Genomic DNA, 57,671 nt, shown 5'->3' with positions numbered 1-57,671 from the left:
AGCGGATGGGATTTGCTCAGACTGCACCATGTAGTAAGCAAGGTCATCAGTGATATTGCTTTTTATGAGTTCAATGCTACTGTGTCGGGGCTCAGCTTCGTTGTACAATGTTTTGCTGATGGTCATTACCCCAACACCCAGGCCATCACTGATATTGGTATCACCGTTGGTATAATCAAATTCGGCTTGTGGATGTTGAACATAGCCCCGGACTTCTCCTACGCGATTGGCTTCGGCAACAAGCAGGCCTACTGGCCCCTGGCCTTCGATGCGCATTTTGATGCGTTCTTCTCCTTTAAGTTCGGAGGCCATCAACATGGTACCTGTTAATGCGCGTCCCAATAGCACGGTATTGAGCAGAGAAAGGCCATGCTTTTTGCGGGCTGTTTTAATTATATCTGTGGTTTTTACTACAGATATTTTGAGCGTGCCATCTTTGGCAATGCCTTTGATGAGGCGATCTTTTGTAATAAAGTCTTCTTTTGAAATCATAACCGTCTAATTTTTCACCTGATTGATCAAGGTATAACAAAAAAGGCGGCCCAAAAATTTGAGCCGCCTCAATATACGATTTTAACTATTTCTTCTACAGATTGGCATGTTTATAGAGGTCGCCAATATGACCTGTAAAGTTACTCTGAGAGGTATAAATATTATGAATTTTGCCCACATTACTCATCCGCTGTTCGGCAAGAATATTTGAGGCTGTAAAGGTTGGGGTATCGTTTTCTTCAGAATAATTCAGGATATCTAGAATAGTATCATAAATCTTTTCGGCCTGACCTTCTGCCCGTTCCTCGTTATAGCCTTCAAGTTCGCTGGCTACATTAATAAGCCCACCAGCATTAATCACATAATCCGGAGCATAAAGGATGCCTTTATCCAGCAGCATTTGTCCGTGTTTATCTTCCTCTTCAAGTACGTTGTTGGCAGCTCCAGCTACGATATCACAGTTTAGATGATCCATCGTATCATCATTAATGACACCGCCTAACGCACAGGGACTAAATATATCTACATTAAGTCCATAAATGTCATCGGGATCAACTACTTCAGCGTCCACTTTGTCGGCCAGAGCATTTACTTTATCCTCATAAATATCACAGATGAGAAGTTCGGCTCCTTCTTTGTGCAAAAACTCAGCAAGGTACGAACTTACATGCCCAGCCCCTTGAATGGAGATGCGTTTGCCTTCCAGGGAATCAGATCCATAAGCCTTTTGGGCACATGCTTTCATCCCTTGATAAACGCCGTAAGCTGTTACGGGAGAAGGGTCGCCGCTGCCGCCAATAGCTTTTGGTAAACCGGTTACATATTTGGTCTCCATCCGGACCCATTCCATAGCTTGCACGTCGGTTCCAACGTCTTCAGCAGTAATATATCGTCCGCCCAGGCTATCAACATACCGGCCGAAAGCGCGGAAAAGCGCTTCACTTTTCTCTTTCCGGGGATCCCCAATGATTACGGCTTTTCCACCACCGAGATTAAGACCCGAAATGGCTGCCTTGTAAGTCATACCACGCGAAAGGCGCAGTACATCGCGAATAGCTTCTTTCTCATTATTATAAGGCCACATCCGAACACCACCAAGTGCAGGTCCTAATGTAGTGTCATGAACGGCAATAATAGCCTTCAAGCCCATGGTTGGTTCTGAGCAGACCACAATTTGTTCATGCTCGTACGATTGCAGCTTGCCAAAAAGCGGGAAGTCCTCGCTTAAATCAGCAGCCTTATTTTTTTCCAAAGTAGTAGATTCCATGATAATCTGGTTTAAATCATTAAAACTATCGTTCAAAAAATCAGTTTTGTAAAAACCTCAGCAAAAAGTTGCTGTTCGATTTAAATTATCTCTTAATAAACCCCGGCATTAATTATTCTATGAATAGTTGAGTCGATCAAAGTATGCAAAGGTACAAAAAATGGGGCAATTTTAGTAGTAAATGTATCATCAAGAAGTCTACTGCAAATTGTAAACGAATGTCTGGATAAACAGCGTTTAGATAATGAATTTTAGTACGGATATTGTATTTTAATTAAGAATCCTTTGTTGACAGCTTGTTGGCAAAGCAGTATGGCTATTTGGTTTGATCGCCGGTACGCTATTTATGACAAAAAAGAAAAAAACAGATAATTATGTCTTTTCGCTGGGTTTTTGCTACACCAGAGAACGAAGAAGCTGTATCCGATTTGCAAGAGCAGCTGGGGGTTCCCCGAAAAATAGCCCGCCTTCTTGTTTTGCGTGGTGTTGATAATTATGAGAAAGCCGAATCATTCTTCCGATCCGATTTAAGCCAGATCCATGATCCTTTTTTGATGAAGGATATGGACAAGGCGACTGCTCGATTGGCAGAGGCTGTTCGGAATAGGGAAAAAATTCTCATTTATGGGGATTATGATGTTGATGGAACGACATCTACAGCTATACTTTATATCTTTTTGAAGGAGTTTGGCGTTGATGTTGACTTTTATATCCCCCATCGTTTTAAAGAGGGGTACGGTATCAACGAAGAGGGAATACAGTATGCTATTGATACCCAAGCTGATCTCATTGTCTCAGTGGATTGTGGGATTACAGCTGTTAAAGAGACCGAGCAGGCTAAAGAGCACGGTATCGATGTGATTATTTGTGATCATCACAATGTGGGTGATAGAATTCCCGATGCGGTGGCCGTTCTCGATCCCAAACGCGAAGATTGTGAGTATCCCTTTGAAGGACTTTCCGGGGCGGGGGTTGGTTTCAAGCTAATTCAGGGAACCATCAAAAAGCTGGGTTTGGCCGATAAGCTGGCCTATAAACTGCTGGACTTAGTAGCCATTTCGATTGCGTCTGATATTGTTCCGATTGTGGATGAAAATCGCATTTTGATGCGTGAGGGGCTCAAGCGAATTAATGAGCAGCCCCGTGTTGGGATTAAAGCACTAACAGACCTGATAAACTTGAGTATTGGTTCTATATCAACTTCAAATATCGTGTTTTCTATTGGTCCGCGCATTAATGCGGCCGGACGAATGGGGGATGCGACCAAAGCGGTGCAGTTGCTTATTTCGGAAACGCCGGCCGAGGCTGAATCCCGTGCCCATGAGTTAGAGAGTATCAATATTGCCCGCCGCGATAAGGATAGTGAAACTATGGAAGAGGCCAAGGCTATGGTTGATAAGGATTATAATCTGGATAAGATTTCGTCAATGGTGCTGCACCAGCCTGATTGGCACTTGGGCGTAATTGGAATTGTGGCTTCTCGACTGGTTGATACCTATGGCCGACCAGCGGTAATGTTGAGTACTATAGATGGAAAGATTAAAGGATCGGCTCGAAGTATTGATGGATTTAACATTTATGAGGCTTTTAAGGAATGTGAGGATCTGCTCGAGCAATTTGGTGGACATGAGTATGCCGCGGGATTGACGATTGCCAAGGAAAATCTGGAGGAATTCCGCCAGCGTATTAATGATATTGCTGCCGAACGGTTGTCGAAAGAGGACTTTAAGCCTGAGCTGAATATTGACAGCGAGCTTGATCTCAGTGATGTCGACTTGCGTTTTTGGAAATTATTAAGTCAGTTTGAGCCCTTTGGGCCGGGGAATTTGCGACCCATTTTTGTAAGCAGGGATGTAGAAGTGGTTGGCGTACCCACAATTGTAGGAAAGGGGCACCTGAAGATGAAGGTGAAGCAAAATGGATCTGGTGCATTTGATGTGATTGGGTTTAATATGCACGAATATTTGCCGGTGATCCGAAACAGCGACGAGCAAAAACTTAATATTGCGTACTCACTGGAAGAAAATGAATGGAATGGCCGGCGTACTCTGCAGGTTCGGCTTCGCGATGTCGAAGTGCAAGATAGATAACTTCAAAAAATCGGGAATATCCTCTTTGTATAAAGTCGAAAAGATTTTATATTTGGCAACTCTTAATCGAGTTGGGACTGTAGCTCAGTAGGTAGAGCACGCGACTGAAAATCGCGGTGTCGGCGGTTCGATTCCGCCCGGTCCCACGCAAAGCCCTGTAACTCCTTGAGTTGCAGGGCTTTAGTATTTTATAGTAAAACAATGCTAAAACAACTATGTAGGTAGTATTTGTTTTTAGCTTTGTTTTAGCTCTCCTCATATTGCTTCTTTTTTACTCACATTTCCGAAATTTTTATTTATCACCTTCCTGATTCTGTGCGAGAAACTAGTATATAGCTTGTTTTATTTTTTGGGATTGATTAGGTATATAACTACCAGTTGTATGTTCACTAAAACAGTACGTTGATTCAAGAGGAAATATGAAACTGACCAAAGCACAAGTATATAACTTTCAGAGCATCAGAGATTCAAATGAGTTCGTAATTAATGATATAACATGTTTGGTGGGTAAGAACGAAGCCGGAAAAACCGCACTTCTTGATGCGTTATATCGATTAAATCCAATTGAGCAATCCAAAAACACTTATAGTGTAACAGATGATTATCCAAGATGGGACGTTGAGGATTATAGACAGAAAATAGAAGAGGGTGGAAATCACTCAAAAGTTGTAGAGGCAACTTATGAGCTTGATCAAGGTGATTTAAATGCAGTTAGTGAGCTGTTTGGGGATACAGCAATTAGGAAAGGCACTTCTCTAAAACTCTTCAAAGGGTATGATAATGAAAGGACGTTCCAACTGAATGTTAATCTAAAATCATCAATAAGAAGTTTAATCAACAATTTTGATATAGATAGTGAACTATCAAAGAACTTAAAGAAGAAAGATAGTCCTAAGGAAATTAAAGCACTGTTAGATGAGTCTAGCGAGAACAATGAACATTCAGAATTAAAAAATATTCTAAACACAATTATAGATAACAGCTTAGAGTATTACATATATAACAATATTCTAAGCGACCGTGTACCAAAGTTTTTGTACTTCGACCAATATTATCAGATGAATGGTCTTGCTAACATTCAGAATCTGAAACAGAGGAAAGAATCAAGACAATTAAAAGAATCTGATTATCCACTTTTAGGTTTAATTAATTTAGCAAGATTAGATTTAGATGATCTTTTGAATCCAGGACGAACTCAAAAACTTAAAAACAGATTACAGGGAGCAGGGAATCATCTTACCAAAAAAATTGTGGAATACTGGTCTCAAAACGATCATTTACAAATGCAGTTTGATGTTCGGCCAGGACAACCTAATGATCCCGATGGAATGCAAAATGGAACAAATATTTGGGCCGAAGTTTACGATAAAAAACATTGGGTTAGTACTTTGCTAGGAACCAGATCAAGGGGATTTGTTTGGTTCTTTTCATTTCTTGCTTGGTATTCTGACTTAAAAAAGAAACATGAATCATTAGTATTGCTATTAGATGAGCCGGGTTTGTTTTTACATGCAAAGGCACAGGAAGATTTAATTAACTATTTTGAAACAGATCTGAAAGATGATCATCAACTGATTTATACTACTCATTCTCCATTCATGGTAGATGCCCAGAAATTTGAAAGAGTGAGGATTGTTGAAGATCAGAGTCTTAAGGCAGATGAAGTGCTTCCAGTAGAAGAACAGGGTACAAAAGTATTAACTGACGTTTTAGAAGCTTCGGATGACAGTTTGTTTCCACTTCAAGGAGCTCTCGGATATGAAATTCACCAAACTTTATTTGTTGGACCAAATAATTTGATTGTTGAAGGGGTATCTGATCTTCTTGTCCTGCAAACCATGAACGGTATTTTAGAGAGTTTAGGTATGGAAACATTGGATGCACAATGGACCATTACGCCTGTTGGAGGTTCTGATAAGGTTTCAACTTTTGTTTCTCTGATAGGAGCAAAGAGTGGTCTAAATATTGCCACACTTATTGATTTTCAAAAGAAAGATCAGCAGGCAATAGAAAACCTTTATAAAAAGAAACTATTAAAAAAGCAGCAGGTTTTTACATTTGCGGATTTTGTTGACCAAGAGGAAGCTGACTTGGAAGACATGTTTAATTCAAATTTTTATCTAGAGTTAGTGAATGAGGAATTTGGTCAAGAATTAGATACCCCGATCTCCAGTGATGATCTAAATGACAATATCCCAAGGACTGTTTTAAGAATAGAAAAATATTTTGATGATAATCTATCCGATAATGGAAATTTTAATCATTACCGACCTGCTCGATATTTTGCTGAAAATAGTGAAGAGCTGAAAGATAAGCTTAGTGATGATACACTAAATCGATTTGAAGATGCTTTTTCTACTTTAAATACCCTTTTGAAATAGGAGGGTAAAAAACAAGATATGGGAGATCAGCTAGAACCATATGTTTTAATAAAGAAAAATGGATTAACAAAGCCTTATAAATCTATATCGAGAGAGGAGTTTCAAAAGTTCAAGAAATTGAATGGGTTATTGCGTGATTTTGAGCGTACGCAAGGAATATTGCCACTTGTTGAGTCTAATGCATCTGCTTTAGATAATTATGTTTCTAAAATTGAAAAACAAAATCATGATTTATCTATCAAACGTTTAGAAATTCTAAAACTCAACGATGAAGTAAATCGTAAGCTATTGAACTTCTTGGCCTCTGGACGTCTTTATCTTGATCATACTGAAACAAGGTTAAAAAGGAGTTATGGGGATAACAGTAAAGAAGCAGAAAGGTTTGATTCCATAACTAGTGAAGCATATGATGATTTTTTCGCATATAGATTTTTTTATCAACTGCGAAATTATGTGCAACATTGTGGAATGGGAATAGACTTTATATCAAATTATTCGAGTTCAAAAAGAATTCCTGGCCATATTGATTCGCATAAAATTAACATACAATTTAGTCCAAAAAGACTTTTGCAAGACTTTGATGGATGGAAGCATGTTAAAAATGATTTGAAAAAAGAAGGAGATAGAATTGATGTATATGGCTTTGCATCAGAAGTTACAAGGATTTTGAAGGAGATAAATATAAGAATTTATTTAGCTGAACTTTCTAAACTACAAGAGGCTGGAAACTGGATTGTAGACTTAGTTGAAGATGTGTTTGAATCTGGTGGTCAACCACAGATTGCTACATTAGATAAAAATGGCAGCATTTTAAATGCTAATATTCTTGTACCTGCACTTGATGTTATTCAGGTACTTGGAGTTATTAATTTTGAAAATAATAGTTCTAAAAAAAGTGAAGAATATTTTCCAATGTTCGGATTCTGTTTCAAACTGTCTTGGAATAAAAGTATTAAACAGTTTGAAATTACTTGTCCATCTGTTTCCGAATTGAAAGTTACGGATAAAAAAAAGGAAAAGGTTATCGATAAGGCGGAAGTTAGGTTCAAAGAAATACTACAAAAGCATCTTGAGCAAGAGATCAGATCACCCGTACCATTGCCTTGGCGCAAGCAATACAAATTAATCGTTGGAAATATTTAGTTAATAAACTAAAAGTTATTCTATCCCAATCTCATCAATATCATCCATAATCCTATCTGTCTCCATCAGAGCCACAATAATTTTTTGATAGTGCTGAATTTCCTCAAAGCTTAGCTCCCGGTCCCGACGGGCTTTAAGCCATTTTTCGGCTGGTTGATAGCCGCCGATATAGAAATTCCAGGCCTTCTCTGGGACCATGCCGAAGTACTGCTCTTTGTTGATCTGTATTTTACCCAACCGTTCCCCAGGATAATGATGAAATGGAATGTAATAAAAATAGGATGAACACAAAGATTGTAAGGATGATTAAATTTTTTATCATGCTGATGATAATACCATAAAAAAAGGGAACTGTTATGAAACATAGAATAAAGCCACGCTACGAAAGAGAGGGGGGCAATTATGATTACTTTAACAGAAATGATTTTGCTCAGAATTTGACACGATTACTTTCAAATACAGAGGACTCTTTAGTTTTAACGATAAATGGTGATTGGGGAGAAGGGAAAACAACATTCATAAAAGAATGGGAAGCACAATTACGAATTAATGATGATTTTATTCCAATTTATTATGATGCTTTCCAAAATGATTTTACATCTGATACTTTTATTTCTATAGCTGTTACCATTCAAAAAGTATTAGAAAAGCATTTTGATGAAGAAAAGAAGAAAGAGACTAGTGACTACAAAGAAGCTGCAGTTAATCTTGGAACTGAGTTAGCAAAAATGAGTGCATCTACAGCTATTCGTGTTAGTACAGGAGGGGTACTTGCGGCAGATAGCTTGATGGAATGGATTACAGGCAAATATAAAGAGAATAAAGAGCAAAAAGAGAAAGCAATTGAGAGAAGCAGTAAAGAATTAGTGGATTCTAAATTCGATGCTTATTTCGAAAAAGCAGATTTGATTCAGGAATTCCATAATAAACTCAAAGCTCTTTTAGAGAATAGAGACAACAACAAGAAAATAGTATTCTTTGTTGATGAGTTAGACCGATGTAGGCCGAGTTTTGCAATTGAAGTGCTGGAAAAAATTAAGCACCTGTTTGATATAGATCATGTGAATTTTGTATTGGCTATTAATAGAGAACAATTAGTTGAAATAATTACTAATGCTTATGGAGTAAATGCAGAAGATGCTTATGTATATTTACAGAAATTTGTCCACATAGAAACGAATCTACCAAAGTTTAAGGAACTAAGAGGTAGTGATGATGAAGGAAATATACAATTATTTATAGCTGATCTATTAGATCTGTTTGTTATACCTGAGCATGTTAGGCATGAAAAATTATTATCTGAAATGATAAAAGCCTTACTACCTAAAACAAATTTAACACCAAGATCATTAGAAAGAATTCTAACACTTTATACAATTTCTCTTAGCAGTAATCCTGATAAAGGAAAAAAACTTTCAAAAGAAATTTTATTTTTATCAATATTAAAAATAGAAATGCCAAAACTATATAGGAGAGTTAAAAAGAATGGCCGATTTAGAAAAAATCCCAGTTCACTTGATATAAATTTAGGAACAGGTTTTATAAAGATTTTTACTAATGAAAACTATTTTGATCAAAATAGACTAAAAAACTCAGCAAATAATATGATTGATATTCCAACTTTAGTTGAAGCTGCTAAAATTGTAGATATTTATGATTTGCCAAAGGAGAAAGAAGGTAAGTCCAAAGATACTAATGAAAGCCAAGGTTACTTTTAGGAATTTTACAGATAAAATAAAAAGCCCAAGAAAGAAGTTGGTGAAAATTTAATGAGCTATGGGTTTTATTTAATGTAAGAATTACTTTCTTCTAACTGTCATCCATTTTTGATTCCCAGCATACGTTTAATCTTGGAATGAGAAACGTTGATACCCTCAATCTTGTGTGATGCGGACTGAGATTTAGCAACCTTGTCCCTTCGTTTTTTCTTAGTCCGAAGATGAGGATTTGTATCAATTATTTTATTATCTATTTCTCTAATTGCTGTTTTTTTGGACTTTTATATTTGTTTCACACGATCCAAAATGGATTCTGTAATATTCTAACTAAGTTATAGCTTTCCTTCTATAGAAAATTAATTTTGGTATTAGATAGTCTTAAGTCTCGTTATCCACGAGGCGGATAAGGATCATTCCCATAAGTTCTCTCTTCTTCAAAAGTACCATCCGTCTTATGGATCTTTACTGAGCTGGGCTTATTATTTTTAGCAATAATGATCGTATTAGTCACCACTTCTAACTTTGTATCTCCTGTAACAGAGGCACGTTGTGCACCTTCTTTTTTCCCTTCCCAACCATTATCAGTAGGTAATACATGATATACAGTTCTTCTGGCCATAATTAGCAAATTAATTAGGGTTTAGTAACATAGTAAGACGTTTTGGAAGGGTAATCCTTACAAAATTTTTCTTGGAGACCTGTTTAGATCAGGTACAATTTATGGGGGAATTATTAGATCTGGATAACTTGCAAAATCGTATTAACGGTTATGTCAATCAGCGTTCTCATAATATGCTTCCAGATGAAGAAGAACTTCGGGAAGAGGCAAAGTATGTGTTAAGAGAGGTTATGCTTCGCGGAGAGGTGCCCCGCGGTGAAGCAAAACATATTACAGATCTTGGAGAACGAACAGCTCGAAGACGAGGAACTTGTTGTATCTGAAAGCCACCGAAGTCCTATTCGTTTTAATATTCCAGAAAAGGTAGTTGGGCAGTATTTCCCTAACTTATATCCTGAGGGGATGATTTAAAGGATATGCTATGTTCATTAGGTACATGAGGTTATTATTCACTACTTCTTAATTCAGAGTAAAGGTGAGGATCACATCTTACTTTCTATTATATATCCTTTGTAAGTCGACATTTTGGATAGTTTCTGTATCTTAGAAATTTCGTACCAGCATTAGGACCTTTCTTGGCTGTTCTCTCAACTAGCTTTGAACCACATTTCGGGCAAACTGTTGTTGAATTATGTCTTTCACGCAATGATTGCATATGATCTTTTGTGGTGAGTGAAGACTCAGTAACATAGTATTGAACTTTTCTGACCACTCTATCCACTTTCTCAGGCGGAAGAACTCTATCCTTAAACCGTTTAATATATTTTCCTATCCGGGATCTTATAACGTTTAGCCGTAAAAAAGTTCATGACATTAGTATTTATTCTTCAAAACTCTGGGCTCCCCAAAAAATTTTGTAAGGATTACACTTTTCAGTGGTCTTACACATACAAAGCAACCATCCTGCTTTGAGTGCTAATGTTTCAGTATTTGGGAAAAGAAGGTCAAGAGAGCCAATATTGATGGGATAAATTGTCTACCAGCCGCATAAGGTTAGGTAGGTTCTCCCATCTGTAACTTTAATCCAAATATGAATCAAGAGTTATGGATAAACTGATCAAAGTGGCCACAGGAGAGCTTGGTGTAACTGAGATAAGCGGAAGTACTGATAACGAACGAATCCTTCAGTATGCAGAAGAGATAGGCCATACCTGGATTGAAGATGATGAAACTCCTTGGTGTAGCATCTTCATGAATTGGGTAGCTATGAAGGCAGAATTTGAACGATCAGGTTCAGGGTCTGCTAGGTCTTGGTTAAATGTAGGATTTGCAGTAGAAAACCCGGAGCCTGGTGATGTTGTAGTATATTGGAGAGAAAGTCCTGAGTCGCATAAAGGCCATGTTGGATTGTTCTTGGGCTATTCAAACGATCAATCAAGGATATACACCTTAGGTGGCAACCAAGATGATTCTGTTTCAATTACGGCTAAGTCAGCTGAGAAGTTGCTTGGCTTTCGGAGACTAGAACCGGAAAATGAAATATCTCTCCCGGATCAGGTCTTGGAGCGGGGAGATTCAGGACAAGCAGTTGTTCAACTTCAAGATGCTTTAAAACAAGCCTGTTTCGATGTAGGCACTTCTGATGGCATTTTTGGTCCAAGAACTGAATCTACATTGGAGCAGTTTCAATCTACCAATTCAGATTTAGCTATTACGGGTGTATTCGACGAAGTAACTCGAGAATACCTACTGGAGCTAATCAATTCTCAATAGTGTGAATTATCAAATTCATCAATATATAATACAAACTTAAATCTTATTATTATGGATACCTCTGAACTGATTGACTCATTATATGGAAATATTCAATCGATAATTGAGCGTGACCCACCGAAAAATGTAGAATTTCAATACTTTCTACCACCAATACCATTTGGACCGGAGCTGGCTTCATTCATGAAACTTGGGTCGAGTCCTGAAGAAGTCGACAATGAGGACGAGGAAGGTAAGGTTCGTTTTACTGTCAACGACATGCAACGAGCTGCAGTCAACTTTGCTGCGATGGTTGATTATGTTCCTTCCCTTGACGGTAATGTAATGGACGCATCCGACGAAGAATCAGATGAAAATAGTGTTGTAGTTGACTTGAATGCACTAATATCCAGTGGTCGTTCCGTATCAAAAATTTATAGAACAGTCCTTGAAAACTGCATGGTAATTGACAATGGAATGACCGAGGAAGAAAAAAAGCGTCTCGAAAAACTACGTTCTGCGTTATATAAAGAACCTAAAAAAGCTGATCCAGAGTCCGAAGATGAGGATCTTCTCGGATCTCTCGAAGACGAGAATAGTAACAACGGTGAGGGTGATGATGTCAACCTCGACAATCTTCTTGGGGAAGAAGCCGTAGATGCTGGAGATTTTGTACAGAGTCCAGATAAGTTGGCTGAACCAACAAGGATTATGAAAATTTATCGTGCACTTCAAAACCGATACGAACAAACAAAGTTAAGTGTGCTCGAAAAACTTGAAAATATTTCTCCTAATGATCCAAATGCCGGAGAACGAACCGAACTACTAAAACAGAAATTACAATCGGCCAAGAATCGATGGGAGACCCAAGGCAAGAAGAACCAAGTCGAGGCAGTGCAAGCCAGAATTGCTCAACTTTCACGTTCCGGAATGCCACAGTACATAGATGACCTAAAGGAACGATTCGAATCGAACAAGCTGACCGCTTCAGTCTTTGTATCAGAAGATCAAGGGGCGTCGCTGCTTACTGAAAGTGCCTATTATACTGCACTACGACCAAATGGTATACTGGATGCTAAATCAATGATGAATGTGACAGTCGAAAAATCTAAGGTCTCCAGGAAAACGTTCAGCAATAAGTCTTCATCGTCTGGTGGTGGGACAGGCATTATACCTTCAGTCCCTCTTTTTGCAACAGCCAGTGCCGAAAAGGTTAGTAGCGATTTTAAACAGAAATTCTTTAACAGCAATTTTAAAATAGAATTTGAAATTGTCCAGGGAATTATTGATCGACCGTGGTTTGATGTGGCTTTTTTGGAGTCGCCTGCATACACCATGGTACATCCGACAAACAAAGATGAATCATTGGATGCAATGACCGGTATAATGACTCTTTCCGACGGTAAAAATCCCCCTGAAGAAGGGAAAATGCCTCTAATCCCGATGACCGCCTATTTCGTAAGGAATCTCACACTTAAATCTGATATGGACAAAAGTACATTTAAACGTGAGTATGATAAATTCGAAGCCGGTGGAGGGATTTCAATCCTCGGGTTTGGTGCCAGTGGAGAACATACGAATAAAACCACTTCTACTGAATACGAGAGTGAAGGCGAATTTGGACAGATAAAAATGGACGGAACCTTTTTAGTCGGATTTGCCAGCCGTTTTCTTGGAAAAGCTCCTAATCCTGATTTTGAAAGTTATCCAGATAAAGATGATTGGATCTAACTTTATTCTGGTAAATATAAGTTTATGAGTATGATTAAACAGGAGCGAATAGCAATTTGTAGGGCAGCGATGGCTACTTCAATAGCAAAGAATATTGGTATGCCAATCGCTAATCCGAATACTCACGGGAGCCAACAACTGGGGGGTAAGAAGTTTTTTACGATTTGTTCCTATCCCCCAGTGGGGTATCCCATGGAAGCGGAACTATTCCCGTTGGAAGCAATCATGCGGGACATAGAAATAATTGATGAGTCTGGTAATTCAGAAGAAGAAACAATTACTAGAGCAGATCATAAACTAGAAGAGATTAACGCCTTCGTTCACGACCGCCTACTTAACCCGATACTTCCTCTAAAGTCATTGACTCCACCTGTATCTTCTCTTAACTCAATAAACGAAGTCTATGGAGATACATTGGAAGAGGCTATTTTTGCAGGAAAGGTAGCAGCTTCATCCGACCGGTATAAAAAAGCAATGGCCTTATTATTTCAAGATGGAGAGCGAAGTGAGGCATTAAAAAAGTACCTTGAATATGAAAAACACATCCAAGAAATACGGGCTAAATTACAATCCATAGACGAAGATACGAGTGAAAGAAAGGATTTAGAAGCGAAGCTTGATCGTTTAGAAGCAGAGTGGATTGGTATCGGTAGTAAGAATGAGATAGAAGAAGCATTTCGTATCATAAAAGAAGAGTCAGCTTCAGCAGGGTTTGAAGACGAACGTAAAAGGTTGCTGGATCAATTCAAAGCAGGTGAAAAGAAGCGTATAGATGCTGCTGGCTTGAGCTATTTCAAAGTTCAAATCGCACCTATTTCTCCATTATTTAACAATGATAGCGATGTCCACTGGCAACGAGTTAAGTTGCAAGCGGATGAAATAAGGGATAATATTGATTCTACAATAGCTAAAGATGTAGTTGGCATTCCAGAAAAACAGATTGAAAGGACAGCACAAAATATCCGACATATCTCCTTTGAATTTCTGAAGTGCAGCATTTTACGTGACTGGCTTGATCCCGATTTTTTCGACCAAGGTTTTTGGCGCCTTGAATCAGATCAAGAATTACTCTCTGATGGAGAAGGAAGTGGCCGCTTACCTACGTTATTAAAAAACATCATATTTATTCGGGATGCCGAAGTGGTATTTGAAGGAGAAGCAACTGCTTACTTTGGTGATTCCGATAAGCGCAACATAGATAACAGAATGGTAATGCCAACTTTGCAGGTGCTGCCTGATAAAACTTTAGAAAAAGTTGGGGAAGAACGTGAACTTACTGACGCAGCAGAACATGCTGGGCTCTCTGAATCATTACAACTCCTTGATCAAGAAACAAAGCGTTCCACATCTCTGCCCAAAAACCGGATACTAACGATGACTAAGGGTTTTGATAAGAATGATGAACAATTAGAATCTAACGATGTCCAAAAAAGCTCATTTCACTCTCTTAATGCAACCCTCGTTCAACCTCAGGTTCATGCTATACCTATTAATACAGAAAAGGAGAACAAGGAGTCTTCTTCTAAACCTAAAATTCACCCACTAAGGTCTTCAGATGTTTCAAGAATCGCTAAAAAAATAAGACCAAATATTGATCTGAGGCCAATAAATTTAAATAAGGGGGGCAGTACAAATGAAGAGGAACAGCCCCAGGTCAGTATTAAAATTACGGGAGAGATAGTTACAACCGATGATCATCCTGAGCTTTTGGATGAAGTCTCACTTAGTTTTGTTTCTTTAGATGGTGACAGAGAAGTCCAGGATATCGAATTGAAGAAATCATCACACACCCGGTTAATAATTAAAAGGGATGTGGTTTGGAAAAGTAAAGAGTCGCCTCAATTTGAATTTATTCTTAAAGATAAAGATGGAGATGAGCTGGATCGGAGAATAGTTAAGCCTGATAAAAGTGAAAACAAATTGAACTTAAAATGGACCCTCAATACGGAACCTGTTTTAGTAGAACTGGCTGGGAAGCACACTCCTACTCTACATGGATATGGATTGGAGGTTGTTCCTTTATGTCCTAACCCTGATGAAGACTTAGAGTGGGAATATTGATAATTACTAGACCAATATTTTTAGGATAAAACTATACTTGCTATGAAAAAGTCGATTTTATTATTGCTATTACTATCCATCGTAATTGAAGTAAATGCTCAGCCCATCGAGATTCAATTCAAAGCATTTTATCAAGGGATATCCAATCGGTACGTAAGCCTCTAACGATCTTATTATCCGTGATTTATATGCAATGAGCAGCAACGACCAAACCAAATTTGCTGATTGGGTTTCTTATCGTCTAACTAAAGAGACTGCAAGCGGGCAAGAAGATGAGCGAGACTGGGAATCTGATCCATGGTTAGAAGAGGAAGAAACCCTAGAGCCCAGTGATTACGAGGGGGGCCTATAGCAAGTTGAATATTCACCGGGGGCACCAAGCTCCCTTGGCAGGTTTGGATGGTAGGGATAGTTTTTATCAAACCAATTATCTCTCCAACATTACTCCCCAAAAAGCTAATCTAAATAGCGGCAGTTGGCGGGTTTTAGAGTCCCGTCTTCGGGGAATTCTTGAAGAAGAGACCATTCGTTCGGTTTATGTGATGACCGGCCCACTGTATGAAAAAGAAATGCCATCTCTACCGGAAGCCGATGAGGACCATAAGATTCCAAACGGGTACTGGAAAATTGTAGCGATTAAAAAAATAGTAAGATTCAAACGGGGGCATTCATTTACAGTCAAGATACGCCCTATTCTTCTCCGTTGTTAGATCATCTTGTTACAATAAATGAAGTTGAAAATAGGAGCGGTCTGAATTTCTTTTGGGAACTAAAAGAGTGTGAGGAGAACAAGTTAGAAAGGAGTGTGAACCGAAAATGGGCTACTAAATATTTTTCAGAAAATTAAGCACAAAATTCTCTATGACCGCTGCAGGAAATGCGTCTTCCCTGGAACGCTGTCCATAATAGACGCTCGGGTATGATGCCGATAAGATTATCTGGATTCTGCTGTATGAGTTTGACGATCAGATGCTCTTCGACGAAAAACAGATTGATGTAGACATCCAGTGGGATGGGTTAGGCCGCTCAAAAGATTAAACTCCATTAGCCGCCTTTTAACGGCTATTACTCAGGGTATAGTAATTCTTAACTTTTTAAAGTCAACCACGGTATTTTTTTGTAACAAAAGTGGTTAAATCAACTCTTTTATAGTAGAGGTGAGAGATAATAACTATGTGCGAAGAAAAATCTTTCGTTGAATTTATAATTATAACACTAATTATTATCGGATTTAACTCCATAATTCAATAGAGAAAGAATCTTCATTCAAAAACACATATTATGCAAAAGTTAACCTATTCAATAAGTACGGTAATTACTATATCTTTATTAATTTTAACTTCTTGTAGTACCAATGTAGAGGAAGAGGAAATTTCTTTAAAAGGTGATAATATAACTGCTGAACTTACTCAGTCATCCCAAAAAACTACTGAGTCGACCCAAAGTACTCCTCAGATTTATGATGTGAATACAAATTCACCAAAAACGGATGAGGTGAAACAGAAACTTACCTCCATTTTAAAAGACTCACTAAATGAGTCCTCAAAGGAAAATAATAATACAGCCAATCTTCAAGAGCCTGAAAAGCTTGATCCAAACATGGACGAGGCTGTAATCAGTGAGGATAATGATACTAGACAACAAACATTGGTAACACCAATTAATGATAGTGATAATACCCGTGTTAAAGCTACTGTATCAGGCTACAATGAAACTACAAATTCTATTGAAAAGACAATTGTAGTTACTGTCGACGGAAATTATTCTGTAGCTCAAATTGATGCTAATCCCCAACTTGCTGACCAAGCCGAAGTAACTGTCACTTTCGAAACACAAAGTGGTCAGACTCTCTTTTCGCAAACTTACACCAAGCAAAATTGGAATAATACAGATGTACCGAAACTTGGTGAATCCCCAACTATGAATAGTTGCTATTGGGATTGTATGGCGAATTATGGCTACACTTTTTCTGGTTGGCAGTTTGCTTACTCGACTACATTATTAGGTTCTACAGGTGGTTTTATGTCTTCAGGTCCTCTTGGTGCCCTGGCAGGTTTAAGTACGACACTTGGTGTACACACAGGCTGTGGTTGGGGATGTTTTGCTTCTTGGATATGGTTCGATTGATAAGTAGTATCGAATATAATTTTCAAGTGAGTATATACTATGAATAAGAAGGTAAAAACAGTTATATCTAAAGGTGCGCTTGGGGCTGCTATAGTGGCAGGCCCAGCAGCTGCCTTTGTCGGCCTTTTTAATATTCTATCCTCTGGGCTATGGATGAATATTTACATGGTAATTTTTTGGATATTCGTCTTTTTGCATTTCTTTTTTCGAGACGAAAGTTTTAATAAACTGCAAGTTATAAATACCATAATTTGGATGTTGTCACCTTGGCTTGTAATCCTAATTTTATTTACCTTCAAGATTGGGGCTTATGAGCCAATGTTTATGAGCCTTGGCTTTTTAATTGTAATCTATTTAATAAACTTGTTAGCAGGTATTTTAAAATCAGAAAAGGAGAAATGAGCTAGGGTTCTATATAAAAAATATTTAACTGGATTAAGTAATATTTGGGGACTATCAACCAAGATAGTTCCTTTTTTATTTAAGCAGAGGCTACAAATACAATATGTTCTTCATATATTGTATTTATGAGAGGTTTTCCAGGAATCTATTTTATTAATCCGCGAGATAGAGTTATTCTATATTGCTTATGGGACTTTCAAAAAAACACCAGCAAGAGATTGGCCGACTATTTGATCGTGGGCATGAAGTTTTTGGTACATCGGAAAAGTTTAACCAGTGGCTGACCTCACCTATTTTGGCTCTGGGTAAAACCACGCCCCTTAGCCATTTGGATACCGAAGAAGGGGTCGACTCCGTCCACGCTGTCCTGACTCGCTTGGAGTGGGGTGTTCACTCCTGAATCCTTCTCATGCTTCTGCGATCTTCTTTAACTCATTCATAGCTTCGGGACCTGGAATGGTTTCGACTTCTCCATTCTCTATCTCATCCAATCGTCGCTCGGCTTCCTCTATCCAAGCTTTTTCAATTTCTGGATCAGGTTCAATGTTGTCTTTTTTCATAGGCTATAGGCTCTTTCGAGTATTTATAATAATCTATAAAAGTCGCGGTTCAAATTTTGATTCTAAGCAACTCAAAATATTCTAACCAATAATTATTAACCTCTCTTTTTTACCTCGTTTTGGGGCGGGTTGGTTTTGTAGCCATATCGTGAAATCCCGTTAATAACACATTCATATTTTTTAGATTAAACAATCTGCTTATGGGAATCTAAAATTTTATACCCATTCATATACGGTGTGTTTTATTGCGTTAAAATTGGCTTCATAAAAGGCATGAAGTCCAGTGGCTTTTGTTGGGTAGTTCTTTTTAGAAATCCATTTATTAAATTCTTCATCTTCCTTTAGCAATTGATCTATTTTATCCCTCTGCTCCCAAAATTGGTCCAGTTGAATTTTCTAGACTGGCAACAGATAGGTTTTTCGGGTACCCAAATAGGAGCTCCAAAATGATTTTGCCAATGCCCTTGCTTTTTGACTCCACTTCTTGGCCAGTTATTTTCTAAGGTATTCCACTCATATTGCTGGGGTTCCTATTGGTCAATTTAGATAAATAATTTTCTAATTTTTTAAACTCATCTCGGTACTTGTTGTAAAAGTATTTAACGTTACTCATTTTAGATTTAGTTGGTAATTAAGGAGGCCGATGTTAATTAAATAGTTCACTTCTTTTCTGTGTCAATCGGTCTCCATTGATTCTCCCAATATAATCTCTTGTGGTTTGAATCGAAGAATGTTTACGGGCCTCTTGAATTTCAGTAAGACTCCATCCCTCTTCATCAGCTAAATGAGTAAAGGTATGAACAGCCACATGAGTTGTAAGATGTTTTTGAAGGTGTGGCCTAAGTTCTGCTTCTGATGCGATATTTTTGAGTTGTTCATTAGCAACTTTATTGGCACTGTCAATGTCTTCACGAACTTTCCATTTTGTTTTTCGTGGAGCTTCTCAAGTATCTTTAATGAGGGCGAAGGTAATTCAAGGACTTTTACTTTACTGTTTTTAAGCATCCGGTATTTGAGTGTACCCTTATGAATATATTCCCATCGACAATCACAAACATCTGTGAAATCGCATTCCATTATTATACATGGCAAAAAGGAATGCTTTCTGATAAATCCATTTTGAAGACCACGGTTCAAGATCAACATTTTTAAAATGTGTTAACATCGTCCCAGTCCATTTTTGAAAAGAATGAGGTTTCCACCGAGGTTATTCGTAAATAAATTGGGACTTCTCTATTGTCTTTTCTCAGCGTTACATTTTCACGCTCGTATGATGCTTGTTGGATATTTTCTTCATCTATTTGCTCAAAGGCTTTCAACCCGGAAGGTTACATCTGATCTTTCTCGATTAGTTCTTTTACCATTCGAATATTTTTCTTGCTCCAGTGGCTGTCCGGTCGGCGCGGCGTAAAACGTATTTTATAGCTCTCCTCGTCGATTGATTTGCGTAGTCCGTCAATCCATCCGAAACAGAGAGCTTCTCGCACCGATTCCTCCCATCGCATGCTTGGTTTGTTGGTTGCCACTTTATAATATCCCACCCACAATACATCCTGTTTCTCGTGGTTTTCTGACAGCCATGTTCGAAACTCATTTGTTGATTTAAAGAAAAGAGGATTGGTAGCCATAAAATACTATGGACTTAATGGGTATACGAAATTGAAAAATTGGTACATCAATCCGGATTTAAAAGTTATAGTCTTTGCCCCCCTGTTTGAACCCATTGGGAAGTAGTTATGATAACCTAATTTACAAAAACAGATAAAACCGGGAAATAGAAGTGTTTTGTACTATACTTTCGGGGGCTCATGTAGTGATGCAGATGGAACCACCAAGGTTATGATACCTTGCGGTGTGCAACCCTATGGTGTATTTTGAGATCGTTGGGCTTTTCTATTTGTAGTTCCATTCCTGTATTTCTTCCCTAAACCTTTTCCTCAAAAGTCTTTAGCCTAAAGTTGCTTGTAACGGCGATATTTTTTAACTATCTTTATATTAAAGAAAATTAATGTTTATTAGAGCTTCTTTAGTTTTAGGGGTCAAGTGTTATGGGAACCGATAAAAAAGGGAAAGTCCTTATTGTAGAAGATGATATGTTGCTTTCGATGGTAGAGGAGCGACTTATCACAAAGTTAGGCTTTGAGGTTGTTGGTAAAGTAACGAAGGGCCGTGATGCTATTGAGAAGGTGGAGGAGCTGGAGCCTGATATTGTTGTTATGGATATCTCGTTGAAGGGTGATATGGATGGTATTGAAGCTATGGAAGCAATTCGAGAGAAGTCAGATGTTCCTGTTATCTATTTGTCGGGTAGCGGTGATCGCTATTCACTGGAGCGAGCTAAAAAGACTGGCTTTATTGATTTTCTTACCAAACCGGTAACGGGTGGAGATCTTAAGGAACCACTATATATGGCCGTAGATGATCAATCAAATTCTCAAACGGCAAACCGCGTAGCTTAATCTCCAAGTTCTACTAATACACGCCCCACCTGTTGTCCTTCTAAGATATGATCAATCTCTTGGTTAAGCTTCTGCAATGAGCATGTTTTGGTTAACAGATCTAAGAGTTCAGGTTTCCAGTCTGAGGCTAATTTTTCCCATAACTTTTTACGTAGACTCATTTCGCAGTAGCCGCTGTCCATACCTGCCAAATGCACTCCGCGTAAAATAAAAGGATAGACATTCGTATGGAGCTCATGCCCCAGTACATTGCCGCAGCAGGCCACTGTGCCCCCCTGTTTGGTTTGGCGTAAAGTGGTATCCAACATAATTCCCCCGACTGTGTCAATGGCGCCAATCCATTTGCTGCTCAATAATGGTCGTGAGGATTCATCTTGGACTTCATCACGATGGATCACTGTTGAGGCACCAGCCTGTTGAAGAAAGTCAGTTTGATCTACTTTTCCGGTAGCTGCTGTTACGAAATACCCCAGTTTTGACAAGATAGATATGGCCATTATTCCCACCCCTCCCGTGGCACCTGTCACTAAAATTTCCCCACTATCGGGTGCTATCTCGTTATGTTGTAGATGGTGGACACCAATAGCTGCGGTAAATCCTGCCGTGCCTATCATCATGCTTTCCTTTAATGAAAGTCCAGCTGGTAAGGGTACAACCCATTGTGAGGGTACTCGAATATATTGACCAAATCCACCGAATGTATTTTGGCCAAGATCATAACTGGTTACAATTACCTTGTCACCAGTATTGAGTGAAGGATTATCACTTTCTACAATGGTACCTGCTGCATCAATTCCGGGAATATGCGGATAATTTTTTGTGACTCCTTTATTGCCTGTTGCAGAGAGGGCATCTTTATAATTGAGGGAGGAGTATGAAACTTTTATCAGGGTGTTATAATCAGGTAATTTATCAATTGGCCAATTTTTAACAGATCGCGAAAATTGTCCCTCAGACTTCTCTTCTACAACAAGTGCTTTAAATAGTGTCATAAGAATTTCTTCAGTTTTTTCAGCCAGTTCAATTTTCCCTCATAGGGTGGATATCGCAATGGTATGTCGAGCCAGTTGCTTTTTTTCATAATACTCTTGGGATGACTAAAAGTATCAAAACTTGCTTTGCCATGGTAGCTTCCAAAGCCGCTATTCCCCATACCGCCAAATGGGAGTTTTGGATTGCCCAGGTGAGCCACGGTATCGTTTATACATCCTCCTCCAAAACGCAGGCGGTGCATAACTTTTTTCTGATTCAGTTTGTTGGTGGAAAAGAGATAGAGAGCGAGAGGATGGGATTTAGATTGGAGGGTTTCTATAATATGATTAAGCTCATTAAATCTTAAGATAGGTAGGATCGGACCAAAAATTTCTTCCTGCATGATCGGATCGTCCCAGCTAATATTTGTTAATACGGTGGGTTCTATATAGCGTGTGTCTGGGTTTGTGCTTCCTCCATAAAAAACGTTTGATGGATCAATGAGATTTGCCAGCCGATGGAAATGTTTGTCAGAAATAATGCGCGCAAAATCATCGCTTTGGGCAGCATTATCCCCGAAAAAATTTCGGATATGTTCTTTCAACAGGTTGCAAAATTTATCATGCAAGGAGTTTTGTACATATACGAAATCGGGGCTCACGCAGGTTTGTCCTGCATTGATGAACTTACCCCAGGCAATTCGTTTTGCCGCCAGTTCAAGATCAGCGGTTTCATCAACAATAGTAGGAGATTTTCCACCCAGTTCTAAGGTGAGCGGTGTAAGCTGTTCGGCTGCAGCTTTCATGATGATTTTTCCGACGTGTGTGCTCCCGGTAAAGAAAATATAGTCGAGCGGTTGGGATAACAGAGCTTGGGTGGTATCAGCATCTCCTTCTACCACATGCAAAAAGCCGGGATTGAAATTACTATTAATTATTTTTGTTAGTAAGGCGGAAGTATGAGGAGCTATTTCTGATGGTTTTATAATGACGGTATTACCAGCGGCGATGGCTCCAAGGGCGGGATTTAGTGTGAGCTGCACGGGATAATTCCAGGGACCGATTACAAGTGTTACACCATAAGGTTGTGGTTTAATGTAACTTTTGGAAGGGAAATTGATGCGCGCGCTCTTGGCTCGCTGGGTGCTTGACCAGTTATTTATATTGGCTAAAATATGGTCGATCTCTTGATCCAAAACCATAATTTCGGTGCTAAATGTTTCGAAAGCAGGTTTTTCGAAATCATGTTTCAAGGCCTCAATGATTTCTCCTTCGTATTTATTCAGGGTTGCTTTCAGTTTGCGTAGCTGTGCTTTCCGAAATTTTACTTTTAAGGTCTTGGCATCCTTAAAAAATTGCCGTTGTCGTTGAACGATATTTTTCATGGTTGATCCATTTTAGGATTAGGTTCGTCCTGTGAATGTATCCATCGAATGATAAACCTGGAAAAGTTGGCCGGCTACAAAATCAAAAACGGGCGTTGGAAGTATTCCTTTTAAGAACGGAAGTATTTTTACCATAAAAGGTTCCCGGAGGTGTGTTTTATTTTTCCGAATCGCTTTAATAATCTTTTCGGATATTTCACCAGCATCGAGTAAAGGAGTAAGTGCCGGAGGGGTTACGCCCTCAAAAAGTCCCGTGTTGATGTAACTGGGTTCAATAGTTGAAACATGAATGTGCGGATATGATTTTAGTTCCAACCGGAGAGAGTCGGACCAGCCGATTAGGCCCCATTTGCTGCTGGTATAAACCGACATATTGGGATTTGCCATTCGGCCGGCTGCTGAAGCGATGTTGACGATATGTCCCGATTTTTGGGTAATCATATTATCCAAAAAAGCTTGTGTGGTATGCATGGCTCCCAACAGGTTAAGACGGATGAGATGCTCAATCTGTTGGGGAGCATAGTTCTTAAAAGGGCCGCCAACAACCGTCCCGGCATTGTTAATCAAAATGTCGACGGGTCCGTGTGCTTTTAAAAGTCTATCGGCTGTTTGATAAATTTGGTTAGGTTTGGCGATATCAACCTCGTAGCTATAAACCTGATTGTTATATTTAGAAAGGGTCTGGTGGGCGTTAGATATGGCTTCCGAGCTGATATCCCAGATGAATAATTTATTTGCTCCTGCTTTCAAAGCATGCTTGCCCATAAGTAAGCCAATCCCGCCGGCTCCTCCAGTGATAAGTACATCTTTCCCATTGAAATCACTCATACTTTAACATTCATCTAAAAATCTACAGTATAATTAACTTGGGTAGAGAAGTAGTATTACAAAATCACATCATATTCTAACTTAAGTTAGCAATAAGGCAAAAATATGTTACTTTTCCACCGTTGTATTAAAACTGGCAAAAAATAGACACGAAATGAAAAAAATACTTATAGGGATTGTTTTGGTAGGCGTTGCAGTAAGCTGTATGGATTCTCCCATTGATCAAGTTGCTAATACGATTACTGCAGAAAACCTGATGGATCATATAGAGGTATTATCCTCAGATGAATTTCAGGGACGGGCAACGGGTACCGAAGGAGAAGAGAAAACAGTTGACTATCTAGTTAATGAGCTCCAAGAATATGGTTTGACAGGTGGAGCACAAGATGGTGGGTTTATCCAGGATGTGCCTTTAGTAGGGCAAAAAACAAATCAGGATGCGGAATTGAGAATAAATACCAATGGGTCAGCAACCCAGTTTGAGTATTACTCTGATTTTATGGCATGGCCAGCTAACCTTCAGGAAGAGGTATCGATAGAAGATGCCGAATTGGTATATGTGGGATATGGCATTCAGGCTCCTGAAGAAAATTGGGATGACTTTAAAGATATTGATGTTGAGGGCAAGGTTTTAGTAGTGAAAAATAATGATCCCAGCAGTAAGTCTGATCTATTTGGGGGTGAAACGCGGTTGTATTACGGGCGATATGACTACAAGTATGAGAAGGCCAAAGAGTTGGGTGCTGCCGGAGTACTTATTATTCATACCACTCCATCAGCGGGATATAGCTGGGAGGTCGTAGCCAACAGTTGGAGCCGGGAACGATTTTATCTGCGAGGTAACAATGGTAATGAAGAGGCTCAAACAAAATTTAATGGCTGGCTCACCAAACAAGCGAGCACAGAACTATTTGACGAGGCCGGATTAGACCTTGAAGAACAATTGGAAGCCGCCGAGAGCCGTGATTTTGAGCCGGTGCCATTAGAAGGTATGTCACTTAACCTTAACTTATCGGCAGAATACCGTGAGCAGGAAGCCCAAAATGTGCTTGGAGTAATCGAAGGAAATAATGATCGGCTAAAAGATGAGTACGTAGTTTTTACGGCACATCATGATCATTTGGGCGTTACAAGTTCTGCAGAAGGCGATTCCATTAATAACGGGGCACTTGATAATGCCGCCGGTGTAAGCGCAGTATTGGAGATGGCGAAAGCCTATAAAGAAATTCAGCCGCAGTTAAAGCGCAGTATGCTCTTTCTATTTGTCGGAGCCGAAGAAGTTGGTTTGCTTGGATCAAAATATTGGGCAGATAATCCAACGATTCATCCGGGTAAAGTGACTGCCAACATTAATTTGGATGGCATGAATGTATATGGGAAAACCCGGGATTTAGTGCTTATTGGCTATGATCGCAATAGTGTAAGTGATACTATCGAAAAAGTTACTGAGGAGCGCGGGAGAGTGGTCAAGCCTGATCCCCACCCCGATCGCGGTTATTTCTATCGTTCTGATCACTTTCCACTTGCTAAGAAGGGAATCCCTGCTATTTTCCCCAACCGTGGAAATGAATTTATTGATAAGCCCGAAAGATATTCGGCTATGGTTGATAGCCTTCAAGATGCCAATTATCATAACGTAAATGATGAAATCAATAAGCATTGGGATTTATCCGGTATGGAGCAGGACGTTCGTTTGTTTTTTGATGCTGCCTATCGCATTGCTAATGCTAATGAAATGCAAACGTGGCGCAATGGCGACGAATTTAAACAAATGCGCCTCGATATGATTGAAGAGGCCTCTTCTTCATCCAACTAACTGAAATATTGCAGTTCTTTTGATAACAAAATCTAACTCATACTAATACACAGTAGAAACCGATGAATAAATTAGCAGCAACAGTTGTACTTATCGCCACAATGGTTTTTGGGATGGGCATTGCCAACACATCGAAAGCACAGGAAGGCCCAAGTGACGAGCCACTAACTATTGTTGAATATAGTGACTATCAATGTCCTGCTTGTGCCTACTTCCACCCTATTGTTGAAAAGCTGAAAGATAAATATGGTGATCAGATTGAGTTTGAGATGAAATACTTTCCTCTGAACTCACACCAATATGCAGCTTTGGCAGCCCGGGCAGCACAATCAGCCAAGAACCAGGGCAAGTTTTATGAGATGCATAGTCTATTGTTTGAAAACCAGAATCGCTGGTCTAACTCCGGCAGTCCAACATCCATTTTTATTAACTATGCTCGTGAGTTAGGGCTGGATATTAATCAGTTTAAGAATGATTTAAATGCTTCCGAAACGCAAAAGACAGTGATGGAGCAGCGTAACCAAGGTAGGACTGCGGGCGTAAATGCAACGCCCACCTTTTTTATTGAAGGTGAGAAAGTTGATCCGCTACCAAGAAATTTTCAAGCGTTCGATCAGTTGATACAGCAGCACTTGGACTAATTTTACTAATTAACAAGTTCCCATACGTATTATGGTATACGAATTTCTTAACAAGAAGCCGGAATTTCCCGATTCTGCATTTGTAGCACCCAGCGCCGATATTATTGGAGATGTAAATTTCGGGGAGGAAAGTAGTGTTTGGTTCAATGTTACCATCCGTGGTGATGTGAATTGGATTAAGGTTGGTGATCGCTCGAATATTCAGGACAATACGTGTATTCATGTAATGAACCAGACCGGCCCCACCCAAATTGGAGATGAAGTAACTATTGGACATAACGCGATGATTCATGGTTGTACCATTCACGATCGTGCACTTATTGGTATTCATGCCACTGTGTTGGATGAGGCAATCATTGAATCCGATGTAATTGTAGCCGCGGGAAGTTTGGTCCCACCAGGCAAGCGTTTGGAATCGGGTTATATGTATATGGGGAGCCCGGTAGAGAAAAAGCGTAAGCTTACCGATGACGAAATTGCGTCTATTAAAGAGCATGCCGACAATTATGTGAAATATGCCCGGGCTTACATGCAGAAAGATACGTACGAGACAAATCCTTTTTATTCAACTGAAAGTTGAATGTTAAAGGTTAGGAATTCCTCTCGGGAAACCTTTAACTGCAAACTTGTAACTTTCAACTAATGTAGTGTCTGGAATTTATCTTCACATTCCTTTTTGTAAGCAGGCCTGCTCGTATTGTGATTTCTATTTTGTGACGCAAACCTCCGAGCGGGAACACTTTGTACAGCGGTTGGTTGATGATATTAAAAGTTATAAGAATACAAGGTTTGTTGAGGAAAAAGTGAACTCGATTTACTTTGGTGGAGGGACGCCTTCGTTGTTAGCTCCTGCCCAAGTTGAGCAAGTTTTAGATGCGCTGAACGAAGTGTTTGATGTGGCATCCCGAGAAACCACACTGGAGATGAACCCGGATGATGTAACTTCTTCATTTTTAGCTGATATAAAGTCGTTGGGAATTGATCGGGCAAGCATGGGGGTACAAAGCTTTGATCCCGAGCTGTTGCAGTTTATGAATCGGGCACATAACAGTGAGGAAGCCCGTCAGTGTTTGGAGCTGCTTAGCCAGTCAGATTTTGATACGTTTACCGTAGATCTGATCTATGGTAATCCTAACCAATCGGTTAAACAGCTTAAAAAGGACGTAAAAACCTTGCTTAGTTTTGCTCCACCGCATATTTCGGCCTATTCGTTAACGATTGAACCCAAGACAAGATTAGGAAAGCAGGTGGAGCTCGGACGAATTGCGCCCCCCGAGGATGACAAGGTGGCTGAACATTTTGATATAATTAACCAGCTATTTAGTAGTGAGGGAATAGAGCGCTATGAAGTGAGCAATTATAGTGTGCCGGGTAAGGAGGCCATTCACAATAGTAGTTATTGGGAGCATGAAAACTATTTGGGTTTTGGTCCTGGTGCCCATTCGTTCTGGTGGGAAGATGCCGCTGAACGGTGGGAAAATGAACAGGATTTACGGAAATATTTACGTGGCGAAGATCATCCCCAGAAAGAGAAGTTAGCGCTTGAACAGCTTGCCGAGGAAAGACTGATGATGGGGTTGCGCACAAGAAAAGGAGTTGCTTTTGAGGAGATGGAATCGCGATATAACTATATATTTGGGGATAGGCAGCATGCGTATCTGAAACGATTGGTTAAGGAACAAAAAGCGATGGTTGATGATCGGATAATACTTACAGATAAGGGGATAAAAATTGCCGATGCGATTATTTTGGATTTAGTAACGTTGCAATAGATTGCTTATTTATAGCATGGAAAAGAAATGCTCATATTAACAATTGAATAACAGGCTGATGAAAGCGAGTTTTAAAGCATTTATGAGGGAGATTATCGATTATGCAGGATTGTTTCCGCCGGCCGATCTCTCTCTGGACACTTCTCTCCAAAAGTACAGCAAGTATCGTAAGGATAGTGACGCCTGGATGTTGTCGAGGTATATAATACCGGCCTCTCGATTAGAAGAGTTAAAACCCTACCACGACAATTTATTTGCGGGGGGCGAACCGTATAAATTTTCAGTACTGGGAAAAAGAGCCGAAACGATTTCGGGTTTCTACGAGGATCTCCAGAACATAGCGAGGTCGATAGAGAGAGCTCACGATGAGCATGGAAAAGCCATTACCACAGATGTGCTGGAGCTTAAGCTGCCCCGGGAGGCTGTTTTTGCTAATGACGAAGCGTTATTGGCTGATATATATGCTAAAACAGCAGATCTTATAGGGGGGCGGGAGATCTTTCCCACAGAGGTATTTTTCGAGGGAATTTTTGATAAAAACTGGGAAAAGGAGATTGGTTTAATTCTGGAAGCAATGGACCGCTATAATGCCGGAACGAAAGATGAAAGCAATATGAGAGCCGGATTCAAACTACGCTGCGGTGGCGTTGAAGCCTCAATGTTTCCAGCGGTTGAGCAGGTGGCTTTTACGTTGAATAAAGTGCGAGAGCAGAATATAGCGCTGAAGTGTACGGCAGGATTGCATCATCCTATCCGGCATTACAATTATACGGTAAAAACAAAGATGTATGGCTTTTTTAACATTTTTGGTGGCGCTATGCTTGGGTATGCGCATGATTTTTCTGACGAGCAAATGCAGCAGGTTATTAAAGAAGAAGATGCCGAGCATTTTTCGTTTACTGAAAGCGGTTTTCGTTGGAAGGATTACGAGATCTCAACCCAAGAGATTACTGAGCTGCGCAACGTAGCGGTTACATCATTTGGTAGCTGCAGTTTTGATGAGCCGCGAGAAGATCTGCAAAAATTGGGACTTTTATAACACGAGAAAAGGAATTCATTATTTAGAATTTAAAATTCAAAAGCTCACAATATGCATCCAACAAACGATCCTAACTTGGAATCATTTATTGAGGTAGATTCGAAATCACATTTCCCCATTCAAAACTTGCCATATGGTGTAGCACGATCGAAAGATGATGGAGAGGTTTTTATCTGTACGGCTATTGGTGATTATGTGGTTAATCTTGCGGAGCTCGATGCCGCGGGGGTTTTTGATGGTCCGCACCTGGATGGAAAGCCAGTATTTAGAGAGCGAACACTAAATATGTTTATGGAACTTGGTGGTGAAGCCTGGGCTGAGGCTCGATCGTATATTAGTACATTGTTAAGTGCAGATGAGCCGGCACTTCGCGATAATCAACCACTTCGGGAACGCGTGCTTACCCCGATGGATGAGGTTGAAATGTTGTTGCCGGTTGATATCGGAGATTACACGGACTTTTACTCTTCTGAACAGCATGCCACAAATGTGGGCAGCATGTTTCGGGATCCAGAAAATGCCCTTAAGCCAAATTGGAAACATCTGCCGGTAGGTTATCATGGACGTGCAAGTTCGGTAGTCGTAAGCGGTACAGATCTACACCGTCCCAAGGGACAAATTTTACCGCCTGATAGCGAAGATACTCCGGTTTTTGATGCATGTAAGTTGTGCGACTTTGAACTTGAGATGGGATTTTTGACAGGACCGGGAAATGAGCTTGGGAATCCCATCTCAGTACAAGATGCCGAAGATCATATTTTTGGATTAATGCTTGTTAATGACTGGAGTGCACGCGATATCCAGAAGTGGGAATACCAGCCATTGGGACCGTTTTTGGCCAAGAATTGGGCGACGACTGTTTCGCCGTGGATTGTGACGCTGGATGCGCTGGAGCCATTTCGCATAGAAGGGCCGGAGCAAGATCCCAAGCCTCTGCCCTATTTGCAATCTGAAGGAAAGTGGACATTCGATATAAATCTGGATGTGTTTTTGCAGTCCGAGGAAATGGATGCTCCTCACAAAGTTTGTGCATCTAATGCCAAAAATCTCTACTGGAATATTGCACAGCAATTGGCCCATCAAACGGTAACAGGTTGTAACGTACGTCCCGGCGACCTGTATGCTTCAGGTACTATTAGTGGAAAAGAGAAATCGTCGTATGGGAGCATGCTGGAATTAAGTTGGAAGGGAACCGATCCCATTGAATTGCCCAATGGTGAAAGTCGAACGTTCTTGGAAGATGGTGACGAGGTAACGATGACTGGCTATGCCGATACCGACGATTACCGTATTGGTTTTGGTGAAGTGAAGGGAAAGATTTTGCCGGCTAAAGATTAGTGTAGGTTAAAAGTGAGAAGCAAGAAGGTATAAGAACTTTTTAGACTTCTTGCTTTTCATTTCTTACTTAATAAGCGTCATTTTTTTAACTATTTGCTCTCGATCAGTGACCAGTTGGTAAAGGTACACGCCTGATGCAAGGTCACTGCCATCAAAAGTGGGCTCATAAAAACCGGGCATCAGCTCCTCGTCAATCAGTGTTTTAACAAGGCGGCCGGTTGTATCATAAACTTTAAGCTGCACCTTAGTTTTTTCTTCGAGGGTGAATCGTATTTCTGTGGTTTGGGTAAATGGATTCGGATAGTTGTGGCTTAATGTATTCTCAAAGTTATTACCGCCCAACGCCAAATAGACGGAGCTATCATCTCCGGATGAAGTTGATGCGTTTGTAAGTACAAGTCCCAGTCTACTAATATTGTCCCAGCTATATGAAGAGCTCTCAACAGAAGCCTGTCGATCGGCAAGAGGATAAAGCAGTGGTGCAGCCGTCCCGTCGTTGAAATAGGTGATTATCCCAACCCCACTATTTTGTGCCTTGGATGTTGATTCTAGTCTAAGGTTTCCCACAAGATCACTTTGAAGGGGGACCTCAAAATAATTCGCAGCAAAGGCTCCCGGAAGAGATAGCGATGATGGTTCGCGGGGAACCGAGAAATTTTTGGTAAAAATATTTCCACTACTGGAGACTGGGGGGGTAGGATAGTGTTGGCGTTCTTCAAAACCGAAGCCCTGTGCTGCATTGCGTCCAGAGGCATAATGCCAAAGTTGCGATTCAATATAGTTCTGATCAAAAGCAGTTGCCCCGCCCAACTGCTGAGTCATAGCATTAATCATAGTAATGGAAGGGTTATCTTTGATAGTCTCCCACACGTCAACCCAGAATTGAGACCCATATTTTTCTTCAAAAAATAGGGCCCAAGTAATATCCGCGTATGATCCCGGATAAAATCCTCCTTCAGGGTTATTAAAAATCGAATTTTCGCCGTTAATATAGTTATAGTAGTCATTAACATCGTCGTAAACGACTTCTTCCATAAGGGTGGCATCCATTTCAAGCCAGTCTGCTGTTTCTCCATTCCATTTATTGGCTTCGAACTGAATGGCATGTTTGAACTCATGAGCAACGGTTACTTTAATGGCTCCAATCTGATTGCCCTCAGGATCATCATTGGTGGGGAATCCTTCAGCAAAATCATTTTCAATTAGGATGAATGTTGTTTGATTCTGAGGGGCGGTTACACCATAGTAGTCGATATTATAAACATCCCTCATATTTACAATTTCAATATCATAGGTTTGTCCAACAGGTATAGGATCGGTATAGCCCAAACGTTCTACTTCATGACGGTATGAGGAGTCAGCAGCAGCTGCAACTTCTTCTACATAATCGGGGATGCCATTATTATTGGAATCGCCGGGAGGAACAGCATGGTTTCCGGATGTGTCGTAGTGAATGGAAAAATTGCCACCGGGGGATTGGTAGGTTTCTGAGGCCTGTAGTCTCCCAGACTGCATCTGAGATTCCACTTGGTTTATGGTAGAAGGGGATAGTTCAGATTTGTGGCGGTGGTAGTCAGAAATAGCTGAAGTACCACATTTGAGGGGTTGCTCTATATCATTGTTAGCAATCTTACTTTTGGCTTCGGATGGAGAAAACTTAAGCAACACCCGTTGATCTAATGTTAAGTTACCTTTGTTATAGGCACGGTCAATCTGTTGCAACAGGTCAAGTTTTTGAGCCTGTGTTCGATTTTGGGATTGGACGGTGCCAATAAAAAGAAATAAAAATGAGCTCAAAATTATGAGCTGAACGATATACTTCATCAGCAAAATAATATCTTGAAACAAATGGGGTTCATTTCTTGCAAAATTACCCTTATTTTTGGCATCTGCAAATAGTTTGCCCCTCAGGCATCAAGGGTTTTAGTTATAAAGATGAATATATTCTTAGTGCCTGAATAAGGTGGTGTAAGATCTCGTGTCACCCTGAATTTATTTCAGGGTCTGTTTAAAAAAAATTAGAAAAGAAATATTTAAGAAAGATTATTTTAATGCAGATGCTGAAACAAGTTCAGCATGACACGAACATGCAACAAGTAAACTTAGTGTCTTAGTATCAGAGAAACTGAAATTTATATCATGTACGAAGTAATACTGTATTACAAATTTACTACGATTGAAGATCCCGAAACGTTTTGTGAAGAGCATAAACAGTTTTGTAAGGATTTGGGCATCAAAGGTCGCATTTATGTAAATGAGGAAGGTATAAATGGAACAGTTGGTGGTACGCCGGATCAGATTGCGACGTACAAAGAAACGCTGACAAGCATCCCGGGCTTTGACGGTATCGATTTCAAGACCGACACCAGTGAGTATGTTCCTTTCCCGAAGCTTAAGTGTAAGGTCCGTCCAGAGTTAGTATCTATCCACAAAGAGGAAGTTGACCCCGAAGATGGTGGGAAATACTTGGAGCCGCATGAGTGGAAGGAGGTGCTCGAGAATGAAGATGATTATGTTCTTATCGATGTGCGCAATGATTATGAATCTAAAATCGGGCACTTTGAAGGTGCGCTAACGCCACAAGTTGAAAATTTTTATGAGTTTCCCGATTGGCTGGAACAAGTTGAGGACGAGATCAGCAAAGACAAAAAAGTGCTGATGTACTGCACCGGGGGTATTCGCTGCGAAAAATTTTCGGTATTGATGAAAGAAAAAGGCTGGGATGATGTAAACCAGCTACACGGCGGGATTTTACGATATGGCAAAGAAGAAGGCGGCAAGCATTATAAAGGAAAATGTTTTGTGTTTGATGATCGCCTGGTTGTGCCGGTCAATGAAGATAACCTGGAGCCCATCGCACACTGCGAGATTACCGGCAAGCCGGCCGATACCTATATCAATTGTGCCAATATGGAGTGCAATAAACTGTTTGTGTGCTCCGAAGAAGGAGCTCGTAAGATGGGAGGCTGTTGTAGTGAAGAGTGCCGACAAAGTGAATACAAACGGCCGTTCGATCCTGAGAATGCGTTCCGCCCCTTTCGAAAATGGTACAACTATTTCGACGAGGATTTTAAAGAGCGTCAGCTTGAAGAGGAAAAAGCCGGATAACATAATTTGGCTGACATCATAAGCTTATCTATTTGCTGGCATATACTCTTCGTGGTTTTATCTCATAGTTCTTGTTTGCCTGACATACCAATGTCTGCCCCCCAGACATAGTAATGTCATACCCTAAGACATGGTAATGTCAGGCACCAGGACATACTAATGTCTGATACAATGACATTGTAATGTCGGTTACCATGTGCCTATAAGCTTGGTGAGTTAGTTGTGTTTGTGATTGGGAAGATGCCTCATTAAAAGGAAGGGTACGGAAGGATTCCGTTTGGACTATACCAATATGACTTATTCTTCCCCCTTAAAAAAAGCCTTTGCAATACGCACAAAGTGCGAGGGACGATCCAGAAAGGCGTAATGCCCGGCGTTATCGATGACGACTAATGCTGCATTCTTGATTCCTTCTTCCATCCGTTTAGCCTGATAAAGCGGCGCGGCTTCATCATTTTCTCCCCACAGTAAAAGTACCTCATGTGGTATTTTGGGGAGACAGGGTTCCAAGTATTCGCTGACCGTTTTCACAAAGGTTTCGCGCATGATGCCATCCAGCTTGCTGTAGTCGCTGGATCCCAATGATTTCCATATCGATGTTTGTCGTAGCCAGCCCAGTGCCTTTTCGCGGAGATTGTTCGGCAATACCAGAAAGGGGGCTTTAAGTAGCTTGGCCGTATACTTTTTCACATAGTACGAGAAGCTTCGCTTGGGTTTCATCCCCGCTCCGCCGGTGATAAGTACTTTGTCAATAAGTTGTTCTGCCTGGGGACGTGCACAAAGCTTTAGCGCCATGCGTCCCCCGAAAGAGTGAACCAAAAGATCAACGGAATCGAATTCATGCTCCGTGATAAATTCTTGAATTAAATCGGCGTAATCATCGATCGACCACGGCTGGTTGGGCACCGAAGAGTTCCCAAATCCCGGTAGATCGAACACGTAGCAGTCACGAATCTCGGCAAGTTCCTTGGCAAGCGGCATCATCACCTGCTTATTACTTCCCCACCCATGAAGGATGATCAGGGGTTGGCGATCCTTAACGCCTACGCGATTATAAGAAATGGAGAGATTGTCGTAGTGATATATTTTTGTTGATTCCATAATCAGAAGCCAAACATCGAATTATTTTCGCCCTCAAACAAGAGTGATTTTGTAAGTTTTGTCTGGTGTATCGGTCTTACCAGTAGGGATTAATAATTTTAAGAGAGGATACCTATGAAGAGAACATTATTTTTCTGGCTGGAAAAGTTGAAAATTGCACCGGGCGAACGCAAGACGATAACAGCCCTGCTGATATTATTGGTTGCTTTGGGAGTGTTGAACCTTGCTTTGTCGTCGTCGGTTCCTTTTGATGGGGATGAGTATCGCGAACTTGAAGAACAGTTTGCCGAGCGAACAGCGTTGATCAATGCAGAAGAGGAAAAATTGTTGGAGCAGTATTATCCATCCGACAAGTCCGTGGTTAAACGAACTGTAGTTGATACGGTTGAAAAGGATTCTACCTCTAATGAGAGGAATGGAAGTCAGGAAGAACGTACCGCTAAAGCCTCTTCTGGGGATAAAATAAACGTGAATACAGCAAATGAACAGGCATTGAAGACGCTGCCTGGTATTGGCCCGACCTATGCCAAACGTATTGTTACCTATCGCCAGGAGCACGGGAGATTTGAGTCGTTTTCGGAGCTCAAAAAAATTAAGGGAATTGCGCAAAAACGATTGGATAAATTGATGCCATTTATCAAACTTAAGGATTCAAATTAATGCAACAGAATCCTGATGGCTACACGTATTTTATGGGCGGATGACGAGATCGATCAGCTGAAGCCTCACATTATCTTTTTGGAAAATAAAGACTTTGAAGTCACCCCCGTCACGAACGGCAAAGATGCGATTACACTCATCAAGGAACAACCGTTTGATATTGTGTTTTTGGATGAGCAGATGCCGGGAATGGATGGATTGGCTACACTCAATAGGATCAAAACGATAAATGCGAATTTGCCTGTCGTGATGATTACTAAGAGTGAGGAAGAGTCGATCATGGAGGATGCAATTGGCGGCAAGATTTCTGACTATTTGATTAAGCCGGTTAATCCCAACCAAATTGTATTGACGATAAAGCGAATTTTGGAGCGTCGCCGCATTCGCAATGAGAAGTTTGCGCAATCATATCTGCGCGACTTTAATGAGATATCGGGAAGGATCCATGAAGAAACGGATTGGGAGGAGTGGATTAACATTTATAAGCAGCTTACGCAGTGGGATATCGATTTGGAGTCGGGTGATGAGTCGCTGCGGCAAGTGTTAGCTGATCAGTATCGTGAAGCCAATAAGATGTTCAGTCGTTTTGTAGGACGAAATTACCGGTCGTGGCTTAATCAATCTACCCCGGAACGGCCGGCCCTATCGACTGATATTGTCCGTGAGTATGTGTTACCGCATGTTAAAAACGGGCAAAAAACCCTGTTTTTAGTCATTGATTGTATGCGGTATGATCAGTGGCTGATGTTTCAAGATCTGTTGAATGAGGATTATGCGATTGATACCGATTTTTACTATTCCATTTTACCAACGGCCACACCCTATTCTCGAAATGCTATTTTTTCGGGATTGTTTCCGCTCGAAATCGAAGATATTTATCCCCGGCTGTGGAGCCAGGGCGAAGATGAGAGCTCGTTAAATCAGTTTGAGGAGGAACTGCTGGTTAAACAGTTGAAGCGCAAGGGCATCGATAAAAAGGTGAAGTATGAAAAGGTACTTAAAACCGAAGAGGGGCAAAACTTAACAGATAATATCCACAATTATCTACAGGTACCACTTAGCACGTTTGTGTACAATTTTGTGGATACCCTGGTGCACTCGCGATCTGATTCTGATGTGCTCAAAGAGATTGCCCCCGATGTGCCGGCCTTTCGGTCGCTGACAAAAACATGGTTTCAGCACTCTACCCTATTCGAAATTTTTAAGCTACTGGCTGATGAGGAGGTGGTCATCGTGGTAACCAGCGATCATGGCGCCGTTCGTGCACTTCGCGATACGAAGGTCTATGGAGATCGAGAAACTTCTACCAGTTTGCGATATAAGTATGGGCGCAATTTATCAGCCAATGAAGATGCTGCAATGATTATTGAAAATCCGGCAGATTACAAGTTGCCGACGCCGGGGCATTCTAATAATTATATTATTGCGAAAGAAGATTACTACTTTGTGTATCCTACCAACTATCACCGCTATCAAAATCGCTATCGCGATACGTTTTTGCATGGTGGGACAAGCATGGAAGAGATGATTTTGCCTATTTCTACGCTCCGCCCAAAGTCTACATTATGACAGCGGGAAAGTTAGCAAGCTTATTATTTTACTCTCTTAGATGAGAACTGATTATGGAGAAAGAGTTTACGACTACATCACCAGACGAAACAATTGTCAAAGGACGCGCTTTTATAGATGCGTTATCTATTGGCGATGTTGTTTGTTTGGAGGGAGAGTTGGGAGCTGGTAAAACCCATTTTGTTAAGGGGATGGCCGAAGGGTTTGGGATTGACGGGAATGAGGTTAGTTCTCCAACCTTTACCTTGATCAACGAATATTACGGGGATAAGACGTTATATCATTTCGACTGCTACCGTATGGAATCGCCCCGGGAAGCACTGGAAATTGGGGCCGAAGAATATTTTTATGGCGAAGGAGTTACTGTTATCGAATGGCCGGAGCGAATTCTCGAACTTATTCCACCTCATGCCATTTGGATTTCTATTGAAGCACCTGACAAGAATACCCGAAAATTTGTCATTAGAAAAAGGGATTTCTAATCCCGTATATTAAGCCTTCATGGCAACAAAGAAACGACTATCATATCGACTCGATCGGCTGCCGGTTATTTATCCGTATAACCGCAGGGCGAATAATAATATCCAGCTCGGGGACTTGGTTTACTATGGTCCGTGCCCGGAATATTACGGGATTGGCGAAGTAGTACGTGCGTTTGAGGGATACTGTATCGTGGATTTCCGGCGAACGGGCGAACTCAATATCGAGAAAGATGCTATGGCTATGAAGTATTTGATTCCTATCCACAAGTTAAACTTAGGGCACATTCTAAAGAGTACGTAAAGATATTTTCGCCCAATACCTTTTTCTGATTGGAGAAGGTTTACTTGGGATCTCCTACTATTTCATCTTTGGCAAAATCAGTTTCCTCAAACAGATCCCCATTATCTTTTCTTCCCAGTAGCCAAAGTATAATACTTGCTGTGAGTCCCGGATAAAATGGTTCGATTCCCCAGAACGTATAGTTGTATGTACCGTCGCTGGTGATGGTACCCAGGATGAGCCATGCCAGTGATACCCCAATACTGCCCACCATTGTAGGAAGTACCCACGGTTTTTTTAATGTGAAAAATCGTAGATAGACTCCAAGCACGGGGATCAGTAAACCGGGAATCATCACCGACCCAATAACATACCACAGATCTATGACGCTGGGGAATATGATGATAAGTAAAATGCCTAAGAGGGCTGCTGCCAACGTGCTTATTCGCGTTAGCGTATTGTTGTTTGTATTGGGAAAAATCTTAACAAGCAGGTCGCGTCCCAGGGTTTGTCCCGATAAGAACAGGTAGCTGTCTAATGTAGACATAATGGTAGCCAGCAGTGCTACGAAAAAGAGTCCTTTGAGACCAATGGGTAATATTTCATTGGCCAGATATGGATAAACCATAATCGGTTCTGCCAGCGTATCCCCAAGAATAGCAAAGCCATACATGCCGCTAAAAACAGTCAAAAAGTCGAATGCTGACCACAGGAGAATGGAAATAAAAATCCCGTTTTTAGCTGTTTTGGGAGATTTTGCTGCTGCGGCGCGCTGGTGAAAGCTGGGATCTACAAAAGTCCACAGGGCGATAAAAAACCAAACGAGGATGTACTGTATGCTTTCACCGCCGGTAATGTTTTTGAAGTCAGCAGGGACAGTCTCCCACAGTTCTCCCAATCCGCCAAATTCCATTCCGGCAAAGGTGATCAGAAAAATAAACCCGATAAACATGAGAGCAATTTGGAGCATATCGGTGTGGACAACGGCATTAAATCCCCCGAAAATAACATAGGCTACCGAAAATAGTGCTACCGCGCTGGCATACCAGAGAAAATGGCCAGTCCCTCCTGTTAAATATTGAAATATTAGCCCGAGCATGAGAATGTAAGGGGCCGGACTTACTAAGATGAAAATAGGGATGGCAGAAAAACGCCCTGCTGTATCGCCATAAAAATTGCCAACTGCTTCAGGGAGTGAAAGTGCTTTGTTCATGCGGATTTTACCAGCCAGTAGCCATGCAAAAAGGGCTGAGAATACGTAGAAGGGAAACCCAAGGATCAGCCAGGTTGATATCCCGTTTTGGTAACTGAATTCTCCAATCCCCAAAATGCCGCCATACCAAGTGGATACTAAGGTAGCTACAAATGCAGCAAGGCTCATTTTGCGGCCCGATAATAAAAAGGATTCTTCATCGGTTTCCTCCCATTCGCGCTGCCAGGTAAGGTAAACTAATAGCCCGAAGTAACTTAGTATGAGGCTCCAGTCGAATAGGGTGAATTGTAGTTCAGACAATGTGGTATTGTTATGTTAAGATGAATGGAAGATATCTTGAAATGAATGAGGGGTCAATCCGAAAAGTGTTTCGTATAGAGAAGCAGATCTCCTTTTTTATGAGTGATTTCAATCGGTGAATCAACGACTTCATTTGAGGAGCCATCACGCACGCCATTTTCTAAAGTCTCATTATCGAGGGGATATTTAAGTCCGTTGGTAGTGATACCCGAAACCCTGCCCGAGAGTGGGAACAGAGAAACCTGTGTGCCAACTGTTATGGGAGATGTAAAAGAATTGGACAATAGTTGTGTTTTTCCGAAATCATCAATTAAAAGTATTTGCTCAAAATAAGTGTCGTATTTCTTAAGTACGGATAGATTTTTAAGCGTTTGGTCCAGTCGGTGTCCGGTAGCTCCAAGAATATTGATATGTGTACCGTGTTCTTTTTGAGCATGGGAAAGAGCCTTCTCTAAATCATTACTTTGCTGGCTGGGACGAAATATAATCTCAAAGGGAGCATCCCCATTGCCTTTAAAACTATCTAAATCGCCGATAACAACATCGGGAAATGTATCCCATGCAAGGGCGATATTGGCCCCTCCATCAGCGGCAATAAAGTAATCTGCGTTCGCTCGATATTCGTGGAATAGTTCTTGTGATGGAGGCTTGCCATTGCAAAGAATAAGTACCGTTTTCATCAAAAATGCGTTTAAAGGCTTTCAGGTGTACTTTTTGTTTAATGATACGATATAATGGAGAAAGAATTTAGTTCCAAAAAAATATTGCTTTCTTCCACGCTATATACCATTTTATTAAGCTTATTTTTCGCGCTATAAAAGGCCATTATGTTTGAAGAACTCATTCAAAAACTGCAAGAGTTTGACACTGTGGGTGTTTATTCGCACATCCGCCCGGATGGGGATTGTATCGGTGCCCAGGTGGCAGCTTGTTTGTGGTTAGAAAAAAATGGTGTAAATGCCATTGGCTTTAATGATGACGATGTGCCGTTGAATTTACAATGGCTCAGCGATTTTTATCCCATTCACAAGCCGGAGGAGAAATTACTGAAAAAGTGTGATGCTTTTTTGGTGCTTGATGGAAATTCCCCCAAAAGGTTTGGTAGCTATTCTGATTATGTGCAGGATGATCCCAAACCCTCCTTTATGATTGACCATCATCCTGACCCTTACGACGGTTTTGATATGTCGATATCGGTAGAGGAAGCATCTTCGACCTGTGAGCTTGTCTTTCATCTCTTTTTGCAAAACGATATTTCTCAGGTTGATGAAAACGTGGCAAAAGCTCTATATACCGGTATTTTAACAGATACAGGATCGCTGCAGTATGACAGCGTTACCCCCGAAACAATGAATATTGCAGCAGAGTTACTTCGATTGGGTGAGTTTCGTCCCAATGAGGTGGCCGAAAAAGTGTTTTCAACCAAAAGTCTTAACCAGCTGCATCTACTTAGCAAGGCGATGAGTACGATAGAGTTATTTGAGGACAATCAAATTGCTATCATGTACGTTACGAAAGAGATGCTGGAAGAGACCAATACTACGAATGACGATTGTGAAGGATTCGTCGCCTATCCGCTGAGTGTAGCTGGAATTAAAGCTGCAATATTATTTAAGGCGCTGGGTGATGGTGTCAAGATGAGTCTAAGATCTAAAAGCAATGATGTGGACGTAAATAAGTGGGCCCGAAAAGTAGGTGGCGGCGGACATAAAAAGGCTTCTGGTGCTTGGCATCCCGGGCCGTTAGAGGAAGCAATCGAAGATTTGGTAGAGATTGGAGCTGAACAGCTGGTTAGTGTAGATAAGTCGTAATAAATTTTTTACTTGATGGTTAAGCAGTCCGTTTCTCTATTAGCGGTTGTCCTTTCTTTTGGATTGCTATCGGCAGGTTGTACCGATAGCAACAGAGAATCACAGTTGGCAAAGACTGGTGGATTTTCTGAAGCTACGGGCGCAAATATTTCATCCGTTATTGAAGATACAACCCAAAAAAGTAATACAGAGTCCTTTTCTGCTGATGGCATCCAAACCGATAATTCAGATATTAATACAGGGCAAAATGCCAACCAACAAATTACGACAAGCAGGCGAACCGCGATAACCGAGGCAGTTCAAAGAGTAAGTCCGGCTGTGGTAAGTATTACGGTTACGGAGATGGTACAAGGCGGTCGCCGCCTGGAGTTTAGTGAGTATTACAATCGCTTTATCCCGGTACCCATTGAGCGTGAGGTGAGCAGTATGGGATCGGGGTTTATCATCAATGAAGATGGGTTGGTAGTAACAAACCAGCATGTTGCAAATCGGCATGCCAAGCGGGTTGTAGTATCATTGCCGGATGGTTCGCAGTATGAGGCGGAGGTATTGGGTGAAGATGAGCTTGCGGATTTGGCACTGTTAAAAATTAAGGCTGATCATCCCTTTCCAGCGGTAGAGTTCGGTGATTCGGATAGCGTACTGGTTGGGGAATGGTCGTTGGCAGTGGGGAATCCTTTTGGGTTATTTGAGTCGGCGAAGCCATCAGTGACGGTAGGCGTGGTGAGCGCGAAGAATCGTGATTTTCGTCCCAATCCTAATGAGCCCCGTGTATATATGGATATGATTCAAACTGATGCTGCGATCAACAGGGGGAATTCGGGCGGGCCACTGGTTGACAGTGAGGGTAAAGTAATAGGAGTAAATACTTTTATTTATACTGGAGGCACCAGCGGGGGGAATGTGGGGCTTGGTTTTGCCATTCCCAGCAACAGAGTACAAAAAATTATTCGTCAACTATCTACTACAGGAGAGGTAACCCTATCTTATGATCCTGGTTTTAACACTGTTGAAATGACGCGCCAGCTGGTCTTGAAGTATAATTTGCCCGCATTGCGGGGATTGTTGGTCAATAGTGTAAATAAAGATGGGCCGGCTTTTGAGGCAGGCATTGTACCGGGCGATATTATCTTACGAATTGGAGAAGAGCGTATCCAGAGTAAGATGCATGCCCAAGCCCTGTTTCGTGAGTATGAAGAGGGTGATTCGATGCGGGTGGAATTGTTCAGAAAAGGAGACCGCTACGAAACTAAGATGTACCTCCGAAAAAAGGTCAAAAAGTAACAGGAGTTTGCTTTTAGCCTGATGGTTAACCACCAGGCTATGTGGATATTATTCTTTTTTGCGATTTAGAAACCGTTCCACTCGCTCTTCGTGGAGTTCGCTTTCCCAGAACTTGGCAAAGGAATCAAGTTCGGCATTTATCGCTTTCCATCGTGCTTGTGTCAATTTCATTGCCCCACTCTTGAGATTTTTAATGAAAGCCCGATCATTTTTAATAAGAGTTTCTGCCTTGGATCGAACGCCATCCCGAAAGTCATTGCTTTCAATAACATGGTTGATAAGTTTGTGGTTCAAAGCTGATTCAGCATCAATAACTTTAGCTTCGGCCAGCCAAAGTAGTGCTGTAGACCGACCGACTTTTTCGACAAGGCGTGTTAAGCCACCCCATCCTGGTGGCAGGTAAAATTTGCCCTGGGTAAAACCGAAAGTAGCATTTGGGGTTGCCATCCTAAAATCAAAGGCGAGCATTATTTCACATCCACCACCGTAAGCCGCACCGTTAATAGCAGCAATCGTCCAGCAGGGCAGTTTTTCGATGCGTTCCAGTATAGTGAGCATTCGCCGAGCCATTGGTTTGGCTTCTTCAGCCGTTTTAATAGTATGAAATTCTTTGAGATCGCCTCCCGAAATAAATGTTTTATTCCCAGATCCCGATAAAACAAAGCAGCGGATATTGGAATTTTGTTCCAACTCGTCAAGTAGGTTTTCTAATGCATCCATCACTGCAAAATTGATGGCATTATGGGATTTGGGTCTGTCAATTACGGCGCGACAAATATGATTTTGGCGTTCGACTTTTACAACACTCACTGTTAGATTATGACTTGTTTAAATTGAAGCTTAATCACGAATCTATATGTATCTGGTCAATAAAGAAAAGATAAATCGGTCGCTTTCGGCAAAAATTGTTGATGCTCGTGTAGCTCAGGTGTTTAACACGTTCCGGGATGTGCTGGTAACATCCTCTTTTGGAACTACCTCCGCTGTGTTATTGCATCTGGTTAGCAGAATTAAGCCCGGTTGTCCCATCTATTTTATTGATACGGGATATCATTTTGAAGAGACGATTGATTATAAGAATCGGCTGACGCGTTTGTTGGATTTAAATGTGATTGATTTGCGCCCCGACCCCAACCAGCATACGAAAACATTTAAAAATGAGTTGTGGGATCACAATCCTGATAAGTGTTGCGAAATTAATAAGGTGGAACCCCTTGATCGTGTCAAAAATGACTACAAGGTGTGGATGTCGGGGCTGATTGGATTCCAGAATCGGCATCGTAATAGTTTGCCTATTATGGATGACGATGATGAGTTGATTAAGTTTTATCCGCTGATCGACTGGAATTCATCATTGGTTGAAGAATACATTGAGAGTCATGGCTTGCCCGAACATCCGCTGAAGGAAAAAGGATATCAGTCAGTGGGTTGTACGCATTGTACGGCACCGGGACAGGGACGAGAAGGCCGATGGAGTAATCTTTCCAAAACAGAGTGTGGCCTGCACAACAACGGCTAAATGTCCTCTACTTCGTAGTCAATCTCTTGTTTTTGGGAATTCTTGATAATCCATCGCTGATATTCTTCATTCCCTTCCTGTTCGGTCAGTTGCAGTGATATAATACAGGGACAATCGTAGCTGTGTAGTGTTTTAACGCGTTCCGTAAGTTCTTTAACGTTGTGGTAGGGAGTTTTCGCGATGAGGATGGTTTCAGTGTCTTCTACAATTTCACCTTCCCAGCGGTAAATGGATTCCATGCCTTCGACGATATTAACGCACGCAGCTAATTGTTCTTTTACCAGCGTTTTGCCGATGGATTTAGCTTCTTGTTTGTTTTTTGTGGTAATGTATACCAACCGTAAGTTATAAAACATGGGTAAGGGGAGTCAGTATTAGGGTTTCGATGCAACGCCAAAATTACAAAATTGCTGAAATGACTCATAGCTCTTTCAACAGAAATACATGTTTTATTTGTGTTGAAATCAGAAGAAAAAAGCCATATTTTTCGAGACTCTCAAATTCTGGTAAAGCTAATTGTTTTGCCAAATGTTGAAAGTACCTGCGAGAGTGGCGGAATTGGTAGACGCGCTAGATTTAGGATCTAGTGCCTTTAAGGCGTGGGGGTTCGAGTCCCCCCTCTCGTACTTAGCATGTTATCACTTATTATTTTATTGTCATAATCAAAGACCATTCGGAGTAGTTCTGTGGAAATTACTGTAAACGATATAACCTCTGTCGATAAAGAGTTAATTATTTCAGCCGATCGTGAAGATCTGGAGCCTAAATTTAAAGAGGCGTACAAAAAATATCGCGGCCAAATTAATATGCCCGGGTTTCGTCCTGGCAAGGTGCCGTTGAAAATTGTACGTAAGCGTTTTGGCGATGAGATTGAGCAGGAAGAGGTCGGCAAATACGTTCAGGAAGTATTTGAAAATGAGGTGGTTCCTGAATATGAGCCGGTAGGCGAAAGCCAGATGCTTGAGCTGAACTGGGAAAATGATGAGCTGGAAGCAAAGTTCAAGATTGGGGCACGTCCGGAGTTTGAGCTTACGGATTTGAGCAAGGTTGAGGTTGATCGACTTGTACATGATGTTACTGATGATGAAGTTCAAGAAGAGATTGATCGTCAGCGTAAGCAGCAGGGCAATTGGGAAGAGGTCGAGGAAGAAATTACCGAAGAAACACGGGTAACGGTTGATGCTATTCCATTGGATGATGATGGAGAACCCGAAGAGGAAAATAAAACTGAAGAAACCATTGACCTGACTCAAGAAGAGTCTAAGCAGTTTGGTGAAGATCTGTTGGGTCATGAGGTTGGTGATGAAGTTGAAGTAGAGGTTGGGCACGAAGATCATACGCACAGCTTTAAGCTGATCGTTAAAAAAGTAGAGAAGCTTCACAAGGCTGATCTCACAGATGAATTTGCAAAGAAGGCATCGAATAATGAGGCTAAGAATGTAGATGAGTTTAAAAGCCTGATGAAAAGTAAGATTCAGGATTATTACGATCAGTCTGCCGATGATCTTTTCAAGAACGATATCATCGATGCGCTTGTTGAAAAGCATGAGTTCGATGTTCCCGAAGTATTTAAGAGTCAGGTGCAAAACCAATATGTTGAACGTGTGAAGCAGCAGTCACAAGGACAGCTGCCGCCTGATTTCGATGAAGAGGAATACAAGGAGAATATGGAAGATCGCGCTATTCGCGATGCTAAGTGGTTTTTCTTGAATGAGAAGCTGCAAGAAAAATTTGATGATATCGAGATAAAACCCGAAGATATAGATCAACACTTAGAGGCTGAGGCTTCGCGTTATGGTATTGAGGTTGATCAGATGCGGAATATGTTTGCACAGAATCCGCAACAGTTGGAAAGCCTGAGGAACAGTATTCGTGAAGACAAGGTATTTGATAGGTTGAAAGATGAGGTTAATATTAATGAAATTGATAAAGAAACCTATCAAGAGAAGCACGACGAAAAGATTAAGGCGTAGTTTCTAATCAGTATTAGTTGAATAAAATTTTTATTTCCGAGTTACCTATGGAAAAACAACCATTATACGAAATGCCCAACGACAACGGACAAGCTGATCGCATCCAGAATAATAACCTGGTGCCTATGGTCGTCGAAAAGACCGAGCGTGGCGAACGTGCTTTTGATATTTATTCTCGACTGCTTAAGGATCGCATTATCTTTTTAGGTACTCCGGTAAATGATGCGGTAGCAAGTTCTATTGTAGCACAGATGTTGTTCTTGGAATCGGAGGATCCAGAAAAGGATATCAATTTGTATATCAACAGCCCGGGTGGCGTTGTGTCATCAGGTTTCGCCATTTATGATACCATGCAATATGTGAAGTGTGATGTGGCTACAACATGTGTGGGTATGGCCGCATCGATGGGAGCTGTACTATTGGCTGGTGGGGCTGCCGGTAAGCGAAATTTGCTGCCTAATTCTCGTGTTATGATTCACCAACCGCTGGGTGGTGTGCGTGGACAAGCCAGTGATATTGAAATTGAGGCTCAAGAGATTTTGCGTATCAAAAAGCTGATTAGTGAAGTGCTTGCTAACCATAGTGGCAAATCAGTAGATGAAGTTATGGAAGATACCGACCGTAACAAATGGATGGCGGCCGAAGAGGCCAAGGAGTACGGTTTGGTTGATAATATTATGAAGCGTAAAAAAGACGAAGAGTAATAAGAATTTAGTTATCGGACTATGAGCGACCAAGAGAATAATGACGACAAGACAATCCACTGTTCATTTTGTGGGCGGTCAAGCCATGAAGTAAATAGCATGGTCGCCGGTCCTAATGATGTGTATATCTGTGATCGGTGTGTGGCCGATGCTTCGGGTATCGTAAAAAGTGATCTGGCTTCAATGTCAGAGAAGCGGGAAAAGAATTATAAACCGCTGTTAAAACCGGCTGAGATAAAATCTCGGTTAGATGAATATGTGATTGGCCAAGACGGAGCTAAGAAAACACTATCGGTAGCGGTATATAATCACTACAAACGCATTAGCTCGGATATGGGCGATGAGTTTGACGATACCGAAGTGGAAAAGAGTAATATAATTTTGCTCGGCCCTACGGGTTGCGGTAAAACGCTGCTGGCTCGAACGATGGCCGATATTATTGATGTACCCTTTACCATCGCGGATGCGACTGTTCTCACCGAAGCTGGATATGTTGGTGAGGATGTAGAAAGTATTTTATCAAGTCTGTTGCAGTCTGCTGACTATGATGTGGAACAGGCCAAGCGCGGTATTGTCTATATTGATGAGGTTGACAAGGTTGCGCGTAAAAGCGATAACCCTTCAATTACGCGCGATGTATCTGGAGAAGGAGTACAACAAGCACTCCTTAAGATTCTGGAAGGTACGGTAGCTAATATTCCACCTAAAGGTGGACGTAAGCATCCTGAGCAAAGTTTTATACAGGTAGATACGTCTAACATTCTGTTTATATGTGGCGGTGCTTTTAGCGGGCTGGAAGATATTATTGCTAAGCGTTTATCGGTTAGCTCAATGGGGTTCCATTCTGATGAACAGGTAACTTTTGATAAGGATAATCCGGATATTTTTACGCACGTTGAGGCGCAAGACCTGCAGCGTTTTGGATTGATTCCTGAGCTTATTGGGCGATTACCAGTGATTTCTGGGTTGCATCAGCTGGATAAAGATGCGATGGTTGAGATCCTTGTTAAGCCCAAAAATGCGCTTGTAAAGCAATACAAGAAGCTCTTTCAGATGGAGGGAGTAGAGCTTGTTTTTGAAGAAGAGGCTCTCGAAGTGATTGTTGAAAAAGCGCTTGAACGTGGTACCGGTGCTCGAGGATTACGTTCTATTATGGAATCCTCAATGCTGGAAATTATGTATACCTTGCCATCAATGGATAATATTGAACGATGTGTAATTACTCGTGAAACCGTACTTGATGAGGCTCCACCGGTATACGAGAAGCGAAAAGCCTCGGCATAGAAAGACTGTTATCATATTTTAAAGGCATCACCGATTCGGTGATGCCTTTTTTATTTTGTAAAATATACGGTACTTATACCTATACTAAGTCCTGATTCTACTTGTACCGATATGAAAATTCAGCTTACGTCCAACAGGATAAATATTGTTTTAGTTGGATTGCTCATTTTGCTTGCCATAGGGTCGTTTGCTTACAATCAGTATTTGATCAATCGAATACTCGTTCAAGAGCGATCGGGCATAGAGCTTTGGGCAAAAGCCATTGAGTATACAGGTAATCCTACGCAGGAAGATATTAGCCAGAAATTGTTGGCGGCATCGGATTATCTGCGAAGCAATACTTCGGTACCTGACCGGATTATATCAATGATTGAAGAAGCTGAGGCCGATCGGGCATCCCAAACATTTGTGACTCAGGAGATTGTATTAAGCGAAGATCGATTTCAGGTACCACGAATTATTGTGGATGAACGGGGTGAAATTATTTTCAATAATCATGTAGATGATCCGGTAGATCAGGAATTAATTGATCAGTTTGCGGCTATGCATGATCCCATCGAAATAACGATCGGCAATGAAGAGTACTCTCAGACACAATACGTTTATTACGGGGAGAGTCCTACAGTACGGTATCTCAGGTATTTTCCCTATATCCAATTAAGCTTGCTGGCGGTGCTGCTTGGGATTGGGTATATAAGTTATCGAACGATTGCGAAGTCTGAACAATCTAACTTGTGGGTGGGTATGACGAAAGAAGCGGCACACCAGTTGGGAACTCCACTTTCGAGTTTATACGGTTGGGTAGAGTTGTTACGAGAAGAAAAGGAGGATGACTTTACACAGCGAATTTGTAATGAGTTGGAAAACGATATTACCAGGTTGCGCGGAGTGGCAGAGCGGTTTAATAAAATTGGCTCCGAACCAGAGTTAAATCCCCAGCGGCTGAAGCCTATTATTGAGGAGGTGATGGATTATATGGAGCAGCGACTGCCCCAGTTGGGTAAAAATGTTGATGTGCTGCGGACAGTTGATTCAAATGTACGGGCAAAAGTTAATGCTGATCTATTTCAATGGGCACTTGAAAACCTTATTAAAAATGCGATGGATGCTATTAAATCGAGTACAACATCGTCGTATGTATCAGTGCGATTAGAACGGGTGGAAGACGAGGTGTTTATAGATATCAAAGATTCGGGAGTAGGCATTGAAAAGAAATATCAGGGCGAAATTTTTAAACCGGGCTATAGTACTAAAAAAAGGGGTTGGGGGCTTGGGTTAAGCCTTACGAAGCGAATCATTGAAGAGTATCACAAAGGGAAGCTCTTGATTCATAAATCGGAACTGGGAGAAGGAACGACTATGCGTATTATCCTGCGGGCAGAAGAGAAACAGAAATCACAAGATAAAGAAGAGATACAATCTGCTAAGGTATAAGCCGGCTGGGACTAATCTTCCTTATAGCCTCGTTTTTCAGCGTATTCTTTGAGCTGGGCTTTTAGAAGGTTGCGTCCACGGTGCAGTCGAGATCGGATAGTTCCAATAGGAACATCAAGCATATTTGCAATTTCTTCGTACGTAAATCCTTCTACATCACAGAGCAGTACGACCGTCCTGAAGTCTTCGGGCAATTCTTCTAATGCCTGGGAGATGTCATCATCAACAAGCTCACGAAACATCTTGTCTTCCAGATCGGAGGTATCGGTTCGGTCGGCACGAATTGTTTCGTAAAAAGAAGATACCTCGTCGTAATCAACCTGATTGGGTTTTTTCGATTGCTTTCGATAATTGTTGATATAGGAGTTTTTTAGGATACGGAATAGCCATGCCTTTGCATTCGTACCTTTCTCATAACTGCTGAAAAAGCGAAATGCTTTAACAATAGTATCCTGGACAAGATCTTCGGCGTCACTTGGGTCAGAGGTGAGGCGAAGGGCAAAGTTGTACATAGCATCCAAGTGGGGAACAATTTCTTCCTCGAAATCTTCCTGCTTTTGGATTTCTTCTCTGGTTAATTCGGCCATCCCGATAGCTTAACTGTTTGTTGTTAAGTCAAATATGATTAAGTAATGCAATGAGGTGGTGGATATCATGATCACACTCATTATCATAGCACTTTCCCCTTGTCATCAAATATAACAAATCTTATGATATCAATTATCACGTTAAAACGTTAATTGTTTTAACTGATAAACCTTATAGTCAAAGTTAATGCAGTTGATATCGGGGAAAACTATATAGTTGATGGTATAAGCTTTTACAATCTTACAAAATTAAAATACGATGACCATCAGATCGTAAATAGCATGAGTCCATGCCGCCATACCAAAGCCCCGCCATAGGTAAATGGCGTTTAATGCCAGACCAAATAAGAAACGGAATAAAAATGAACCGAATGTAAAGGGATCACCATAAACGCCAAAATAGTGAACCAAGCTAAAAATGGCTGCTGCTAACAACATGGCTGCAATAAAAGCAACAGATTGTTTGGTGAATATTTTTTTGAAAACGTATAGAAGTGCTGAAACTAATAAGACGCGAAAAAACAATTCTTCGTAAAGGCCGGCCCCCAACGAAAGAGCAAGTTGTTGTAGCGTCGATAACGTTTCTACAGGTGATAGTTGAACTATTTGCAGTAGACCGCTGACTGTGGTTGAAATCAGAATGGCCAATAGAAAGGCATAAAACGATGCTTCAACCAGCATTGTAAAAAAATAACTTGTCTTTAGCGACCCTAATTTTTTTCGTTCACGGTAAAGCACAACGAGTCCAATAAGAGCTACCAAAATAAGCGTAATAGAAACGACATCTTGCCCAACGTAAGAAAATAGAGTCTTGATCCATATATCGACCGAAATACGTACTACCTGCTCTGTATCAGGTTGGGCTAAAAAGATGAGTACTTCGTACAGCAGTAACAGGGGAAGGCTGATAAGATAGCTGTATAAAAGGGTGTTGGTAGTTCTAAAATACCGTTTTATAGGATTTGTAAGCTTACTCATTGATTTTGGTAAATGGTGACTGTTGGCAGTTCTTTAGAAAAGTTCAAAGTTTGCCAAGCCGTTGATGAAAGCTTGAGTCCATTTCCCGAATGTCGGTCATTGATCCGTACATATACTCCTTTATCATTGTCGTTACTTTTGATAAAGATAATGGAGCCAAGCGTGATATTAGAATGTGCGGCCGTTAATTCCTCGGGATTATACAACTCTCCATTGGTGGTAGGATTTCCCCGTTCACTTTCACTGTATTGCGATACAGCGGTAGAACCTAAATCCTGCAAATCGGAGCTGTTTAGATAGGGATTTTCAAAGGTTCGGGTTGGAGGGGCTAATACTGTAACTTCATCACCTTTCCGGAAATTTTTATTATTGCTATTAGGATTTAAAGCCTGAAATTCTTCTTCATCCATACGAAAGGTACTAAGCAGTTCTTGTAATGTTTGGGATTGTGAAACCGTATGGACTACAAATTTGCCTTGCGGAGAAGAGTCAACATTGTTAACGGCAACCGAAGGCGGTGGGGTTGATTTACCCTGCACCGTAAGCTGTTGTCCTACCCGGATGGTATTGGAGCTCAAGTCGTTAAGAGATTTTAGCTCATCGACGGTCATATCAAACTCGTCTGCAATCTTGTAGAGTGAATCGCCACTCTTTACGGTATAGTAACTATTACGTTGCGTGTTTTGATCAACGACTAATGACTGTTGTTGCTGATTCGATTTTTTGGAAGGATAGATCGTAAGTTCTTGCCCCACCTGAAGGTTATTTGCTGATAATTGATTCCAGCTTTTTATTTCAGCGATACTCACATTGTATTGTTTCGATATTGAAAAGAGGGTTTCTTGACGCTGTATTGTATGGGTAATAGCTGCATTGGAAGAGGGTTGGCTAATAAGTAGGGTTTGTCCCACCGAAAGTTCATTGCCGCGCAGGTTATTCCAATCTCGTATTTGGTTTACATCTACATCGTATTGTTGGGCAATACTAAACAATGTTTCGCCCTGTTTGACGGTATGGGTATTTGTTTGTGCCCATGAACTACTGGTAATGCAGAATACTGTAAAAAGGAGGAGTGCAAAAGTCTTAAAAAAAGATAGTTTTATCATCAGCTTGATCGTTCTTCCATTTCCGTTTCTACTTGCATAAGAGCTTCTCTGAGTTCCTTTTCAGTGCGCTGCTCTTTTTGGCGTACTGCCACTTGTATACCTTTTTGATACAATTCTGCAGCCTCGCTCAAATGGTCTAAAGCTTCATAAAGCTTCCCTAAATGATAATAGACGCCTACATATTCGGGATCGCTCGACAAGATATCCTCAAACAAAATACGTGCTTTCTTGAATTCGCCCCCTTTGCGAAACTCAAGTGCAAGGGCAAATTTCGAGAAGGAATCGCCGGGATTATTCTTAATCTGTCGAGCCAGTTGCTTTATTTTAGATTGTTCCTCTGAACTCATAATAGGTTACAGTAACGTTAGAGTTAGGGACGGTATTTTATGTTCCAACAAGAAAATACAGAAATTGCAACCATACATCATTGTTATCTTTAATTGATAAAGGGTTATTATTGATGTTGATAGCGTTCTTCAATTTCCTCGATAGAGTCGCCGCCAAATTTTTCTAAAAAGGTATTGGCAAGCACGGGTGCAATTACACTTTCCATCACCACAATAGCTCGCGGCAATGCACACACGTCCGACCGTTCGTAGCGGGTGTCTTTCTTTTCTTTGGTTTCGATATCTACTGTATCGATAGGAGTAAGCATGGTAGGGATAGGTTTCATGACGCCTCGGATAATGAGCGGCATACCGGTTGTAATTCCACCTTCGATGCCTCCCATGCGGTTGGTCTTCCGTTTGTACGTGTCATCTTCATAAGAAATTTCGTCATGTACCACTTGTCCATGACGCCGTCCGGATTCAAATCCTTGTCCTATTTCAAACCCCTTCATGGCTTGGGTACCCATGATAGCTTGAGCCAGTTGCCCTTCGAGCTTGCGGTCCCAGTGGACAAAACTGCCAAGACCTGCCGGTAGTCCGGTGACGATAACTTCCCAATGTCCGCCAAGGGAGCTACCCTCTTTACGACGCTTGATAATCAGGTCGCGCATCTCTTGGGTAAGTTCTTCGTCAAGACATCGAACGGGTGACTCATCAGACTTTTCAAAAATAGTTTCAGCGCCCTTTTCAGCAAGCGGATCTGTAATAGCTCGAACATCCTCCCAGGAATTATCATACCCCACGCTGCCGATCCGGGTAACATGGCCGCCGATTTCAATTCCAAAATGTTTTAGAAATTTTCGAGCGATGGAACTGCAGGCTACGCGCATAGCCGTTTCGCGGGCACTTGAACGCTCAATGGCGGGACGTATATCATCATAACGATACTTTTGGATACCAGTAAGATCGGCATGCCCGGGACGTGGAACGGTAATCTTTTCAACATCTTCACCATCCCCTTCTTTAGCTAATACTTTGGGCCAGTTAGAATCGTCTTTTTTATGAGCACGGTTGGGCATCTGCAGGGCAATAGGAGCTCCCGTTGTTTTGCCAAAGCGGACACCCGATGAAATATCAGCGCGATCTTTTTCAAAAGCCATTCGTCCGCCGCGTCCATATCCTTTTTGACGGCGTGCCAAGTGCAGGGCAATTTCGTCTTCGGTAATAGGCAATCCTGCTGGTACTCCTTCAACGATGCCTGTCAGTTGTGGTCCGTGTGATTCGCCGGCCGTTAAGTATCGTATCATGTAGATTGGATATTATTTTTTGGAGAGTTAAGGTTATTTATGAAGTCATGATTTGAAACGCGTTCCTCGAGTGTGCGAAAGTCTTTACATCCCTTTTCTCTGAGATGTTTTATACGTTCAAAATCACCCAGTACAATTAGAGAGTCGCCAACTGAGATTTTGTCTTGGCTACCTGGATTAAATTGAATTTTTTCTTGGTCTTCTGGAATGATGGCAATAATGACGACAAAATACTTTTGCCGAATCTGAGCATCTTGTAACGTTTTGTTTGCTAATTCAGATCCTTCAAAAACTTTAACCTCATCGAACACGTGATCTTGGGTGGTGCCATCTAAAATGCGGTTCATAAATTGGTCAACATTTGGACGCAATATCACATTGGCCATTCGGTCTGCTCCAATTTCATACGGGGATATTACTTTATCGGCACCGGCACGCAAAATCTTTTTGGTATTATGGTGATGGTTCGTTCGCACAAGAATAAAGATATCGGAATTTATATCACGAGCAATGAGCGTTACAAAAACATTATCCTGATCTCTTGACAAGGTGCAGATTAATCCTTTGGCTCGTTCAATTCCGGCCTCTTTAAGAACGTCCTCATCTTGAGCATCACCGGCTACATATAGCAGGTTTTCATTTTTTACCCGTTCGAGACTGCTTTCCCTATTATCAATAACAACAATGGGGATATCTGCATCTTTTAGCACTTCTGCAATACGGTGACCAATGCGGCCATAGCCTGCAATAATATAATGTTGCTCCATCTTTTGGAGTTGCTTTTTCATAGCTCGAATCCTAAAAATTTCACTTTCAAATATAAGCTGTGTTGTTTGAGAGGCAATATAAGAGATTACCCCAATCCCCATAACAAATAGTACCATCGTTAAGATACGGCCCATCTGCGACAGGTTTTTCAGTTCGGTAAAACCTATAGTGGTGATAGTGATGAAAGTCATATAAAACCCATCAAAAAAGGGCATACCTTCGATAAAATGGTATCCCAAAGAACCAAGCAGGAATACGACTGCCAAAATAGATAGTGCAATAGAAATCCTTAGCACTATAATATTATCTATAATGTCGTCGTAAAAGGGGGTCATTTATGAGTTGTTGCTTCAATTAATTCAACAGGGATTAATATAGTCTAAAAATTAATGCGTTTGAAATGACAACGACCGATAAATTTAATAGTTTCCAAGGTTCTTTTAGCACAATATGATTTATGGAAGCATTAGAAAAATTAGGAAGATATAGCCTGTTGTTATACAGGTCGTTGCGTTCGTTGTACGAGGTAAATACCTACAAGAAAAATCTCGTTAATGAACTTTTAAAAATAGGTTACGAGTCGGTACCTATTGTATTGTTGACGGGGGTTTTTACTGGTGCCGTAATGACCATTCAGACGGCCTACCAGCTTGAGATTGCTTTTATCCCCATCTCTGTAATTGGCGCTATTACATCCGAATCGTTACTTATTGAGCTTGCGGCAGTGATCACAAGTTTGGTTCTGGCCGGCAAGGTAGGAGCACGTATAGCAACCGAGCTCGGGACTATGCGTGTAAGCGAGCAAATTGACGCCTTGGAATCAATGGGATTTAACTCCGTTTCATTTCTTGTACTGCCGCGTGTATTGGCAGGACTTATTATGTTTCCGATGTTATATATATTTGCCAGTATTTCTGGTATTATCGGTGGTGTTGTGGCCGGAGGCCTATCGGGAGCAATTCCTCCTGCTGAATTTATGGAGGGAGCACGTGAGTTCTTTTATCCCTGGGATGTAACATTTGGTATTCTTAAAGCTTTTGTATTTGGTTTTGTAATAACCTCTGTTTCGTGTTTTAAGGGATATTATGCATCTGGTGGCGCCGAAGGAGTTGGTAATAGTACGACTCAGGCTACTGTTTTAAGTTGTATTTATGTACTGTTAGCCGATTTTGTGTTGGCGGCCGTGTTCTTATAAGTTCAAAAAATAAAGATGATAGAAATACGAAATCTCAAAAAAAGTTTTGGCGATCTCCTTGTTTGGAAAGATGTCTCATTTGATATTGGAGATGGAGAAACCGTTGCTATTATTGGTCGTTCAGGTTGTGGGAAATCCGTATTGGTAAAGCACTTAAATGCCCTGATGTATCCCGATTCGGGTGAAGTTATTATTGATGGGAAAAATGTATTTGAGCTTGAATACATAGCGTTACGAAAAATGCGTCAGCGCTTTGGTGTATTATTTCAGGGTTCGGCTCTGTTCGATTCGCTCAATACTTTTGAAAATGTAGCTTTTCCGCTACGTTACTTCACAGACTTTTCTGAAGATAAAATTGTAGCTAAAGTAGAGGACGCTTTGGGAATGGTTAATCTTGAAGGGACTGGCGAAAAATCACCTGCTGAACTGTCAGGTGGAATGCAGCGGAGAGTAGCACTGGCCAGGGCTACCATTCTGCAGCCCGACTTTTTGGTATATGACGAGCCAACCTCCGGTCTGGACCCACAAACATCGTCAGAGATTAATAATTTAATCATCTCTATGGCCGAGAATTTAAGTATTACATCCATTGTTGTAACGCACGATATTCACAGTGTTTTACAGATTGCAGAAAAGGTAGTATTTCTCGAGAATCAGGAATTGTGCTGGCATGGCACTGTTGAGGAAATGAGGAAAAGCGATAATCAACAGTTGATGGATTTTATTACTGCAAGCGAGTATCAAATTAAAAATTAATTAGCGGAGTTATTTTGAAAATCAGTAACGAATTAAAAGTAGCATTAACAATTTTAGTAGCCCTTGCTATCGGGTTTATTGGGTATCGAGTGATGAGTGACTTGCCTATGTTCCGTCAGTCGCAGATTATACACTCCACCTTTGATCGTACCGATGGTCTTTCACCGGGAAATTATATTTACATCAACGGGGTAAAAGTGGGCTCGGTGAAAAAGATGGAACTTATGGACAGTGATAGTGTTGCCGTAACGCTAAGTTTCGAACTTGGTGTAGGTATTCCTCAAAATTCAGTTGCGTATTTACAATCGTCTGGATTGCTCGATGAAAAGGCAATTGTGGTTGAGCGTGGAGATTCCCCAGAGATGCTTAGCTATGGTGATACCATTGAAGGAAAATACCGCGCGGGCATGATGGAAACGTTTAAAGATGAAGGGGAAGCCTTGAGTGAGGATGTCTCGGAATCTTTTGAACAGTTAAATAGCTTTTTGGCCCAGCTTAATGATGTTCTTGATGATGAGGCCAAAGGGAAAATTGACAGTGTATTTCAAAATCTAAATTATACATCCGACCAAATCGCCACTGTTCTTGAAAATGAACGCGTTAAGATTGAGTCAAGTATTCGGCACGCCGAACGAGTGTTAGCAAATGTGGATACAATGAGTACTCGCAATAAGTCACGCGTTGATTCGGTACTGGCCGGTTTAGATACATCGATTGATGAGTTGGAAGTTCTGAGTAAAGATCTAAGGAAAACAAATAGTGAACTGCAGGATATTCTTGTCAAAATTAATTCGGGAGAAGGAAGTCTTGGCAAGATGGTGAATGATCCGGCATTGTATGATAATTTGGAAAGTATGAGCCGAGAGATGGATTCCTTGATCAAAAATATCAATGAGAATCCACGCAAATATCTGAAACACATGCGGCTTATCGAAGTGTTTTAAGTTACTGTTTACCGTAGTTTGTGGAAATAATCTTTTTTGGATTATTCCGTTAACAATTTCTCTGCTTGCCAGATTGCTCTTAGCACTGCCTTCTTGTATATTTGGAAGCTTGTGAAAAGCACATGAATGTCATTTTTGAATCAATTAAGACGTAGATAAGAGGATTTTATGGGTGTAATGGATAAAATGAGAAAGAGTACCGGAGCCATTCTCTGGGTACTTATTTTCTCATTCGGAGTGTTATGGATGCTTGCTGATACCAATATGTTTGATGTGATACAGCAAGGTCCCCGAACACTTGGATCGGTTAATGGAGAACCTATTTCACTGGAAGATTATAATAATCGCCTGCAGTATTATACGCAGCAGTATTCTCAGCAGACAGGCAATTCAATGACACCCGAAGTTCGTGCCCAATACGAACAGCAGGCTTGGGACGATTTGGTA

57 protein-coding genes, 2 tRNA genes and 1 pseudogene (2 of these 60 only partly in view) are annotated in these 57,671 nt (G+C 41.0%); 38 read left to right on the top strand and 22 right to left on the bottom strand.

Annotated features, from left to right (window positions below; translation table 11 throughout):
- Both hslO and AAFH98_RS03435 read right to left on the bottom strand, forming a co-directional pair.
- Positions 1–492 carry the 5' portion of an Hsp33 family molecular chaperone HslO gene (gene hslO, locus AAFH98_RS03440; RefSeq protein ID WP_342521276.1) on the bottom strand. 414 nt of this gene lie to the left of the window's left edge, so the window shows 492 of its 906 coding nt (coding positions 1–492); its start codon is at positions 490–492; its stop codon lies off the left edge, out of view.
- A 94-nt stretch (positions 493–586) separates the two neighbouring features.
- On the bottom strand, positions 587–1,762 hold the full coding sequence (locus AAFH98_RS03435; RefSeq protein ID WP_407935484.1) for a Glu/Leu/Phe/Val dehydrogenase dimerization domain-containing protein: 1,176 nt from the start codon (positions 1,760–1,762) through the stop codon (positions 587–589).
- 371 nt (positions 1,763–2,133) lie between these two features.
- Between AAFH98_RS03435 and recJ the strand changes: the two genes are divergently transcribed.
- The 4 genes from recJ (at position 2,134) to AAFH98_RS03415 (ending at position 7,373) form a co-directional block, all read left to right on the top strand.
- Positions 2,134–3,849, top strand: a complete 1,716-nt coding sequence (gene recJ / locus AAFH98_RS03430; protein WP_342521274.1) for a single-stranded-DNA-specific exonuclease RecJ — start codon at positions 2,134–2,136, stop codon at positions 3,847–3,849.
- Between the two features lie 73 nt (positions 3,850–3,922).
- Positions 3,923–3,995: transfer RNA gene (locus AAFH98_RS03425), tRNA-Phe, on the top strand.
- 273 nt (positions 3,996–4,268) lie between these two features.
- Positions 4,269–6,230 carry an AAA family ATPase gene (locus AAFH98_RS03420; RefSeq protein ID WP_342521273.1) on the top strand — a complete coding sequence of 654 codons (1,962 nt, stop codon included), beginning with the start codon at positions 4,269–4,271 and terminating at the stop codon, positions 6,228–6,230.
- An 18-nt stretch (positions 6,231–6,248) separates the two neighbouring features.
- On the top strand, positions 6,249–7,373 hold the full coding sequence (locus tag AAFH98_RS03415) for a hypothetical protein (protein WP_342521272.1): 1,125 nt from the start codon (positions 6,249–6,251) through the stop codon (positions 7,371–7,373).
- 15 nt (positions 7,374–7,388) lie between these two features.
- Here AAFH98_RS03415 and AAFH98_RS03410 read toward each other — a convergent pair.
- Positions 7,389–7,613: pseudogene (locus AAFH98_RS03410) on the bottom strand (type ISP restriction/modification enzyme); the annotation flags it as partial.
- A gap of 116 nt (positions 7,614–7,729) precedes the next feature.
- Here AAFH98_RS03410 and AAFH98_RS03405 point away from each other — a divergent pair.
- Positions 7,730–9,091, top strand: a complete 1,362-nt coding sequence (locus tag AAFH98_RS03405; protein WP_342521270.1) for a KAP family P-loop NTPase fold protein — start codon at positions 7,730–7,732, stop codon at positions 9,089–9,091.
- A 388-nt stretch (positions 9,092–9,479) separates the two neighbouring features.
- Here AAFH98_RS03405 and AAFH98_RS03400 read toward each other — a convergent pair whose 3' ends face one another.
- Positions 9,480–9,710: a DUF2188 domain-containing protein gene (locus AAFH98_RS03400; RefSeq protein ID WP_342521269.1), complete on the bottom strand. Its 231-nt coding sequence runs from the start codon at positions 9,708–9,710 to the stop codon at positions 9,480–9,482.
- 101 nt (positions 9,711–9,811) lie between these two features.
- On the opposite strand from AAFH98_RS03400, the gene AAFH98_RS03395 reads away from it, so the two are divergent.
- Positions 9,812–10,033 (top strand): hypothetical protein, encoded by a 222-nt coding sequence (locus AAFH98_RS03395; RefSeq protein ID WP_342521268.1) that lies wholly within the window; start codon positions 9,812–9,814, stop codon positions 10,031–10,033.
- Between the two features lie 176 nt (positions 10,034–10,209).
- Here the strand turns inward: AAFH98_RS03395 and AAFH98_RS15050 are convergent, their stop codons facing one another.
- The gene (locus AAFH98_RS15050; protein WP_407935475.1) at positions 10,210–10,365 is read right to left on the bottom strand and encodes a topoisomerase DNA-binding C4 zinc finger domain-containing protein; all 156 of its coding nucleotides are present in this window, start codon (positions 10,363–10,365) and stop codon (positions 10,210–10,212) included.
- 389 nt (positions 10,366–10,754) lie between these two features.
- Between AAFH98_RS15050 and AAFH98_RS03390 the strand changes: the two genes are divergently transcribed.
- The 8 genes from AAFH98_RS03390 (at position 10,755) to AAFH98_RS03355 (ending at position 18,123) form a co-directional block, all read left to right on the top strand.
- Complete coding sequence (locus AAFH98_RS03390) at positions 10,755–11,423, top strand: C40 family peptidase (protein ID WP_342521267.1); 669 nt, start codon at positions 10,755–10,757, stop codon at positions 11,421–11,423.
- 51 nt (positions 11,424–11,474) lie between these two features.
- Positions 11,475–13,133, top strand: a complete 1,659-nt coding sequence (locus AAFH98_RS03385; RefSeq protein ID WP_342521266.1) for a hypothetical protein — start codon at positions 11,475–11,477, stop codon at positions 13,131–13,133.
- 24 nt (positions 13,134–13,157) lie between these two features.
- A complete protein-coding gene (locus AAFH98_RS03380) occupies positions 13,158–15,194 on the top strand; it encodes a hypothetical protein (protein ID WP_342521265.1) in 2,037 nt (678 codons plus the stop codon).
- 193 nt (positions 15,195–15,387) lie between these two features.
- Positions 15,388–15,546 carry a hypothetical protein gene (locus tag AAFH98_RS03375; RefSeq protein ID WP_342521264.1) on the top strand — a complete coding sequence of 53 codons (159 nt, stop codon included), beginning with the start codon at positions 15,388–15,390 and terminating at the stop codon, positions 15,544–15,546.
- Positions 15,524–15,904: a DNA/RNA non-specific endonuclease gene (locus AAFH98_RS03370; protein ID WP_342521263.1), complete on the top strand. Its 381-nt coding sequence runs from the start codon at positions 15,524–15,526 to the stop codon at positions 15,902–15,904. The genes AAFH98_RS03375 and AAFH98_RS03370 overlap by 23 nt, the downstream gene beginning before the upstream one ends.
- 571 nt (positions 15,905–16,475) lie before the next feature.
- Complete coding sequence (locus tag AAFH98_RS03365; RefSeq protein WP_342521262.1) at positions 16,476–17,321, top strand: hypothetical protein; 846 nt, start codon at positions 16,476–16,478, stop codon at positions 17,319–17,321.
- A 39-nt stretch (positions 17,322–17,360) separates the two neighbouring features.
- Positions 17,361–17,723, top strand: a complete 363-nt coding sequence (locus AAFH98_RS03360; protein ID WP_342521261.1) for a hypothetical protein — start codon at positions 17,361–17,363, stop codon at positions 17,721–17,723.
- A 187-nt stretch (positions 17,724–17,910) separates the two neighbouring features.
- On the top strand, positions 17,911–18,123 hold the full coding sequence (locus AAFH98_RS03355) for an MbcA/ParS/Xre antitoxin family protein (RefSeq protein WP_342521260.1): 213 nt from the start codon (positions 17,911–17,913) through the stop codon (positions 18,121–18,123).
- A 7-nt stretch (positions 18,124–18,130) separates the two neighbouring features.
- Here AAFH98_RS03355 and AAFH98_RS03350 read toward each other — a convergent pair whose 3' ends face one another.
- Positions 18,131–18,283 (bottom strand): addiction module protein, encoded by a 153-nt coding sequence (locus AAFH98_RS03350; RefSeq protein ID WP_342521259.1) that lies wholly within the window; start codon positions 18,281–18,283, stop codon positions 18,131–18,133.
- 1,328 nt (positions 18,284–19,611) lie between these two features.
- Positions 19,612–19,911, bottom strand: a complete 300-nt coding sequence (locus AAFH98_RS03345; protein ID WP_342521258.1) for a YdeI/OmpD-associated family protein — start codon at positions 19,909–19,911, stop codon at positions 19,612–19,614.
- 420 nt (positions 19,912–20,331) lie between these two features.
- Here AAFH98_RS03345 and AAFH98_RS03340 point away from each other — a divergent pair, with 420 nt between their 5' ends.
- Complete coding sequence (locus AAFH98_RS03340; protein WP_342521257.1) at positions 20,332–20,742, top strand: response regulator; 411 nt, start codon at positions 20,332–20,334, stop codon at positions 20,740–20,742.
- Here AAFH98_RS03340 and AAFH98_RS03335 read toward each other — a convergent pair.
- From AAFH98_RS03335 to AAFH98_RS03325, 3 genes are read right to left on the bottom strand one after another with little or no spacing between them, the layout of a single operon-like run.
- Entirely contained in the window at positions 20,739–21,734 is a 996-nt protein-coding gene (locus tag AAFH98_RS03335) for a YhdH/YhfP family quinone oxidoreductase (protein WP_342521256.1), read from the bottom strand. The two genes, AAFH98_RS03340 and AAFH98_RS03335, sit on opposite strands and share 4 nt — an antisense overlap.
- Complete coding sequence (locus tag AAFH98_RS03330; protein ID WP_342521255.1) at positions 21,731–23,098, bottom strand: aldehyde dehydrogenase; 1,368 nt, start codon at positions 23,096–23,098, stop codon at positions 21,731–21,733. Before AAFH98_RS03330 ends, AAFH98_RS03335 begins: the two co-directional genes overlap by 4 nt.
- 18 nt (positions 23,099–23,116) lie before the next feature.
- Positions 23,117–23,926 carry an SDR family oxidoreductase gene (locus tag AAFH98_RS03325; RefSeq protein WP_342521254.1) on the bottom strand — a complete coding sequence of 270 codons (810 nt, stop codon included), beginning with the start codon at positions 23,924–23,926 and terminating at the stop codon, positions 23,117–23,119.
- 154 nt (positions 23,927–24,080) lie between these two features.
- On the opposite strand from AAFH98_RS03325, the gene AAFH98_RS03320 reads away from it, so the two are divergent.
- The 6 genes from AAFH98_RS03320 to fahA all read left to right on the top strand — a co-directional run bounded on the left by AAFH98_RS03320 (position 24,081) and on the right by fahA (position 30,532).
- Positions 24,081–25,742, top strand: a complete 1,662-nt coding sequence (locus AAFH98_RS03320; RefSeq protein ID WP_342521253.1) for a M20/M25/M40 family metallo-hydrolase — start codon at positions 24,081–24,083, stop codon at positions 25,740–25,742.
- Between the two features lie 62 nt (positions 25,743–25,804).
- Complete coding sequence (locus AAFH98_RS03315) at positions 25,805–26,383, top strand: DsbA family protein (RefSeq protein ID WP_342521252.1); 579 nt, start codon at positions 25,805–25,807, stop codon at positions 26,381–26,383.
- A 31-nt stretch (positions 26,384–26,414) separates the two neighbouring features.
- Positions 26,415–26,963, top strand: coding sequence for a gamma carbonic anhydrase family protein (locus tag AAFH98_RS03310; protein ID WP_342521251.1), 549 nt, complete (start codon positions 26,415–26,417; stop codon positions 26,961–26,963).
- A 67-nt stretch (positions 26,964–27,030) separates the two neighbouring features.
- Complete coding sequence (gene hemW / locus AAFH98_RS03305; RefSeq protein ID WP_342521250.1) at positions 27,031–28,155, top strand: radical SAM family heme chaperone HemW; 1,125 nt, start codon at positions 27,031–27,033, stop codon at positions 28,153–28,155.
- A 58-nt stretch (positions 28,156–28,213) separates the two neighbouring features.
- Complete coding sequence (locus tag AAFH98_RS03300) at positions 28,214–29,194, top strand: hypothetical protein (RefSeq protein ID WP_342521249.1); 981 nt, start codon at positions 28,214–28,216, stop codon at positions 29,192–29,194.
- 51 nt (positions 29,195–29,245) lie between these two features.
- On the top strand, positions 29,246–30,532 hold the full coding sequence (fahA, locus tag AAFH98_RS03295) for a fumarylacetoacetase (protein ID WP_342521248.1): 1,287 nt from the start codon (positions 29,246–29,248) through the stop codon (positions 30,530–30,532).
- 63 nt (positions 30,533–30,595) lie between these two features.
- Here the strand turns inward: fahA and AAFH98_RS03290 are convergent, their stop codons facing one another.
- Positions 30,596–32,356, bottom strand: coding sequence for a T9SS type A sorting domain-containing protein (locus AAFH98_RS03290; protein WP_342521247.1), 1,761 nt, complete (start codon positions 32,354–32,356; stop codon positions 30,596–30,598).
- 315 nt (positions 32,357–32,671) lie between these two features.
- Between AAFH98_RS03290 and trhO the strand changes: the two genes are divergently transcribed.
- Positions 32,672–33,640, top strand: coding sequence for an oxygen-dependent tRNA uridine(34) hydroxylase TrhO (trhO, locus tag AAFH98_RS03285; RefSeq protein WP_342521246.1), 969 nt, complete (start codon positions 32,672–32,674; stop codon positions 33,638–33,640).
- Between the two features lie 297 nt (positions 33,641–33,937).
- Here the strand turns inward: trhO and AAFH98_RS03280 are convergent, their stop codons facing one another.
- Positions 33,938–34,741 carry an alpha/beta fold hydrolase gene (locus tag AAFH98_RS03280; RefSeq protein ID WP_342521245.1) on the bottom strand — a complete coding sequence of 268 codons (804 nt, stop codon included), beginning with the start codon at positions 34,739–34,741 and terminating at the stop codon, positions 33,938–33,940.
- 114 nt (positions 34,742–34,855) lie between these two features.
- Here AAFH98_RS03280 and AAFH98_RS03275 point away from each other — a divergent pair, with 114 nt between their 5' ends.
- From AAFH98_RS03275 to AAFH98_RS03260, 4 genes are read left to right on the top strand one after another with little or no spacing between them, the layout of a single operon-like run.
- Positions 34,856–35,401, top strand: a complete 546-nt coding sequence (locus tag AAFH98_RS03275; RefSeq protein ID WP_342521244.1) for a ComEA family DNA-binding protein — start codon at positions 34,856–34,858, stop codon at positions 35,399–35,401.
- 15 nt (positions 35,402–35,416) lie between these two features.
- Complete coding sequence (gene porX, locus AAFH98_RS03270) at positions 35,417–36,970, top strand: T9SS response regulator signal transducer PorX (RefSeq protein ID WP_342521243.1); 1,554 nt, start codon at positions 35,417–35,419, stop codon at positions 36,968–36,970.
- Between the two features lie 53 nt (positions 36,971–37,023).
- Positions 37,024–37,452, top strand: a complete 429-nt coding sequence (gene tsaE / locus AAFH98_RS03265) for a tRNA (adenosine(37)-N6)-threonylcarbamoyltransferase complex ATPase subunit type 1 TsaE (RefSeq protein ID WP_342521242.1) — start codon at positions 37,024–37,026, stop codon at positions 37,450–37,452.
- 19 nt (positions 37,453–37,471) lie between these two features.
- The gene (locus tag AAFH98_RS03260; RefSeq protein WP_342521241.1) at positions 37,472–37,753 is read left to right on the top strand and encodes a hypothetical protein; all 282 of its coding nucleotides are present in this window, start codon (positions 37,472–37,474) and stop codon (positions 37,751–37,753) included.
- 40 nt (positions 37,754–37,793) lie between these two features.
- On the opposite strand, the gene AAFH98_RS03255 is transcribed toward AAFH98_RS03260, so the two are convergent.
- Positions 37,794–39,245 carry a sodium:solute symporter family protein gene (locus AAFH98_RS03255; protein ID WP_342521240.1) on the bottom strand — a complete coding sequence of 484 codons (1,452 nt, stop codon included), beginning with the start codon at positions 39,243–39,245 and terminating at the stop codon, positions 37,794–37,796.
- 53 nt (positions 39,246–39,298) lie between these two features.
- Positions 39,299–39,925 carry a thiamine diphosphokinase gene (locus AAFH98_RS03250; RefSeq protein ID WP_342521239.1) on the bottom strand — a complete coding sequence of 209 codons (627 nt, stop codon included), beginning with the start codon at positions 39,923–39,925 and terminating at the stop codon, positions 39,299–39,301.
- A gap of 147 nt (positions 39,926–40,072) precedes the next feature.
- On the opposite strand from AAFH98_RS03250, the gene AAFH98_RS03245 reads away from it, so the two are divergent.
- Positions 40,073–41,056: a DHH family phosphoesterase gene (locus AAFH98_RS03245; protein WP_342521238.1), complete on the top strand. Its 984-nt coding sequence runs from the start codon at positions 40,073–40,075 to the stop codon at positions 41,054–41,056.
- A gap of 15 nt (positions 41,057–41,071) precedes the next feature.
- Positions 41,072–42,340, top strand: a complete 1,269-nt coding sequence (locus AAFH98_RS03240) for a S1C family serine protease (RefSeq protein ID WP_342521237.1) — start codon at positions 41,072–41,074, stop codon at positions 42,338–42,340.
- A gap of 48 nt (positions 42,341–42,388) precedes the next feature.
- Here AAFH98_RS03240 and AAFH98_RS03235 read toward each other — a convergent pair whose 3' ends face one another.
- Positions 42,389–43,150 carry an enoyl-CoA hydratase/isomerase family protein gene (locus tag AAFH98_RS03235; protein WP_342521236.1) on the bottom strand — a complete coding sequence of 254 codons (762 nt, stop codon included), beginning with the start codon at positions 43,148–43,150 and terminating at the stop codon, positions 42,389–42,391.
- Between the two features lie 46 nt (positions 43,151–43,196).
- On the opposite strand from AAFH98_RS03235, the gene AAFH98_RS03230 reads away from it, so the two are divergent.
- Positions 43,197–43,859 carry a phosphoadenylyl-sulfate reductase gene (locus AAFH98_RS03230; RefSeq protein WP_342521235.1) on the top strand — a complete coding sequence of 221 codons (663 nt, stop codon included), beginning with the start codon at positions 43,197–43,199 and terminating at the stop codon, positions 43,857–43,859.
- Here the strand turns inward: AAFH98_RS03230 and cutA are convergent.
- Positions 43,856–44,215: a divalent-cation tolerance protein CutA gene (gene cutA, locus AAFH98_RS03225; protein ID WP_342521234.1), complete on the bottom strand. Its 360-nt coding sequence runs from the start codon at positions 44,213–44,215 to the stop codon at positions 43,856–43,858. The genes AAFH98_RS03230 and cutA overlap by 4 nt on opposite strands.
- 187 nt (positions 44,216–44,402) lie before the next feature.
- On the opposite strand from cutA, the gene AAFH98_RS03220 reads away from it, so the two are divergent.
- The 5 genes from AAFH98_RS03220 to AAFH98_RS03200 all read left to right on the top strand — a co-directional run bounded on the left by AAFH98_RS03220 (position 44,403) and on the right by AAFH98_RS03200 (position 49,254).
- Positions 44,403–44,485: transfer RNA gene (locus AAFH98_RS03220), tRNA-Leu, on the top strand.
- Between the two features lie 60 nt (positions 44,486–44,545).
- Positions 44,546–45,832: a trigger factor gene (gene tig / locus AAFH98_RS03215; RefSeq protein ID WP_342521233.1), complete on the top strand. Its 1,287-nt coding sequence runs from the start codon at positions 44,546–44,548 to the stop codon at positions 45,830–45,832.
- Positions 45,833–45,903: 71 nt separating this feature from the next.
- Positions 45,904–46,536, top strand: coding sequence for an ATP-dependent Clp endopeptidase proteolytic subunit ClpP (gene clpP, locus AAFH98_RS03210; protein ID WP_342521232.1), 633 nt, complete (start codon positions 45,904–45,906; stop codon positions 46,534–46,536).
- A gap of 21 nt (positions 46,537–46,557) precedes the next feature.
- Positions 46,558–47,820: an ATP-dependent Clp protease ATP-binding subunit ClpX gene (gene clpX, locus AAFH98_RS03205; protein WP_342521231.1), complete on the top strand. Its 1,263-nt coding sequence runs from the start codon at positions 46,558–46,560 to the stop codon at positions 47,818–47,820.
- 111 nt (positions 47,821–47,931) lie between these two features.
- Positions 47,932–49,254, top strand: a complete 1,323-nt coding sequence (locus AAFH98_RS03200) for a HAMP domain-containing sensor histidine kinase (protein ID WP_342521230.1) — start codon at positions 47,932–47,934, stop codon at positions 49,252–49,254.
- 11 nt (positions 49,255–49,265) lie between these two features.
- Here AAFH98_RS03200 and AAFH98_RS03195 read toward each other — a convergent pair whose 3' ends face one another.
- The 6 genes from AAFH98_RS03195 to AAFH98_RS03170 all read right to left on the bottom strand — a co-directional run bounded on the left by AAFH98_RS03195 (position 49,266) and on the right by AAFH98_RS03170 (position 54,664).
- Positions 49,266–49,841 carry a sigma-70 family RNA polymerase sigma factor gene (locus AAFH98_RS03195; protein WP_342521229.1) on the bottom strand — a complete coding sequence of 192 codons (576 nt, stop codon included), beginning with the start codon at positions 49,839–49,841 and terminating at the stop codon, positions 49,266–49,268.
- A gap of 249 nt (positions 49,842–50,090) precedes the next feature.
- Positions 50,091–50,819, bottom strand: coding sequence for a CPBP family glutamic-type intramembrane protease (locus tag AAFH98_RS03190; RefSeq protein WP_342521228.1), 729 nt, complete (start codon positions 50,817–50,819; stop codon positions 50,091–50,093).
- Positions 50,816–51,925 (bottom strand): LysM peptidoglycan-binding domain-containing protein, encoded by a 1,110-nt coding sequence (locus AAFH98_RS03185; RefSeq protein ID WP_342521227.1) that lies wholly within the window; start codon positions 51,923–51,925, stop codon positions 50,816–50,818. Before AAFH98_RS03185 ends, AAFH98_RS03190 begins: the two co-directional genes overlap by 4 nt.
- Positions 51,925–52,272 carry a tetratricopeptide repeat protein gene (locus AAFH98_RS03180; protein ID WP_342521226.1) on the bottom strand — a complete coding sequence of 116 codons (348 nt, stop codon included), beginning with the start codon at positions 52,270–52,272 and terminating at the stop codon, positions 51,925–51,927. The genes AAFH98_RS03185 and AAFH98_RS03180 overlap by 1 nt, the downstream gene beginning before the upstream one ends.
- A 107-nt stretch (positions 52,273–52,379) precedes the next feature.
- Positions 52,380–53,561: a chorismate synthase gene (gene aroC, locus AAFH98_RS03175; protein WP_342521225.1), complete on the bottom strand. Its 1,182-nt coding sequence runs from the start codon at positions 53,559–53,561 to the stop codon at positions 52,380–52,382.
- Positions 53,558–54,664: a potassium channel family protein gene (locus AAFH98_RS03170; protein WP_342521224.1), complete on the bottom strand. Its 1,107-nt coding sequence runs from the start codon at positions 54,662–54,664 to the stop codon at positions 53,558–53,560. Before AAFH98_RS03170 ends, aroC begins: the two co-directional genes overlap by 4 nt.
- Before the next feature lie 122 nt (positions 54,665–54,786).
- On the opposite strand from AAFH98_RS03170, the gene AAFH98_RS03165 reads away from it, so the two are divergent.
- The 4 genes from AAFH98_RS03165 to AAFH98_RS03150 form a co-directional block, all read left to right on the top strand.
- Complete coding sequence (locus AAFH98_RS03165; RefSeq protein ID WP_342521223.1) at positions 54,787–55,524, top strand: MlaE family ABC transporter permease; 738 nt, start codon at positions 54,787–54,789, stop codon at positions 55,522–55,524.
- 15 nt (positions 55,525–55,539) lie between these two features.
- Positions 55,540–56,280: an ABC transporter ATP-binding protein gene (locus tag AAFH98_RS03160; RefSeq protein WP_342521222.1), complete on the top strand. Its 741-nt coding sequence runs from the start codon at positions 55,540–55,542 to the stop codon at positions 56,278–56,280.
- A 14-nt stretch (positions 56,281–56,294) separates the two neighbouring features.
- Positions 56,295–57,224: an MlaD family protein gene (locus AAFH98_RS03155; protein WP_342521221.1), complete on the top strand. Its 930-nt coding sequence runs from the start codon at positions 56,295–56,297 to the stop codon at positions 57,222–57,224.
- 186 nt (positions 57,225–57,410) lie between these two features.
- A protein-coding gene (locus AAFH98_RS03150) for a peptidylprolyl isomerase (protein ID WP_342521220.1) crosses the window boundary here: on the top strand, positions 57,411–57,671 show its start. It continues 1,497 nt past the right edge of the window; 261 of the gene's 1,758 nt are visible here — the first part of the coding sequence; it begins with the start codon at positions 57,411–57,413; the stop codon falls past the right edge of the window.

The organism is Fodinibius sp. Rm-B-1B1-1 (genome assembly GCF_038594945.1).
Lineage (GTDB): Bacteria > Bacteroidota > Rhodothermia > Balneolales > Balneolaceae > Fodinibius > Fodinibius alkaliphilus.
The sequence above is the reverse complement of the archived record's forward strand: the minus strand, read 5'-3'. Positions and strand labels throughout refer to the sequence as shown.

Coding starts and splice junctions, on each gene's coding strand:
- AAFH98_RS03345 (WP_342521258.1), bottom strand. CDS start 19,911: ATGGCTACCAATCCTCTTTTCTTTAAATCAACAAATGAGTTTCGAACA.
- AAFH98_RS03365 (WP_342521262.1), top strand. CDS start 16,476: ATGCAAAAGTTAACCTATTCAATAAGTACGGTAATTACTATATCTTTA.
- AAFH98_RS03395 (WP_342521268.1), top strand. CDS start 9,812: ATGGGGGAATTATTAGATCTGGATAACTTGCAAAATCGTATTAACGGT.
- clpX (WP_342521231.1), top strand. CDS start 46,558: ATGAGCGACCAAGAGAATAATGACGACAAGACAATCCACTGTTCATTT.
- recJ (WP_342521274.1), top strand. CDS start 2,134: ATGTCTTTTCGCTGGGTTTTTGCTACACCAGAGAACGAAGAAGCTGTA.
- AAFH98_RS03350 (WP_342521259.1), bottom strand. CDS start 18,283: ATGAAAAAAGACAACATTGAACCTGATCCAGAAATTGAAAAAGCTTGG.
- AAFH98_RS03170 (WP_342521224.1), bottom strand. CDS start 54,664: ATGACCCCCTTTTACGACGACATTATAGATAATATTATAGTGCTAAGG.
- AAFH98_RS03180 (WP_342521226.1), bottom strand. CDS start 52,272: ATGAGTTCAGAGGAACAATCTAAAATAAAGCAACTGGCTCGACAGATT.
- AAFH98_RS03195 (WP_342521229.1), bottom strand. CDS start 49,841: ATGGCCGAATTAACCAGAGAAGAAATCCAAAAGCAGGAAGATTTCGAG.
- AAFH98_RS03380 (WP_342521265.1), top strand. CDS start 13,158: ATGAGTATGATTAAACAGGAGCGAATAGCAATTTGTAGGGCAGCGATG.
- AAFH98_RS03190 (WP_342521228.1), bottom strand. CDS start 50,819: ATGAGTAAGCTTACAAATCCTATAAAACGGTATTTTAGAACTACCAAC.
- AAFH98_RS03375 (WP_342521264.1), top strand. CDS start 15,388: ATGAGCAGCAACGACCAAACCAAATTTGCTGATTGGGTTTCTTATCGT.
- AAFH98_RS03360 (WP_342521261.1), top strand. CDS start 17,361: ATGAATAAGAAGGTAAAAACAGTTATATCTAAAGGTGCGCTTGGGGCT.
- AAFH98_RS03315 (WP_342521252.1), top strand. CDS start 25,805: ATGAATAAATTAGCAGCAACAGTTGTACTTATCGCCACAATGGTTTTT.
- AAFH98_RS03275 (WP_342521244.1), top strand. CDS start 34,856: ATGAAGAGAACATTATTTTTCTGGCTGGAAAAGTTGAAAATTGCACCG.
- trhO (WP_342521246.1), top strand. CDS start 32,672: ATGTACGAAGTAATACTGTATTACAAATTTACTACGATTGAAGATCCC.
- AAFH98_RS03260 (WP_342521241.1), top strand. CDS start 37,472: ATGGCAACAAAGAAACGACTATCATATCGACTCGATCGGCTGCCGGTT.
- AAFH98_RS03340 (WP_342521257.1), top strand. CDS start 20,332: ATGGGAACCGATAAAAAAGGGAAAGTCCTTATTGTAGAAGATGATATG.
- AAFH98_RS03185 (WP_342521227.1), bottom strand. CDS start 51,925: ATGATAAAACTATCTTTTTTTAAGACTTTTGCACTCCTCCTTTTTACA.
- AAFH98_RS03310 (WP_342521251.1), top strand. CDS start 26,415: ATGGTATACGAATTTCTTAACAAGAAGCCGGAATTTCCCGATTCTGCA.
- clpP (WP_342521232.1), top strand. CDS start 45,904: ATGCCCAACGACAACGGACAAGCTGATCGCATCCAGAATAATAACCTG.
- AAFH98_RS15050 (WP_407935475.1), bottom strand. CDS start 10,365: ATGCAATCATTGCGTGAAAGACATAATTCAACAACAGTTTGCCCGAAA.
- cutA (WP_342521234.1), bottom strand. CDS start 44,215: ATGTTTTATAACTTACGGTTGGTATACATTACCACAAAAAACAAACAA.
- AAFH98_RS03165 (WP_342521223.1), top strand. CDS start 54,787: ATGGAAGCATTAGAAAAATTAGGAAGATATAGCCTGTTGTTATACAGG.
- AAFH98_RS03250 (WP_342521239.1), bottom strand. CDS start 39,925: ATGAAAACGGTACTTATTCTTTGCAATGGCAAGCCTCCATCACAAGAA.
- AAFH98_RS03160 (WP_342521222.1), top strand. CDS start 55,540: ATGATAGAAATACGAAATCTCAAAAAAAGTTTTGGCGATCTCCTTGTT.
- AAFH98_RS03300 (WP_342521249.1), top strand. CDS start 28,214: ATGAAAGCGAGTTTTAAAGCATTTATGAGGGAGATTATCGATTATGCA.
- AAFH98_RS03415 (WP_342521272.1), top strand. CDS start 6,249: ATGGGAGATCAGCTAGAACCATATGTTTTAATAAAGAAAAATGGATTA.
- AAFH98_RS03240 (WP_342521237.1), top strand. CDS start 41,072: ATGGTTAAGCAGTCCGTTTCTCTATTAGCGGTTGTCCTTTCTTTTGGA.
- AAFH98_RS03325 (WP_342521254.1), bottom strand. CDS start 23,926: ATGAGTGATTTCAATGGGAAAGATGTACTTATCACTGGAGGAGCCGGC.
- AAFH98_RS03405 (WP_342521270.1), top strand. CDS start 7,730: ATGAAACATAGAATAAAGCCACGCTACGAAAGAGAGGGGGGCAATTAT.
- AAFH98_RS03245 (WP_342521238.1), top strand. CDS start 40,073: ATGTTTGAAGAACTCATTCAAAAACTGCAAGAGTTTGACACTGTGGGT.
- AAFH98_RS03280 (WP_342521245.1), bottom strand. CDS start 34,741: ATGGAATCAACAAAAATATATCACTACGACAATCTCTCCATTTCTTAT.
- porX (WP_342521243.1), top strand. CDS start 35,417: ATGGCTACACGTATTTTATGGGCGGATGACGAGATCGATCAGCTGAAG.
- AAFH98_RS03230 (WP_342521235.1), top strand. CDS start 43,197: ATGTATCTGGTCAATAAAGAAAAGATAAATCGGTCGCTTTCGGCAAAA.
- AAFH98_RS03335 (WP_342521256.1), bottom strand. CDS start 21,734: ATGACACTATTTAAAGCACTTGTTGTAGAAGAGAAGTCTGAGGGACAA.
- fahA (WP_342521248.1), top strand. CDS start 29,246: ATGCATCCAACAAACGATCCTAACTTGGAATCATTTATTGAGGTAGAT.
- AAFH98_RS03320 (WP_342521253.1), top strand. CDS start 24,081: ATGAAAAAAATACTTATAGGGATTGTTTTGGTAGGCGTTGCAGTAAGC.
- tsaE (WP_342521242.1), top strand. CDS start 37,024: ATGGAGAAAGAGTTTACGACTACATCACCAGACGAAACAATTGTCAAA.
- AAFH98_RS03330 (WP_342521255.1), bottom strand. CDS start 23,098: ATGAAAAATATCGTTCAACGACAACGGCAATTTTTTAAGGATGCCAAG.
- AAFH98_RS03290 (WP_342521247.1), bottom strand. CDS start 32,356: ATGAAGTATATCGTTCAGCTCATAATTTTGAGCTCATTTTTATTTCTT.
- AAFH98_RS03385 (WP_342521266.1), top strand. CDS start 11,475: ATGGATACCTCTGAACTGATTGACTCATTATATGGAAATATTCAATCG.
- AAFH98_RS03355 (WP_342521260.1), top strand. CDS start 17,911: ATGGGACTTTCAAAAAAACACCAGCAAGAGATTGGCCGACTATTTGAT.
- AAFH98_RS03200 (WP_342521230.1), top strand. CDS start 47,932: ATGAAAATTCAGCTTACGTCCAACAGGATAAATATTGTTTTAGTTGGA.
- aroC (WP_342521225.1), bottom strand. CDS start 53,561: ATGATACGATACTTAACGGCCGGCGAATCACACGGACCACAACTGACA.
- AAFH98_RS03420 (WP_342521273.1), top strand. CDS start 4,269: ATGAAACTGACCAAAGCACAAGTATATAACTTTCAGAGCATCAGAGAT.
- AAFH98_RS03390 (WP_342521267.1), top strand. CDS start 10,755: ATGGATAAACTGATCAAAGTGGCCACAGGAGAGCTTGGTGTAACTGAG.
- AAFH98_RS03400 (WP_342521269.1), bottom strand. CDS start 9,710: ATGGCCAGAAGAACTGTATATCATGTATTACCTACTGATAATGGTTGG.